The 56,741-nt window shown below is 66.6% G+C and carries 52 protein-coding genes and 6 pseudogenes (1 of these 58 running past the window's edge); 30 read left to right on the top strand and 28 right to left on the bottom strand.

Annotation, left to right across the window (positions count from 1 at the left end; genetic code table 11):
- The 8 genes in view from NG696_RS03120 to NG696_RS03085 are tightly spaced (at most 24 nt apart) and all read left to right on the top strand, a layout consistent with a single transcriptional unit that may run on beyond the window.
- Positions 1–376, top strand: partial view of a glycine betaine ABC transporter substrate-binding protein gene (locus NG696_RS03120; RefSeq protein WP_252568760.1) — the 3' portion only. Its footprint begins 560 nt before the window's first position; the window shows 376 of its 936 coding nt (coding positions 561–936); its start codon lies off the left edge, out of view; the stop codon is at positions 374–376.
- A 2-nt stretch (positions 377–378) separates the two neighbouring features.
- Positions 379–942: a formaldehyde-activating enzyme gene (gene fae, locus NG696_RS03115; protein WP_252568759.1), complete on the top strand. Its 564-nt coding sequence runs from the start codon at positions 379–381 to the stop codon at positions 940–942.
- 5 nt (positions 943–947) lie between these two features.
- Complete coding sequence (locus NG696_RS03110; RefSeq protein ID WP_252573972.1) at positions 948–2,051, top strand: mandelate racemase/muconate lactonizing enzyme family protein; 1,104 nt, start codon at positions 948–950, stop codon at positions 2,049–2,051.
- Positions 2,052–2,061: 10 nt separating this feature from the next.
- A complete protein-coding gene (locus NG696_RS03105) occupies positions 2,062–3,582 on the top strand; it encodes an aldehyde dehydrogenase (protein WP_252573970.1) in 1,521 nt (506 codons plus the stop codon).
- Between the two features lie 23 nt (positions 3,583–3,605).
- Positions 3,606–4,589, top strand: coding sequence for an NAD(P)-dependent oxidoreductase (locus NG696_RS03100; RefSeq protein ID WP_252568756.1), 984 nt, complete (start codon positions 3,606–3,608; stop codon positions 4,587–4,589).
- Between the two features lies 1 nt (position 4,590).
- On the top strand, positions 4,591–5,778 hold the full coding sequence (locus NG696_RS03095; RefSeq protein ID WP_252568755.1) for an iron-containing alcohol dehydrogenase family protein: 1,188 nt from the start codon (positions 4,591–4,593) through the stop codon (positions 5,776–5,778).
- 24 nt (positions 5,779–5,802) lie between these two features.
- Positions 5,803–7,284, top strand: coding sequence for an NAD-dependent succinate-semialdehyde dehydrogenase (locus NG696_RS03090; protein WP_252573985.1), 1,482 nt, complete (start codon positions 5,803–5,805; stop codon positions 7,282–7,284).
- Positions 7,284–7,964 carry an SDR family oxidoreductase gene (locus tag NG696_RS03085; protein ID WP_252568753.1) on the top strand — a complete coding sequence of 227 codons (681 nt, stop codon included), beginning with the start codon at positions 7,284–7,286 and terminating at the stop codon, positions 7,962–7,964. Before NG696_RS03090 ends, NG696_RS03085 begins: the two co-directional genes overlap by 1 nt.
- On the opposite strand, the gene NG696_RS03080 is transcribed toward NG696_RS03085, so the two are convergent.
- The 4 genes from NG696_RS03080 to NG696_RS03065 form a co-directional block, all read right to left on the bottom strand.
- On the bottom strand, positions 7,961–8,110 hold the full coding sequence (locus NG696_RS03080; protein ID WP_252568752.1) for a hypothetical protein: 150 nt from the start codon (positions 8,108–8,110) through the stop codon (positions 7,961–7,963). The genes NG696_RS03085 and NG696_RS03080 overlap by 4 nt on opposite strands.
- A 140-nt stretch (positions 8,111–8,250) precedes the next feature.
- The gene (locus tag NG696_RS03075) at positions 8,251–8,907 is read right to left on the bottom strand and encodes a DUF222 domain-containing protein (protein ID WP_252573968.1); all 657 of its coding nucleotides are present in this window, start codon (positions 8,905–8,907) and stop codon (positions 8,251–8,253) included.
- A 517-nt stretch (positions 8,908–9,424) separates the two neighbouring features.
- The gene (locus tag NG696_RS03070; RefSeq protein WP_252568750.1) at positions 9,425–10,270 is read right to left on the bottom strand and encodes a metallophosphoesterase family protein; all 846 of its coding nucleotides are present in this window, start codon (positions 10,268–10,270) and stop codon (positions 9,425–9,427) included.
- Positions 10,271–10,630: 360 nt separating this feature from the next.
- Entirely contained in the window at positions 10,631–11,107 is a 477-nt protein-coding gene (locus NG696_RS03065) for a hypothetical protein (protein ID WP_252573966.1), read from the bottom strand.
- Positions 11,108–11,271: 164 nt separating this feature from the next.
- Between NG696_RS03065 and NG696_RS03060 the strand changes: the two are divergent.
- Positions 11,272–11,817, top strand: a pseudogene (locus NG696_RS03060) (transposase); the annotation flags it as partial.
- Positions 11,818–12,249: 432 nt separating this feature from the next.
- Here the strand turns inward: NG696_RS03060 and NG696_RS21060 are convergent.
- The 4 genes and pseudogenes from NG696_RS21060 to NG696_RS03045 all read right to left on the bottom strand — a co-directional run.
- Positions 12,250–12,645 (bottom strand): carboxypeptidase-like regulatory domain-containing protein, encoded by a 396-nt coding sequence (locus NG696_RS21060; RefSeq protein ID WP_374208702.1) that lies wholly within the window; start codon positions 12,643–12,645, stop codon positions 12,250–12,252.
- Positions 12,646–14,051: 1,406 nt separating this feature from the next.
- Positions 14,052–14,270, bottom strand: a complete 219-nt coding sequence (locus NG696_RS03055) for a three-helix bundle dimerization domain-containing protein (RefSeq protein WP_252568748.1) — start codon at positions 14,268–14,270, stop codon at positions 14,052–14,054.
- Positions 14,271–14,444: 174 nt separating this feature from the next.
- Positions 14,445–15,689 (bottom strand): non-homologous end-joining DNA ligase, encoded by a 1,245-nt coding sequence (gene ligD / locus NG696_RS03050; RefSeq protein WP_252573963.1) that lies wholly within the window; start codon positions 15,687–15,689, stop codon positions 14,445–14,447.
- A 106-nt stretch (positions 15,690–15,795) separates the two neighbouring features.
- Positions 15,796–16,359: pseudogene (locus NG696_RS03045) on the bottom strand (DUF4386 domain-containing protein); the annotation flags it as partial.
- A gap of 50 nt (positions 16,360–16,409) precedes the next feature.
- On the opposite strand from NG696_RS03045, the gene NG696_RS03040 reads away from it, so the two are divergent.
- Positions 16,410–16,640 carry a hypothetical protein gene (locus tag NG696_RS03040; RefSeq protein WP_252568745.1) on the top strand — a complete coding sequence of 77 codons (231 nt, stop codon included), beginning with the start codon at positions 16,410–16,412 and terminating at the stop codon, positions 16,638–16,640.
- On the opposite strand, the gene NG696_RS03035 is transcribed toward NG696_RS03040, so the two are convergent.
- Positions 16,630–16,962: a RidA family protein gene (locus NG696_RS03035; protein ID WP_252573961.1), complete on the bottom strand. Its 333-nt coding sequence runs from the start codon at positions 16,960–16,962 to the stop codon at positions 16,630–16,632. The two genes, NG696_RS03040 and NG696_RS03035, sit on opposite strands and share 11 nt — an antisense overlap.
- Between NG696_RS03035 and NG696_RS21055 the strand changes: the two genes are divergently transcribed.
- The 6 genes from NG696_RS21055 to NG696_RS03005 all read left to right on the top strand — a co-directional run bounded on the left by NG696_RS21055 (position 16,940) and on the right by NG696_RS03005 (position 22,054).
- The gene (locus NG696_RS21055) at positions 16,940–17,476 is read left to right on the top strand and encodes a flavin reductase family protein (protein WP_374211167.1); all 537 of its coding nucleotides are present in this window, start codon (positions 16,940–16,942) and stop codon (positions 17,474–17,476) included. The genes NG696_RS03035 and NG696_RS21055 overlap by 23 nt on opposite strands.
- A 312-nt stretch (positions 17,477–17,788) precedes the next feature.
- On the top strand, positions 17,789–18,373 hold the full coding sequence (locus NG696_RS03025; RefSeq protein ID WP_252569434.1) for an adenylate kinase: 585 nt from the start codon (positions 17,789–17,791) through the stop codon (positions 18,371–18,373).
- Between the two features lie 198 nt (positions 18,374–18,571).
- Entirely contained in the window at positions 18,572–19,207 is a 636-nt protein-coding gene (locus tag NG696_RS03020) for a dihydrofolate reductase family protein (protein WP_252568743.1), read from the top strand.
- A 153-nt stretch (positions 19,208–19,360) separates the two neighbouring features.
- Positions 19,361–21,010, top strand: a complete 1,650-nt coding sequence (locus NG696_RS03015; RefSeq protein ID WP_252568742.1) for a response regulator transcription factor — start codon at positions 19,361–19,363, stop codon at positions 21,008–21,010.
- Between the two features lie 86 nt (positions 21,011–21,096).
- The gene (locus NG696_RS03010; protein WP_252568741.1) at positions 21,097–21,645 is read left to right on the top strand and encodes an SRPBCC family protein; all 549 of its coding nucleotides are present in this window, start codon (positions 21,097–21,099) and stop codon (positions 21,643–21,645) included.
- 31 nt (positions 21,646–21,676) lie between these two features.
- On the top strand, positions 21,677–22,054 hold the full coding sequence (locus NG696_RS03005; RefSeq protein ID WP_252568740.1) for a cupin domain-containing protein: 378 nt from the start codon (positions 21,677–21,679) through the stop codon (positions 22,052–22,054).
- Positions 22,055–22,121: 67 nt separating this feature from the next.
- On the opposite strand, the gene NG696_RS03000 is transcribed toward NG696_RS03005, so the two are convergent.
- The 6 genes from NG696_RS03000 to NG696_RS02975 all read right to left on the bottom strand — a co-directional run bounded on the left by NG696_RS03000 (position 22,122) and on the right by NG696_RS02975 (position 28,674).
- A complete protein-coding gene (locus NG696_RS03000) occupies positions 22,122–22,955 on the bottom strand; it encodes an HpcH/HpaI aldolase family protein (RefSeq protein WP_252568739.1) in 834 nt (277 codons plus the stop codon).
- Positions 22,940–23,725, bottom strand: a complete 786-nt coding sequence (hpaH, locus tag NG696_RS02995) for a 2-oxo-hept-4-ene-1,7-dioate hydratase (protein WP_252568738.1) — start codon at positions 23,723–23,725, stop codon at positions 22,940–22,942. Before hpaH ends, NG696_RS03000 begins: the two co-directional genes overlap by 16 nt.
- Before the next feature lie 2 nt (positions 23,726–23,727).
- Positions 23,728–24,813 carry a 3,4-dihydroxyphenylacetate 2,3-dioxygenase gene (hpaD, locus tag NG696_RS02990; protein ID WP_252573958.1) on the bottom strand — a complete coding sequence of 362 codons (1,086 nt, stop codon included), beginning with the start codon at positions 24,811–24,813 and terminating at the stop codon, positions 23,728–23,730.
- A 74-nt stretch (positions 24,814–24,887) separates the two neighbouring features.
- Complete coding sequence (gene hpaE, locus NG696_RS02985; RefSeq protein ID WP_252573956.1) at positions 24,888–26,402, bottom strand: 5-carboxymethyl-2-hydroxymuconate semialdehyde dehydrogenase; 1,515 nt, start codon at positions 26,400–26,402, stop codon at positions 24,888–24,890.
- Positions 26,403–26,438: 36 nt separating this feature from the next.
- A complete protein-coding gene (locus NG696_RS02980; protein ID WP_252568735.1) occupies positions 26,439–27,131 on the bottom strand; it encodes a GntR family transcriptional regulator in 693 nt (230 codons plus the stop codon).
- Positions 27,124–28,674, bottom strand: a complete 1,551-nt coding sequence (locus NG696_RS02975; protein WP_252573953.1) for a fumarylacetoacetate hydrolase family protein — start codon at positions 28,672–28,674, stop codon at positions 27,124–27,126. Before NG696_RS02975 ends, NG696_RS02980 begins: the two co-directional genes overlap by 8 nt.
- 72 nt (positions 28,675–28,746) lie before the next feature.
- On the opposite strand from NG696_RS02975, the pseudogene NG696_RS02970 reads away from it, so the two are divergent.
- Both NG696_RS02970 and NG696_RS02965 read left to right on the top strand, forming a co-directional pair.
- Positions 28,747–29,819 (top strand): annotated as a pseudogene (locus NG696_RS02970) (ribulokinase); the annotation flags it as partial.
- Positions 29,820–29,858: 39 nt separating this feature from the next.
- Entirely contained in the window at positions 29,859–30,038 is a 180-nt protein-coding gene (locus NG696_RS02965) for a hypothetical protein (protein ID WP_252573992.1), read from the top strand.
- Positions 30,039–30,124: 86 nt separating this feature from the next.
- Here NG696_RS02965 and rsgA read toward each other — a convergent pair.
- Together rsgA and NG696_RS02955 are read right to left on the bottom strand one after the other, a co-directional pair.
- Positions 30,125–31,329 (bottom strand): annotated as a pseudogene (gene rsgA, locus NG696_RS02960) (ribosome small subunit-dependent GTPase A).
- A 290-nt stretch (positions 31,330–31,619) separates the two neighbouring features.
- Positions 31,620–32,198 (bottom strand): dihydrofolate reductase family protein, encoded by a 579-nt coding sequence (locus tag NG696_RS02955; RefSeq protein ID WP_252573951.1) that lies wholly within the window; start codon positions 32,196–32,198, stop codon positions 31,620–31,622.
- A 123-nt stretch (positions 32,199–32,321) separates the two neighbouring features.
- Here NG696_RS02955 and NG696_RS02950 point away from each other — a divergent pair, with 123 nt between their 5' ends.
- Entirely contained in the window at positions 32,322–32,627 is a 306-nt protein-coding gene (locus NG696_RS02950) for a putative quinol monooxygenase (RefSeq protein ID WP_252568731.1), read from the top strand.
- A gap of 5 nt (positions 32,628–32,632) precedes the next feature.
- Here the strand turns inward: NG696_RS02950 and NG696_RS02945 are convergent, their stop codons facing one another.
- The 3 genes from NG696_RS02945 to NG696_RS02935 form a co-directional block, all read right to left on the bottom strand.
- The gene (locus NG696_RS02945; protein WP_104061379.1) at positions 32,633–33,217 is read right to left on the bottom strand and encodes a histidine phosphatase family protein; all 585 of its coding nucleotides are present in this window, start codon (positions 33,215–33,217) and stop codon (positions 32,633–32,635) included.
- A 62-nt stretch (positions 33,218–33,279) separates the two neighbouring features.
- Positions 33,280–34,095 (bottom strand): alpha/beta fold hydrolase, encoded by an 816-nt coding sequence (locus tag NG696_RS02940; RefSeq protein ID WP_252573948.1) that lies wholly within the window; start codon positions 34,093–34,095, stop codon positions 33,280–33,282.
- A 47-nt stretch (positions 34,096–34,142) separates the two neighbouring features.
- A complete protein-coding gene (locus NG696_RS02935) occupies positions 34,143–34,319 on the bottom strand; it encodes a hypothetical protein (RefSeq protein WP_252573945.1) in 177 nt (58 codons plus the stop codon).
- Between the two features lie 129 nt (positions 34,320–34,448).
- On the opposite strand from NG696_RS02935, the gene NG696_RS02930 reads away from it, so the two are divergent.
- On the top strand, positions 34,449–35,384 hold the full coding sequence (locus NG696_RS02930; protein ID WP_252573944.1) for a 5'-3' exonuclease: 936 nt from the start codon (positions 34,449–34,451) through the stop codon (positions 35,382–35,384).
- Between the two features lie 197 nt (positions 35,385–35,581).
- On the opposite strand, the pseudogene NG696_RS02925 reads toward NG696_RS02930, so the two are convergent.
- Together NG696_RS02925 and NG696_RS02920 are read right to left on the bottom strand one after the other, a co-directional pair.
- Positions 35,582–37,008: pseudogene (locus NG696_RS02925) on the bottom strand (HNH endonuclease signature motif containing protein).
- A gap of 150 nt (positions 37,009–37,158) precedes the next feature.
- The gene (locus tag NG696_RS02920; RefSeq protein WP_252568728.1) at positions 37,159–37,737 is read right to left on the bottom strand and encodes a hypothetical protein; all 579 of its coding nucleotides are present in this window, start codon (positions 37,735–37,737) and stop codon (positions 37,159–37,161) included.
- 162 nt (positions 37,738–37,899) lie between these two features.
- On the opposite strand from NG696_RS02920, the gene NG696_RS02915 reads away from it, so the two are divergent.
- From NG696_RS02915 to NG696_RS02905, 3 genes are all read left to right on the top strand, one after another.
- Positions 37,900–40,059, top strand: coding sequence for an elongation factor G-like protein EF-G2 (locus NG696_RS02915; RefSeq protein ID WP_252573941.1), 2,160 nt, complete (start codon positions 37,900–37,902; stop codon positions 40,057–40,059).
- A 10-nt stretch (positions 40,060–40,069) separates the two neighbouring features.
- Positions 40,070–41,326 carry an MFS transporter gene (locus tag NG696_RS02910; protein ID WP_252568726.1) on the top strand — a complete coding sequence of 419 codons (1,257 nt, stop codon included), beginning with the start codon at positions 40,070–40,072 and terminating at the stop codon, positions 41,324–41,326.
- Positions 41,327–41,429: 103 nt separating this feature from the next.
- Positions 41,430–43,283 (top strand): gamma-glutamyltransferase family protein, encoded by a 1,854-nt coding sequence (locus NG696_RS02905; protein ID WP_252568725.1) that lies wholly within the window; start codon positions 41,430–41,432, stop codon positions 43,281–43,283.
- Between the two features lie 43 nt (positions 43,284–43,326).
- On the opposite strand, the gene NG696_RS02900 is transcribed toward NG696_RS02905, so the two are convergent.
- Positions 43,327–43,587, bottom strand: coding sequence for a hypothetical protein (locus NG696_RS02900; RefSeq protein ID WP_252568724.1), 261 nt, complete (start codon positions 43,585–43,587; stop codon positions 43,327–43,329).
- A gap of 94 nt (positions 43,588–43,681) precedes the next feature.
- On the opposite strand from NG696_RS02900, the gene hrpB reads away from it, so the two are divergent.
- Together hrpB and NG696_RS02890 are read left to right on the top strand one after the other, a co-directional pair.
- On the top strand, positions 43,682–46,462 hold the full coding sequence (gene hrpB / locus NG696_RS02895; RefSeq protein ID WP_252568723.1) for an ATP-dependent helicase HrpB: 2,781 nt from the start codon (positions 43,682–43,684) through the stop codon (positions 46,460–46,462).
- Positions 46,463–46,624: 162 nt separating this feature from the next.
- Positions 46,625–46,768 carry a hypothetical protein gene (locus NG696_RS02890; RefSeq protein WP_252569485.1) on the top strand — a complete coding sequence of 48 codons (144 nt, stop codon included), beginning with the start codon at positions 46,625–46,627 and terminating at the stop codon, positions 46,766–46,768.
- Between the two features lie 27 nt (positions 46,769–46,795).
- Here NG696_RS02890 and NG696_RS02885 read toward each other — a convergent pair whose 3' ends face one another.
- The gene (locus NG696_RS02885) at positions 46,796–47,473 is read right to left on the bottom strand and encodes an alpha/beta hydrolase family protein (protein WP_252573938.1); all 678 of its coding nucleotides are present in this window, start codon (positions 47,471–47,473) and stop codon (positions 46,796–46,798) included.
- Positions 47,474–47,552: 79 nt separating this feature from the next.
- Here NG696_RS02885 and ligD (NG696_RS02880) point away from each other — a divergent pair, with 79 nt between their 5' ends.
- Complete coding sequence (ligD, locus tag NG696_RS02880; RefSeq protein WP_252568721.1) at positions 47,553–48,575, top strand: non-homologous end-joining DNA ligase; 1,023 nt, start codon at positions 47,553–47,555, stop codon at positions 48,573–48,575.
- A gap of 17 nt (positions 48,576–48,592) precedes the next feature.
- Here ligD (NG696_RS02880) and NG696_RS02875 read toward each other — a convergent pair whose 3' ends face one another.
- Entirely contained in the window at positions 48,593–49,213 is a 621-nt protein-coding gene (locus NG696_RS02875) for an L-threonylcarbamoyladenylate synthase (protein ID WP_252568720.1), read from the bottom strand.
- A 142-nt stretch (positions 49,214–49,355) separates the two neighbouring features.
- Between NG696_RS02875 and NG696_RS02870 the strand changes: the two genes are divergently transcribed.
- A complete protein-coding gene (locus NG696_RS02870) occupies positions 49,356–50,111 on the top strand; it encodes a ZIP family metal transporter (protein WP_252568719.1) in 756 nt (251 codons plus the stop codon).
- A 20-nt stretch (positions 50,112–50,131) separates the two neighbouring features.
- Here NG696_RS02870 and NG696_RS02865 read toward each other — a convergent pair.
- Positions 50,132–52,164 (bottom strand): annotated as a pseudogene (locus NG696_RS02865) (APC family permease).
- A gap of 178 nt (positions 52,165–52,342) precedes the next feature.
- Between NG696_RS02865 and NG696_RS02860 the strand changes: the two are divergent.
- The 3 genes from NG696_RS02860 (at position 52,343) to NG696_RS02850 (ending at position 55,554) form a co-directional block, all read left to right on the top strand.
- Positions 52,343–54,295 (top strand): DUF4118 domain-containing protein, encoded by a 1,953-nt coding sequence (locus NG696_RS02860; RefSeq protein ID WP_252568717.1) that lies wholly within the window; start codon positions 52,343–52,345, stop codon positions 54,293–54,295.
- A complete protein-coding gene (locus NG696_RS02855) occupies positions 54,292–55,011 on the top strand; it encodes a response regulator (protein ID WP_252568716.1) in 720 nt (239 codons plus the stop codon). The genes NG696_RS02860 and NG696_RS02855 overlap by 4 nt, the downstream gene beginning before the upstream one ends.
- A 111-nt stretch (positions 55,012–55,122) precedes the next feature.
- Entirely contained in the window at positions 55,123–55,554 is a 432-nt protein-coding gene (locus tag NG696_RS02850) for a VOC family protein (protein ID WP_252568715.1), read from the top strand.
- A gap of 113 nt (positions 55,555–55,667) precedes the next feature.
- On the opposite strand, the gene NG696_RS02845 is transcribed toward NG696_RS02850, so the two are convergent.
- The gene (locus NG696_RS02845) at positions 55,668–56,420 is read right to left on the bottom strand and encodes a maleylpyruvate isomerase family mycothiol-dependent enzyme (protein ID WP_252573932.1); all 753 of its coding nucleotides are present in this window, start codon (positions 56,418–56,420) and stop codon (positions 55,668–55,670) included.
- A partial coding sequence (locus tag NG696_RS02840; RefSeq protein WP_252573929.1) for a fumarylacetoacetate hydrolase family protein occupies positions 56,420–56,741 on the bottom strand: 322 nt, incomplete at its 5' end. The genes NG696_RS02845 and NG696_RS02840, both read right to left, overlap by 1 nt.

The raw sequence follows: 56,741 nt of genomic DNA, 5'->3' as shown, positions 1-56,741 counted from the left end.
GCCGGGCCTGCAGAAGGAATACGGCCTGAGCCCGGAAGCCAAGGTGGCCATGCTGGACACCGGCGTGATCTACACCGCAACCCAGAAGGGCCAGGACTGCAACTTCGGCGAGGTCTTTGAAACGGACGGCCGCATCTCAGCCCTGAAGCTCCAGGTCATGGAGGACGACAAGCACTTCTTCCCCATCTACCAGGGCGCGCTGACCATCAAGGCGGACATGCTCACCCAGTACCCGGCCATCGCTGATGTTATGGCCAAGGTCTCCCCGAAGCTCACCACCGAGGTCATGCAGCAGCTCAACGCCAAGGCCGACGTCGATGGTGACGATCCCGAGGACATCGCCAAGGAATGGCTCACCGCTGAGGGACTGATCTAGGGATGACCACTGAAACGCAGACTTCACAGCAGCAGACCTCAGTTCAGCCGCCCTCGGCCCAGCAGGCAGTCCAGATCGGCGAATCCTTCATCGGCGATGGCGTCAACGCCGCCCACGTGAACACCGTCCTCGGCAACCGGAACGGACCGGCGGGTACCGCCTGGGCCACGGCCCTGGCAACGCCCAGCGCGGGCCACGTACCGTTCGTCACCGTGCTGCGGCCCTCCCTTCCGGTCAAGCCGCTGACCCTGTTCGTCACCAAGGCAGCCCCCGCCAATGACCGGCACGGCCACCTGATCTGGGGCGCGGCACAGGCCGGCATCGCAGCGGGCGTCGCGGACGCCCTGGCCAGCGGAACCGTCACCGAGGCGCAGGCCGATTCCCACGTGGTGATCGCCGCCGTCTGGGTCAACCCCGCCGCGGACGACGAAGAGGCCGTCTACCGCAACAACCGCGAATCCGCCCGCACGGCCCTGGAAAACGGTGCCCGGCAGCTGCCCTCCACGGCAGCCGTGATCGAAGCACGCAACTCCCCGTCCAACCCTTTCTTTACTCCGCGAGGCTGACAACAATGAAGATCACCGCAATCCGGCTGACCCGCATGGTTCTGCCCCTGGACCCGCCCTTCAACGCGGCCTGGGACCCGGTACCCCGCACCTCCTTCCCGGCCACCCTGGTGGAGGTGGACACCGACGAAGGCATCACCGGTGTGGGCTCCGGCGACACCATGGACGGCTTCGAAGCCTACGAGCACCTGTTCATCGGCACCGATCCGCTGGCCATCCTCAACCAGGTCCGCCGGATCGAGACCATCAACTTCCACGGCGGCCGCTACTGGCCGCTCGAGGCAGCGCTCTGGGACATCATCGGCAAGGTGGCCGGGCTCCCCGTCGCCACTCTGTTCGGCGGCGCCCGCGACCGCCTGGTTGCCTACGCCTCCTCCGGCGAGCTGAAGGCCCCGGCCGCGCGGGCCGAATCCGCGCTTGCAGCCAAGGACCGCGGCTTCAAGGCCATGAAGATCCGCATCTCCCGCGACCGCCTGGAGGAAGGCGTTGAATCCGTCCGGGCCGCCCGCGAAGCGGTAGGCAGTGACTTTGACCTCATGGTGGACCTGAACCAGATGTGGCGCATGAGCGGTGACATTGAGCCCGCCCTGGAGCTCGCCAAGGTGCACCGGCTGGCCTCCCAGCTGGCCGAACTGGACGTCCGCTGGCTGGAAGAGCCGCTGCCGCAGGCGGACATCAAGGGCGCGCAGCGCGTCCGCGAACAGACCGGCATCCAGGTCTCCGGTGGCGAAATGGTCCGCAGCATGGCCGAAATGATGGCCCTGATCGAGGCCGACGCCTACGACATCTACCAGCCGGACGTGTCCCTCGCTGTGGGAATGTACCGGGCCCGGCAGGTGGCCGAGACCGCCAACCTCAAGCACCGCTTCTTCACGCCGCACACCTGGAGCAACGGCCTGGGCCTGCTGGCCAACCTGCACGTGGCCGCAGGTGTGGATGCCGGGCCGTACTTGGAATTCCCCTACGATCCGCCCGGATGGATGCCAGAGCGCCGCGACTTCTTTATGGAGCCGCTGGACATCGACGGCGACGGCGCGCTCCGGGTCCCGGACCTCCCGGGCCTGGGCGCCGTCATCGACTACGACGCCGTCAAGAAGTACTCGGTCTAAGGAACACGCCATGACAGCAACAAAGAACGACTGGGTCCAGCGGGCCGCCGCCCAGCGTCCGTCCACGGGCCTGTACATCAGCGGCGCCTTCCGGGACGCCCGCAACGGCGAAACGTTCCCCACCGTCAGCCCGCGGGACGGCTCGGTCACCGCCCACGTGGCGGCCGCCGGGGAACAGGACGTGGACGACGCCGTGGAGGCAGCCCACCGGGCCTTCGAATCCGGGGCATGGTCGCGGACCGACCGGCGCCACCGGCAGCAGGTCCTCACCCGGCTCTCCGACCTGATCCTCGAAAACCTCGAGGAACTCGCGCTGCTCGAATCCACCGACAGCGGCCACCCCATCAGCGACGCCCTCGGCGTCGACGTCCCCAGCTGCGCCCGTACCTTCCGCTGGTACGCCGAAGCCCTGGACAAGGTGTACGACGACGTCGCACCCACCCCGCGCAACGCCCTGGCGATCATCTCGCGCGAACCGCTCGGCGTGATCGGCGCCGTCGTGCCCTGGAACTATCCGCTGATCATCTCCGCCTGGAAGGTGGCCCCCGCCCTCGCGGCAGGCAACTCGGTGGTCCTCAAACCGTCGGAGCAGACCAGCCTCAGCGCCCTCCGCCTGGCCGAACTCGCCAGTGAGGCCGGGGTGCCGGACGGCGTCTTCAACGTCATCCCCGGACTGGGCGAGGTGGCCGGCGCCGCGCTGGGCCGCCATCCGCTGGTGGACAAGATCACCTTCACCGGATCCCCGGAGGTGGGCCGCTACTTCCAGCGCTACGCCTCCGAATCCAACGGCAAGCAGGTGGCCCTTGAGCTGGGCGGCAAGTCACCCCAAGTAGTGCTGCACGACGTCGGCGACATCGCCGCGTGCGCGTCCGCAGTCGCCTGGGGCATTTTCTACAACGCCGGCCAGACCTGCCACGGCGGCTCCCGCCTGCTGGTGGACGAACGGGTGCACGACGAGCTGCTGGAAGAGGTCATCAAGGTGGGCCGCTCCCTGCAGCTGGGCGACCCGCTGGACCCCGCCACGCAGATCGGTGCAATCATCGACGACAAGCAGCTGGAAACCATTCTGGGCTACTACAAAATCGCCGATTCCGAGGGCATCAGCGTTGCTAGCGGCGGCACCCGGGTCCGGCCGGTCGGCGTCGAAAGCGGCTACTACCTCGAGCCCACAGTCCTGGACAGGGTCAACAACGCCGGGCGCATCGGGCAGGAAGAAATCTTCGGCCCGGTCCTGGCCGTCAGCACTTTCCGTGGCGCCGCGGAGGGCATCCGGATGGCGAACGACACCAAATACGGCCTGGCCGCGAGCATCTGGACCCAAGACATCACCAAGGCTCACACGGCGGCGCGCGAACTGCGCGCCGGGACCGTCTGGGTGAACACCTTCGATGTTGCTGACATCATCACCCCCTTCGGCGGCTTCAAGGAATCCGGCTTCGGCAGGGACCGCTCGTTGCACGCCCTGGATGCCTACTCCGCCCTCAAAACCACCTGGATCAACCTCGGCGATACAGCCCTGGACGACGCCTGACTCCCCGGAAAACGAGACCTGATATGACTGCAACAACCCACCAACCCTCCGCCGGCGCCCGAACCCAGCCCCTGCTGCCCGGAACCGCCCGCATCGGTTTCATTGGCCTGGGCAACATGGGCTCCGGCATGACCCGGAACCTCCAGGCCGCCGGCTTCCAGCTGATCGTCAACGACGTCCGCAAGGAATCCGCCGCGGAACTCCTCGCCAACGGCGCCGAGTGGGCGGACAGCGCCGCGGCCGTCGCCGCCGGCTCTGACGTCGTCATCACCATGCTCCCCACACCCAAGCAAGTCGAAACGGTGGCCATGACGCCCGGCGGCATCCTGGATGGACTGCCCGACGGCGGCACCTGGGTGGACATGTCCACTTCCGTCCCCGACGTGGCTAACCGCTTCCGCGAGGCCGGCGCCGCCCGCGGCATCCGCGTCCTGGATGCCCCCGTCAGCGGCATGTCAGTGGGCGCCGCGAACGGCATGCTGCAGATCTTCGTCGGCGGCGATAGCACCGACGTCGAACGCCTCCGCCCCGTCTTCGAGGCAATGGGCGACCCCGAACGGATCCTGCATGTGGGCGGCCACGGCGCCGGCTACGCCGTGAAACTCATGATCAACCAGCTGTGGTTCTCCCACCTCGTGGCCACCGCCGAGGTCCTGAGCACCGGCGTCAAGGCAGGCGTGGACCTCGAAGTCCTGCGCCAGGCCCTCATCGCCAGCCCGGCCAACTCCAACTTCGTCGAGAACGACGTCCTGTCCATCCTCAACCACGGCGACTACGACGAAGGCTTCGCGATCGCCCTCGCCTGCAAGGACCTGGGACTCTCCGTGGACCTGGCCCGCTCAGTGGGCGTCCCCGTGGAACTGTCCTCCCTGGTGGAACAGCTCTACCGCCGGGCCAAGGCCCTTTACGGCGACAAGGCCGGCGAAATGACCCCCGTGAAACTTTACGAAGACGCCATCGGCGTGCAACTGCGGACCGCAGCCGCCACCCCGGCAGAAGGAGCCTGACATGCACACCCGGATGCAGATCCACGCGGAGCTCGCCTCCACCGAACTGACCTTGGACCCCAAACCCACCGCGTACTTCGGCCGCGGCCGGGTGGCCGAGGTGGGCGGGATCGTGGCCTCGCTCGGCGGCAAGTCGGCACTGATCGTCACGGATCCGTTCCTCGCGACCACCGGCGTTGTGACGGCGGTCCGCGCCTCCCTTGAGGCCGCTGGGCTGGCCGTCACCGTGTTCGACGGTGTCACCCCCAACCCCACGACCACGTGCGTGGACGCCGGTTCCGACCTTGCCGCGTCCTCCGGAGTGGACGTCCTGGTGCCGGTGGGCGGCGGCTCCTCCATGGACGCCGCCAAGGGAATCTCCCTAGGCGCTGTAAACCCCGCCCGGGGCGCCGGCCTGGACTACAGCAACCACTTCGCGAACCCGGCGCTGCCCATCGTGGCGGTCCCGACGACGGCCGGCACCGGAGCCGAAGTCAACGCCTTCGGCGTGGTCACCGACGTCGACGCCCACCGCAAGTTCTACGTCGGCCACGAATCCGCCCTCCCCAAGGCCGCCGTGCTCGACCCGGAACTGACCCTGGGCCTGCCGCCGAAAGCCACCGCGGCTACGGGCATGGACGCCCTCACGCACGCCATCGAGTCCTACTTGTCCATCCGGCAGAACCCGTATTCGGACGGCATCGCCCTGCAGGTGGTGTCCATGGTGGCCGAGTTCCTGCCCCGCGCCGTCGCCGACGGAACGGACATCGAGGCGCGGTCCCAGCTGCTCCTGGCCTCCCACATCGCCGGGGTCGGGTTCTCGCACACTGGGTTGGGCCTGGTGCACGCCATCGCCCACCCGCTGGGCGGCCGCTTCAACATCCCGCACGGCCTGGCCCTCTGCCAGGTGATCGAGGACGTGCTGCGGCTTAACCTGCGCAACCGCCTGGACCGTACCGCCCGCCTCGCCTTCGCACTGGGCGTGGGGGACACAGCAGCCACGGTGGAGACCAACGCGGAGGCGACCGTGACCGCCGTCGCCGGCTTGGCCCGCGAAGTGGGCATGACCGCGCGGCTGGCCGATTTCGGCGTGACCGAAGCCGACCTGGACTCGCTCGTGGAAGACACCCTGGCCGATTCCGTCATCAACAACACCCCGGTGCCGCCCACCGCCGTCGAAATCCGCACCATCCTCGAGAAAGCGCTCTAAGTGGAAAACACCCTTGCCCCCGCCCTGGCCGAAACGTCCGTCACCAACAAGGAGCGGGAGTTCCTCGCGACACTGCCGACGCAGCTTTTCATCGACGGCGAGTGGACGGACGCGTCTGACGGCGGCACCTCCGCCGTCGAGGATCCCTCCACTGGTGCCACCCTGGCTTGGATCGCCGACGCCTCCCCGGCCGATGGCGACCGTGCGCTTGCCGCCGCCGCGCGGGTCCAGGACAGCTGGGCATCGACGCCGCCGCGCGAACGCGGCGAGATCCTGCGCCGCGCCTTCGAACTGGTCACCGCCCGGGCCGAGGATTTCGCCCTCGCCATGACCTTGGAAATGGGCAAGCCGCTGGCCGAATCCCGCGGCGAAGTCGCCTACGGTGCCGAGTTCCTGCGCTGGTTCTCCGAGGAAGCCGTCCGCATCTCCGGCCGCTACTCCACGGCACCGGACGGCAAGTCCCGGTTGCTGGTCACCAAGCGCCCCGTCGGCCCGTGCCTGTTCATCACGCCGTGGAACTTCCCGCTGGCCATGGCCACCCGCAAGATCGCCCCGGCCATCGCGGCCGGCTGCACCATGGTGCTCAAGCCCGCCAACCTGACCCCGCTGACGGCGCTCCTGCTCACCGAAGTCTTCCGGGAATCCGGCCTGCCTGCCGGCGTCCTGAACGTGATCCCAACCACGCGTCCGGGCGAGGTGACGGGACCCCTGGTCCGGGACAGCCGCCTCCGCAAGCTCTCCTTCACCGGGTCCACCGGCGTGGGCCGTCAACTCATCGCCGACTCCGCCCACCAGGTGCTGCGGACCTCCATGGAACTTGGCGGGAACGCGCCCTTCCTGGTGTTCGAGGACGCCGACCTGGATGCCGCCCTGGACGGCGCCATGCTGGCCAAGCTGCGGAACATGGGCGAGGCCTGTACCGCTGCCAACCGCTTCATCGTGCACGAATCGCTGCTCGGCGAGTTCAGCCGGCGCCTCGCGGAACGGATGGCGTCCCTGAAGTTGGGCCGCGGCTCGGCGGAAGGCACCAACATCGGGCCGCTGATCGATGCCAAGAGCCGGGCGAAGGTGGACGAACTGGTCCGGGACGCGGTCGCCGGGGGAGCCACGGCACTCACCGGCGGAGCGCCGTCGGACGGTGACGGGTACTTCTACCCGCCCACGGTCCTGAGCAATGTGCCCGCCACTGCGCGCATCCTGCAAGAGGAGGTCTTCGGTCCCGTGGCGCCGGTGGTCAGCTTCCGGACCGAAGCCGAGGCGATCGCCCTTGCCAACGACACGGAGTTCGGCCTGGTGGCCTACGCCTACACCTGCGACCTCAACCGCGGGCTGCGGCTCTCCGAAAAGGTGGACGTGGGGATGTTCGGCCTGAACACCGGCATCGTGTCCAACCCGGCGGCCCCGTTCGGCGGCGTCAAGCAGTCCGGCCTGGGCCGCGAAGGCGGCACGGAGGGCATCGAGGAGTACCTCGAGACCCGCTACATCGGCATCGCGGACCCTTACTGATGCTTCGCATACTTGTCACGGGCGGCACCAGCGGGATCGGTGCCGCCCTGGTCCGCGAGTCCCTCCGCGCCGGACACTCCGTGTTTACCACCGGGCGCGACGCCCGGCGACTGGCGGAGTTTGTTGAGTCGTGTTCGGCGCTGGGGAACGTGAATGGCGTTGCAGCCGACGCAGGGGACTGGGAGCAGACCCGCGGCGCGGTCGCTGCCGCGGTCGACGCCATGGGAGGGCTGGACGTGGCGGTTGCCAATGCCGGGTTCTCGGTTCCCGGCGACTTGGCTGACGGGGACCCGGAGCGCTGGCGGGACATGGTGCTCACCAACGTCTACGGCCCGGCAGTCCTGGCGAAGGCTGCGCTGCCGGAGCTCACCATCAACCGCGGCCACTTCGTGCTGATAGGCAGCACGGCCGGCCGCAAGGTGTATCCGGGCAATCTGTACACCGCCACCAAGTGGGCTGTCACCGGCTACGCTGAATCGCTCCGCCAACAGCTCGTGGGCACCGGAGTCCGGGTACTGCACATCGCTCCGGGCCACGTGGACACGCCGTTGTGGAAGGAAGCGACCGACGCCGCTATCGCACCTGAATCCGTGGCCGGGGCGTTTCTTTGGGCTTTGTCCCAGCCCGCCGGCGTCGACGTCTCAGAAGTGGCGATCCGGGCCACGGGTCAGGCCTTTTAGTCGATCATCAGTGGGATCTGCGTTTCGTCGCCCCAGCAGACCACGGACTCACGAGACCCGGCGGTGGCGGAGCGGGTGACGGCGCAGCTCTCGTTGTTGGACAGGACAACGATGAGCCGGCCTTCCAAACGCTGCCTAAAACTCAAGACAAACATCAAAGTTCTGCCCCCCAGGAACGCCAGGGGATACCAAGCCGTCTCGTCGTCTGGGTGGAGCAGGTAAGACCTGAAGGAGTTGTTGCCGGCGTCGCGGCGGAATTTTTCAAGCTGAACGGTACCAACGGGAGTTAGGCGGCTGACTGTTCGGTGTTTTCCTTGGGTTGGTTGATCCATGCAGGCCCGGGCAGGGCCAGTATTTTGGGGTCGGGGTCGGGGTCGGGGTCGGGGTCGGGGTCGTGGTCGTGGTCGTGGTCGTTCTCGATCGCGGTGCGGATGAGCTTGGCTTCCATTTTGTGCAGGATGGCGGGTTCGGCGATGGGCCGGGCTTTTTGCAGGGCGGTAGTGATGATGGTTCCGGCGCGGGAGGCGATGGTTCCGGCGGCCAGGTCGGTGGCGGTGTGTTCCCAGGCCGGGGGTGTGGGCTGGCCGGTGATGTCGGTGCCGAGGAGTACGGCGGCGGCCAGGGCCAGGCGGCTGCGGGCTTCCCCGGCGCTGATCCACAGCCTGACGCGCAGGAACTCGGCGATGTTCCGGCACCCGTCTTCCACCGGCCCAGAACCGGCACCGCCCCCTGAACCGTCGCCGGCGCCGTGGTGTTGGCGGCATCCAGGGCTGCTGAAGCCGCAGGTGGTGCCCCCGGAACGGAACCCGCCCCGGAGTCGGTCCCGGTTGCCGAGGCATTGTCGCCGGGCAGGAGAGTGGCTTCGGTGCCCCAGGCCGGTCCAGCCGGCGGCCTTGCTGGCTGGTCCGGCCGCGTTGATTGCCGCGGTGCGGGTCCTGTCCACAGCATCCGCAGCTGCAGGTAGTCGACCCGGCGGGGGAGCCCCTCCACGATGTCCGAGAAATCCGCAGCATCACCGAACCCGGCCAACGCCAGCTCATCAGGCATGCCCTCAACCGCGGCTTCACCCAGAGCCAGGCACTGCAGCAGGTCCTCGCCACCCCGCCCTTGAAGGCGGTATGCCCCGTCGCTGACAGGCCTGCGGATGGCAGAAAAGCCGGCGGCAGCACCGCCGTCGGACGCAGGGTGATCTGCAGGGGTGGAAATGGGAACGCTACGAAGCCCGCGGCTCCCGCAGCAGGGCAGCGGCAAACGGGCCATAAAAATTCCATTCACCGCCTCAGACGGTTGGTAGTCGTTCAGTTGCAACATGTCCGCGAGGATGTTGCCTGCCCACACTGTGGTAACTACGCCTATCAGGATGGGGCCGCACGGTCGCTTAGCACGGCTCCTCGATGCGCATGCGGTCTCCCAACTTTCATGGTGCCCCTGGGTCTGGGAGGGCTTGGCGGTGGCTTTTACTACGGTGCGGAACGCGTACCCGCGTCCGTGCTCGTCCCCGCTGTTGGAACGAAGTTCCAGTCGAAAGACCCGTCGTCTCGTAGTGTCATCCGAAGGAACCCGTGGGTGTCGCTGAACCGCTTCACGATGTACGGCGGACTGCTAGTGAAGGGGCGGAGACCGATGCCTCCCGTGGAAACCTGGAATGCTGTCATCCCGTCACTGACGCACTGGTCAGCGTTGTTCACCGGACATGACCTTTCGTAGTTGTGTTGTGATGCTGACAGGGTCAGACGGACCCGGTGCTTCCACATCACGTCGATCCACGGCTTGTGGTCAAAGGCCCGCTCATGTTCGTTCGTGTTCGACGTGAAGTACGGTTCGTGGTACACGACTGCCAGGTGCTTACCCGCCGCCTTAGCAGTAGCGAGGTCCTTGTCCAGCCACCTCGTCAACGCCCGAGCCCGCGTGGGGTTGTACCGCCAGTGCGCGGACGACAGGAACGCGAAGTGCCAGTTCCCGAAGTCCTTTGAGTACGGTTCCCCGTTCCCGATTAACCCACGCTGCTGGTTGATCGCAGCCTTTTCCGGAGACCCCGGGCATTGGCCATTCATGAAGTTGTCGAGGTCTTCGTTGCGGCCGGGTTGCCAGTCGTGGTTGGGGGCGGACACCCAGTACAACTTGGGCATCGTGCCTCCCCACAGTGGCGTCCAGTAGTTCACGTAGTCATCGCAGTACGCGGTGTCGTACTGGAAGTCCCCGAGCCCTAGGAACGCGTCAATCTCGTTGTTCTGCACGAGCCGGGTGATCGCCGCAGCGTTCCGACCGGACGGGCTATCAGGCTCAGAGGTCTTGACGCCGTTCATGTCACCGACAGCAGCGATCCGAACATCACCCGCAGGGGACCTGGACTCGCGCGGCTCCGGAGCGCTGGTGCAACCCGCGACAGAGACCGCCAGAAGGGCTGCGGCGGTTGTGGCGACCCTCCGGAAGGATCTGAGACGAGGGAGTGCTGACTGCATCCGATATCCCTTCGAGAAGCCGGACCGCAGGTCGGCTCCCGAGAGACAGCCAGGCGCACCGGCACCTTTGATATTCCTTAGGCCTGGACTGGCTGTCAAGAACCCGCGTTGACTCATAGAAGATGCGCGTGTAGCTGCTATCGAACCACATGTTCTGAGGTCGGGAGGTCGTGATGGGCGCGCCAGCACATTAGGTGTGTGGCGTTAGCCGCTATTGAGGCCTGGTTGAGCCAGGACGGTAGAGTAGCGGTTCGCTCCGGAGATGAGCAGGCCGAACATGTCGCAGATACGGCGGAGGTCGCCGCCACCGGCATGCAGTTCGTGCAGGATCCGGTCCTCGCGGGCTTGTTGAACGGTCATCCCCATCGAGGTGGTGATCCGCTGGACACCGACAGGGGCTCTGTCCAGGGCCGCGCGCCTGCTAGTGAAGACGTGGGGGTTCCTCGTCGACGGCCAGCATTGTTTACGGTAGGCCAGCCAGACGGCGAGCCGGTCCGGACCGGTTTGGCCAGTGGGATGGTGCGCTGGTCCAGATGGAGGCGCCCGGTGGATGTCGGTCAGTTGCACCTTACGCAGTTGCCCGGATTTCAGTCCGTGAAAGGCCACGATCGCTGTGAGTGCTGCCCGTGCCGGGTTTGCTGAGTTGATCGCGTCGCGGAGCTGGGCGGAGGCCAGAGGCATCGGGTGGTGGGTTTCATGGGTGCCGGTTCGTATCGTGCTGATCGGGTTGAAATATATGACGCGGTGGCCCTTGAGGATGCGGAACAGGCAGCGTAGTCCTTGCCCCATAGAAACGCGGGGATTACCGGAAGGGGGAAGGACGTCCCTGACGTCTTCCCGCATCACGTAGACGATTTACCCAGGAGTTCAAGGACGAGCTGTGCCGTGAGGTGATCAACACGTCCAGGGCGATCAAGGATGTGGCCACCGCGTACGGTGTCGGCCCCGAGACGCTCCGCAACTGGCTGATCAAGTACCGTGAGGCCAACGGTGGCACGGAGGCGGATCTGACGGTGACGGAACGGGCCCGGCTGAAGGAGCTCGAGCGCGGAGTTCAAGACCTGCGGGCGGAGACTGCCTTCTTGAAAAAGCCAGCGCTTACTTCGCGCGGGAGCAGCGGTAGTGAGCAAGTATGAATTTATCGATTCCCAAAAAGCCGAGCCCGCCGATCTGAATTCGGTGGTGAAAATGTGCCGCTGCTTGGCCGTCCCGACGCCCGGTTTCTATCACTGGGCCACCCGTCCGCAATCGGCCACGTTTGCCCGCCGCGAGGCCCTCACAGCGCGGATCCAGCACTACTTCGAGGAGTCCGAGGGCACTTACGGGTACCGGCGCATCCACGCTGATCTGGCCGCGGAAAAACCGAGTGCTCTCCCGAATTGGCGCGGCAGCATCCACCACCACGATTTTCCCAATCACATGGCGGCCAGGACCGCGGTGATGGAATACATCGAATCCTGGTACAACCGGCGCAGGCCCCCATGCCAACAAATGGGGCCTGCCCCCGGCACGCGCCCTCGCCGAATACCAAAACAAGATCAACCAGTTAGCAGCGTAAGAAGAAAATCAATCAAGCCGTCTCACAAACTTGACGGGCGCAATCGTCGTGGATGATGCCTTGACGCGGCCGCCACCCTCACGCCCGAAGACTGATCCGCCCCTTTACCGAGCAGTAGGCGTCACAGACTAGACAACCCACTCGTGGGCTCTGTTAGCAGGCTCCGCAGGCCTACGCTCACCACGCCGCCACAGCAACGAGCGTGCATGTGATCGCTTCTGGCATCGAGTGACGGCGACATCTGCCAGCCCTGCGCGGATCAGGCTTAGCGAATCCCGCTGTCAACAACCAGCGTGATGTGAACGGGCCTGTCCGAGATGACCACAAGCTCGGCAGCCGTCGAAGCGTAACCGCCGACGTTGGTCGCTCTGATCACATAACGACCGTCAGGTAGCGTCAGATGGAAGGCACCGGTGCTATCGGTTTGTGTTGAGCCCCGGACGGCATCCCCGTCCAAGGCCACAACCGCGGCCCCTGATACGGGGCGCGGTGGGCACTCCTGACCAACACGTTCGACGGGACAGACCGGGGCGGTCAGGACGAACCCGGTAACAACCCCGGAATGCCCCGTGACCGGACCGCTTGGACTGTTGCACCCGCACAACCACAGGAGTGCGGCCAATAAGGCGCAGACGGAACACTTCACTTCACTCACCAACATTCCAGCACAACATCACGATCCTTGCCCGCCGCTGGCTTACGGCGGCGGTCCGTTTGCCTGGACCGGACAACGTGGCCGACAGGCGGCTCAACAATTGATGCACAACACCGAGTATCCACCCACCGTAGCTGGGCCGGTGTCGCTTCCCGCAGGCTCGTACAACCCGCTCGCCTCAGTTGACGACATCCGCTAGGTCGGCCGTGTCCTTCCCATGGGACCGTCACCACGGTCATCCCCGGTGCCGTTCCGCGGCGCAGGCTAGGGCAAACGCTGCGGCGGGAGCGATGTACGACGTCGGCACCGGGGCTTGACACCGGCGCCCGGGACATCTACGACCGTTAGTTCCGCGAAGCGATTCATCCGCGCTAGTAAGGAAGGGAGCGACGCCGTCACCAACCGCCGCGCGTAGGGCCAGGAGTTCGCATCCATGGGTGTTTCAATGATGTTCTTACGCCCCACCTGATGGGACTGTCCTGCGGTCCGGAAGCATCGCAGTCAGGGTGTTAAATCGACTCACGCAGCTTAGGGAACTACGCATTCTTGAATACGAAACCGGCCAGTGGCCATACAGGGTTCGGTTCCTCAGCAGGGCCGGGTGCACCGCCGGAAGACGGCTGAATCTGCCAGATCGGACCAGTGCGCTGCTTGGCCACTGCTTACCGCATGATCATGTCGCCCCCGAACTCAGACCCAGCCCGGCACGTCCGGTGGGGGCAAAGGTGTCAGGAAATTGCGTCACGCTGTAAAAGCGATTTCTCTCGGCCCTGCTGTACTTACTCACGCGGACGGTGTGCAATGACCGAGAAGATTCCAGGACTTGGAGGCTGCCGCTTTCGGGGCGTACTCCAAAAAGCTCAATGTGAGCCAGCCTCGGCAATGTCGCCAATGGGGCAAGTGAGCGAACGATCGTCTTATGCCCGATGAGTGAGCTTCTAGATCGCGATGACCGGGCTGTATCCAATTTCTACACCTACGCCCACGCTGCAGTTCTTCACGAAATAACTTGGACGTAGCGGCGCCGCGTCGATGCTCTGCGCCATAGGCTGTCACCCAATGAGACGGTGCAAGCCCTTGCTCTGACTGAAGCCTGCGAATTCGAAATTCTGGAAGAGATGATCCAACCGCTGGAGTGCTGAACCGCATCGCGAAGCCACGGTATCTGCGGCTACCTCAGCGGTGATTGGCGGCGTCTCCAATCGCGGAACCCTCTACAGGACACGCCGAGAGTTGATCTCAGATGGCCGCACGGTGTTTGTCGTCTCGGCTGGGGGACGCTTTCCCAAGTCGGAAAATAACGATCGCCCCGATAACCGAGAGAACCGCAATTTGAAGCGGCGAAATTGTCGTGTGGACACCGAATGAGATGGCGCGTCCCTGACCAGCTGAGGAGGCGGTTCGGCGGGACGTCAGGTTTCCTTGTTCCGGTGGGAGAACTCGCGGTGGAGTTTGTTCCTGGCGCCGTGTTCGACAAGGGTTGGGATGTAGGTCCGGATCCGGCCGGCATCCAGTGTTTCGTATTCCTCTGTGACGACCCGGACCACCAGCGGCCGGGGCGCGTCGGGATAGCGTGCGGCGAGCAGGTCGGTGACTTTGGCGATGGTGTCGTGCTTCTCCGTATCTTCCATCCAACTAGTTTGATGCCGAAGACTTGTGGCGTCTATCACATTTGGTGGGATGCTGGGAAGCGCTGGCGCCCCGGTCTGCGCGGGCTGGATGTTCTTCAGCGCAATTGTGAGGGCCTTGGCAAGATCCAACTAGAGACCAGCACGACGTGCGCTCTTCCGGTTTCCGTTGGGGTGTCAGGATCCCGGGCGCCCGGGCCATTCCTTGCCTGCCCATGGGTCGTAGTCGGCGATGAGCTCCTCCTGTGGCGGACGCTCCGGTTCAGGGACGTGCTGCAGGTTCACCCGCACCCGGTACCAGAGCGAGCTTGATCCGCGCATTCCGTCGACGAGCACATCGGCGGGGTGCAGGGCCGGGACGAGACCCGCGTGCCGGGCCTTCCACACATCGAGCGCCGCGAGCGCCTCCGGCTTGGTCTTGGTGCGGGCCACCTCAATGAGAGGCATCAGCGACTGCCGGCGGCCGGAGCCGTCGCCGCCGCGCGGCGGCTTCTCGGCGGGGCCGAGCTCGGCCGCCAGTGCCAGGAGTCCGTCGAGGGTGCCCACCGCGTCATCGATGCCTGCGTGGGGGTCACCCACGTCGGCGAAGCGCTCGGGCACCGAGCGCACCGTGAATTGTTCCGGCCGGGTGGAGCGGACCTCGTCCCATGTGAGCGGAGTTGAGACCCGGGCGTCGGGCACGGGTCTGATCGAGTACGCCGATGCCACGGTCCGGTCCTTGGCGTTCTGGTTGAAGTCGACGAACACACTCTCACCGCGCTCCTCCTTCCACCACCGCGCGGTGGCGAGGCCCGGAGCGCGGTTTTCGACCTCGCGGGCGAGGCTCTCCGCTGCGAGCCGCACGTCGCGGTACGACCGCTGCGGCGCGATTCGCACCAGGATGTGAAGTCCGCGCGACCCGCTCGTCTTCGGCCACCCCACCAGCCCCACGTCGTCGAGCACCTCCTGCGCGACGTAGGCGACCTCGACGATCTGGGACCAGCCAACGCCCGGCATCGGATCGAGGTCGACCCGGAGCTCGTCCGGGTGCTCGAGGTCCTCGGCCCGCACGGGATGCGGGTTGAGGTCCAGGCAACCAAGATTCACCACCCACGCCAAGCCCGCAGCATCCCGGATGACGGCCTCCTCGGCTGATGTCCCCGACGCGTAGCGCAGCGTTGTTGTGTCGATGAAGTCGGGGTGGTTTTCGGGCACGCGCTTCTGAAAGAACGGTTCAGCGTCGATGCCCTTCGGGAAGCGCTTGAGCACCATTGGCCGGCCGCCGGCGCCGCGCAGCGCTCCATCCGCGACGGCGAGGTAGTAGCGAACCAGATCGAGCTTCGTCAGCCCGGGCTCGGGGAACACCACCTTGTCCGGACTCGAAATCCGCACCTCAGTGCCGGCAACGTTGAGGATCTCGGCCGGGGTCTTCGACGGGCTCATGCCGCCACGCTAGCAACGATCGGATGTCCCAGCCAGACCTGCTGAGGGGAACGGCTGCATCACGAGGAATGGCCGGAGGAGGAGCCTCGTCCTTGGTGAGCGAAGTTCAGAGCAGCAGGACCACGCCGACCGCCACCAGCCAGAGCGACCACACAACGTAGGTCACTGGCGTCAGCGTCGCGGCCAGCTTCCAGCCATGCGGTTCGAACGATCCCACGAATTCCAGCGAGCACAGTGCCAGCACTGCGCCGGCGACGATCCCCACAATCCCGAGCCAGGCCGGAACGGCGGTGCTCTGGATCATGGCCACGCCGGCCAGCACGCTCCACGCGCCGCTGAACAGGTAGCCCAGATGTTCGCCCACAGCCACGCCCAGATAGCGGTTGAAGGACTGGAAGACGACGTCCACCGCTTCCTTGCGGGCTGCGGAGGCATCAGGAGCGGTGGCCGATCGGGCAAGATAGGGCACCAGGAACGGCCAGCGGATGAGTCCGAGGAACTGTACGACGGCGGCCAGCACGCCCGCCGCCGGCCCCAGCGCCAGCAGGGTTGAATCCGCTCCGGACAGCGCGCCAGTCAGCAGGACTGCCGCCGGCGCCAGCAGCACCGCCGTCATCGCCAACGACCACCACAGCAGCACAAGGCCTGACCCGCCGTCGCGGAAACGCTGAGTGGGCGCTGCGGATCCTGGAGCGCGGCGGGATCAGCGGCGACGCGGCAGTGGCAACGTTCAGCGGCATCATCGGCCTTAACTACGGCTGGGCGTCGTTTGTGGTGGCCCGGACCGGCGGCGCGGGGGAGGCGCTGGCCGAGGACCTCGTGGACCCGGGCGTGGCGCAGGCCTTCCCGCTCACCGACTCACTGGCGGGGCCGATGAGCCGCTACGGCAGCGTGGAGCACTATGAACTGATGCTTGGCCAGCTGCTCGCCGGGATCTCCTTCACCGCATAACGGCGGCGACCGCGCTGATCTCGACCAGTGCGCCGGGCACGCCCAACGCCGCGACACGCGCTCCGGTCACGAGGGCCGGTTCATCGGAGGCGAGTTCCGATGCTATCGCCCCGTAGGCCGCCGCGAGGTCCACTCCATCGACGAAGAGCACTGTCCACTGCACAACGTCGCCGAGGGTAGCGCCGGCTGCGGCGAGCGCGGTCCTCGCGTTCTCGAGGGCGCGGGCAGACTGCACGGCCACGTCGCCCTCGCCGACGAGCGAGCCGTTGACGTCGACGGCGTTCTGGCCGCCGACGTAGATGGTGGTCGCGCCGGGCGGCACGATGGCGACGTGGCTGAAGGCCGGGCTCGAGATGAGCCCCTGGGGGGCGGATGCGCTGGATGGGTGCCATGCCTGTATGGTCTCACCGACCGTCGGCAGGGGGGAGGTCTGTCCGATTCATGGAGGCCCTGATCATCAGGCGCTACTGCGGGCGACAGTCGAAACATGGCGAAGCAGGACGTGGCCCCTACTGCGGCAGGCCGGTCGCTTCACCGTGAACATCCTGCCTGCCGGGCACCAGCACCTTGCCGCGCAGTTTGCCCGTTCCGGTGCCGAGAAGTTTGCTGGCGTGGAGTATTCCGCGTCGCCGCTGGGGAACCCGGTGCTGGACCAGGCCCTCGCCTGGGTGGACTGCGAGCTGCATGAGGAATACGACGGCGGCGACCACACCATTGTGGTGGGGGCGGTGCGCGCCCTCGGTGCCCGGGACGGCGCAGAGCCCCTTCTGTTCTTTAAGGGCGCGTACTTCGAAGGTGTTCCGTTCCGGTCCGGAGCGCGGGAGAGCGTCGCATGACGGCGGGCAGATAGAGCTCCCGAAGGCGGGGCCGGCGCCCGCTTCAGCGCGGGGCTGACACCTGGCCGGGTGCGGATATTCACCACGAAGCCGACCATGGCCACCTCGCACAAGAAGCCGGCCGCGCGCCGCCGCTCACTGCACCAGCACTACCGGTAACAGCACATAGACCGAGAGTACGACGGCGGAGATCCCCCGCCGTCGTACTCTGCTGTCAGGCGCCGATGCAGCCCGGCCGCAACCTCCGGAACAGTAGCATCGGGCCAGGACGAAGACGTCCACATAGGCAGCAAGGAGTATTGAATGACGAGAATGCTGATTATGGGTCCGCCCGGCTCGGGCAAGGGGACACAGGCGGAACGGATTTCGGAGCGCCTTGGCATTGTGGCGATCTCCACCGGCGATATCTTCCGCGCCAACGTAAAAGGCGGGACGCCGCTGGGTGTAGAGGCCCGGAAGTATATGGATAACGGAGACTTCGTGCCGGACAGCGTCACGAATGAGATGGTGCGGAACCGGATCCGCCAGGACGATGCCAAAGAGGGATTTCTGCTGGACGGCTACCCTCGCACGGTGGCGCAGGTGGGCTACCTCGACGGAATCCTCGCTGCGGGCGAACAGAAACTCGACGTGGTCCTGCAGTTGACCGCGGACGACGAGGAACTCGTCTCGCGCCTCCTGGGCCGGGCCAGGGAAACGGGCCGGAGCGACGACAACGAGAGCGTCATCCGTCACCGGCTGGACCTGTACCACCAGCAAACGGAGGCCGTGGTGGCCAAGTATGCCGGCCGCGGGATCCTCACCGAGTTGGACGGGATGGGCGGGATTGAGTACGTCACGGAAAGTGTCCTGGGCAGCATAGGCGACCTGCTGAGCGCGCCCGTCCGCGGACGGTAAGGGCGCAACGGCGGGCGAACGACGGTGGTCCCTCCCGCCGTCGTTCTCCCGTGCGCAACTCCAGATCGTACTTTCCGGACCGTTTGGACCTGAGTCCCCTTGAACGTCTGATCGCTGCAGGGCTAGCATTGCCCGCACTGGCGCCGATGCCACACCTGTACAACTCGGTGCCGACGTCGATCCATTGAGGAGTCGGCCATGGGCGAGGCAACTGCAGAGGCGACATCAGCGGACCTGATGGTCGACCTGATCATTTCCCTGGACGGGTATGCATCGGCCGAGGGATGGTCAGGCTGGTGGGGCCTGGAGGGGCCGGAATACCTGGCGTGGCTCGGGCAGGAGGGGGAGAAGGACTACACCTTCCTACTCGGGGCGAATACATACCGGCTGATGTCCGGCATGTCAGAAGAGGCCGCGGCCGACGGCTCGGGATTCTCCGAGAATGAGGGGGCCAGCCTGACCGGCCTCGCCGCCGTGCCTAAGGTCGTTTTCTCCTCCACCCTGCAAGCGCCCCTGACCTGGCCGAACTCGGAGCTGGTCACCGGGGACGCGGTCTTGGCCGTGAGGGAGATGAAACAGACCAGGACCGGGACCTTGAGCACCTTGGGTAGCCTCAGCCTCGCCCGGTCGCTGCTGACCGCCGGCGTTGTGGACAGGTTCCGGCTGGTTGTCTTCCCGGTGATCACGGGCAGCACCGGTAGAGAGTGGATCTACGAAGGCTATCCGGACATCTCGCTCGAGATGGCGAACAGCAGGACCTTCGACGGTCGGCTCCAGTTGCTCGAATACATCCCCACGGTGCTCAGCGGTCCGCCCGGAACTGGCCCGGCCTGAGGACGACGGCGGCACACGAGTGCAGGGGTCGTCCCTGCCCTTTGCGAACCGCGCGTCAGCGTAGGTGGCCGGCGTGTGGGGTGGTTTACACCGGCCCCTCGGAATCTGCCACGCGGGCTGTGAGGGTGGCAACGAGGAGAGCAGAATGGATACATGGCCGATGCCGCGGTGTCCGAATGCCTTGCCGAAGGTGACCGACTCTTAGCTTCTACCGACTGGGCAGCGGCGGCGGACGCGTTTGACTTCGTGCTGGCGATCCAGGACCACCCAGCGGCCCACGATGGCCTTGCCACCGCCAGGTGGTGGCTTCGGGACGTGGACCAGGCGATTGCGGAGCGTACAGCGGCCTACGCAGGCTTTCGCCGGCTCGGGCAGGATGCAAGGGCGTTCCGCTCTGCACTATGGTTGGCGCGTGAATATGCGGAGGCGTTGGGGAACGATCCGGTCAGCCGTGGTTGGCTTGCCCGGGCAGAGGGCCTCGCATCCGGCCTCCCCGACGGGGTTGATGGCGGCTGGCTGGCCGTGACGCGCGGGCTGCTGCGCGCTGATCCGGTAACGGCTCGAGACGACGCCCGGACCGCGCTGACAGTTGCGCGCAGCGGCGGTGATCCGGATCTTGAGGCGACGGCCCTGGCGCTCCTGGGCCTGGGGACCATCGCCGCTGGCGACGTACCGGAGGGAATGACGCTGGTCGATGAGGCAATGGTGGTGGTAACTGCCGGCGAACTTCGCGACAAGGTAGTTTTCGGGGACATCTGCTGCATGGTTACACGAGCAAGCGAAGAGGCCTGCGACACCTCGCGCCTGGGCCAGTGGAACAAGATCCTGCTTCGCTTTATGGAAAGTACCGGGCACCCGGCACTACTGGAATTTTGTGGCACATGCTGCGCGGAGATCTTCCTCGCCTCGGGCGACATCGCTGGTGCCGAGGGCTGGCTGAGCAAGACACTCCGCGAGCTGGAACAGGGGGGTCACCGTGCCCGATGCGTGCACCCGGCAGCAAAGCTGGCGGAACTGCGGCTGCTGCAGGGCCGCGTGGAGGAAGCCAGCCGGCTGCTCTCGGGCTTCGAAGACCGCCCCGATGCGCTGCGGGCGTCGGCTGCGGTCCGCCTGGCGGCTGGTGACACAGCTGTGGCCGCGGCGCTGCTGCACCGGCGGATCCATCAGGTCGGAGAGGGGCTGCTCATCGTTCCGCTGCTCGCACTGCTTGCCGAGGTCGAGCTGGAACAAGGCGTCCCGGGCCAGGCCCTGGCAACGGCAGGGCGCCTGGACGACGTCGCCGCCGCCACACGCTGGCCTCGGGCAATTGCATCGTCGCATCTTACGGGTGGTCGCGTCGCGGCCGCCGTCGGCAATGCCGCATCCGCGCAGGCGCGGCTCGACGCAGCGATCACGATTTTCGGCGAGCTGAACATGCCGCTGGAGGCCGCCAAGGCGCGACTCGCACTGGCTGAAGCCTTGCGTGATTCGGATCGTGAGGTGGCCGTGCACGAGGCCGGTGTGGCCTTGGCGGCGTTCGACGAAGCGGGCGCCAGCGGCCTGGCCGACAAAGCCGCTGCGCTCCTCCGCGCCCTGGGCGGCCCCGCCCGCACGGGGCCAAAGGCACTCGGCCTGCTGTCGCGGCGGGAACGCGAAGTACTGGCGCTGCTTGCCGAGGCCATGACGAACGCCGAAATCGCGGACCGCCTTTTCATCAGCGCCAAGACGGCCGAGCACCATGTGAGCAGCATCCTGGCCAAGCTGCAGCTGCGCAGCCGTGGCGAAGCCGCGGCATTGGCCCTGCGCAGCTCCCTCATGGGATAGGACCACAATGGGGGATTCCCCCCATCCTTTCCTATCGACCGCAACGCATGCTTGGAGTGTCCGCAAGACATGCCAGGAGGTGCGGAATGAGGCAGCAACGAACAGCAGCCAACGTCCTGAGGCGCGAGGTTAACGTGACGGTCCGCGAACACAGCACCGCCCCGGCGCGTGCGGTTTTCGACGTCCTCGCTGACTTGCCCGGCCATCCCGGCTGGGGTGGCGCTGAGGCGACAACTCTGTTGTCCATGGAAGCCCCGCCAGGGCAGGCCGCGGCTGGGACTGAGTTCACCTCCACGGCCGAGGACGCCATATGCCGGATGCGGGACTCCTCAGTGATCACAGAAGCCGTTCGACCCTCAAGGTTCGAGCGGGTCACGGAGTCCGCACTGGAGTCCAAGAAGAACGGGACACCGGCGGACTGGCTCCTGGTGCACCGCTACGAAATTCGGCCGGACGGAAACCAGAGCGACGTCACCTACACCTGCCGGCTGGTCCGCGCGACCGCGCTGCCCGGACTGTTGGCAATGTTTGGCATTCCCGTCCTGCGGTCACTTGCCGCGCGTGAGTGGGCGCGGGCAAGCAGGGCAGGTCTGCGGCGGCTCATCGCTGCGGCGGAAACCACGGCGCGGGCGTGACCCGCGCGACGGACAAGGAAGGAACAGGACGATGGCAAAGCTATCGAAAGATGACGAGACCGCTCGCGTGGAGCGCATGACCGGCTATGAGGGCCGATACCGGGAGGCCGACGGCTATACAATCGCTTTCGAAAAGTTCGAAGACGGAGGCGACTTCACCCCGTTCTATCAGGGCTTGCCGGATGACCTGTGCCAAAGCCACCATTGGGGATACGTCGTACGGGGCCGGCTTATCATGCACACGCCCGCAGGAGACGAGATCGTGGAGGCCGGCGAGGCTTACTACACGGCCCCCGGCCACACCGATGAGCTTGATCCCGGGACGGAGCTGGTGGAATTCAGCCCGACCGACGAACTCGCCCGCACCCTCGCGGTAGTTGCGCAGAACCTGCAGTCCGACGCAAGCTGAGTCCCGCAACGGGCGGCACTCCTGATGGCGGCGAACGCAGGCCGCGCCGCAGGAGTGCCGGTTATGTTCAGTAGCTGGCGGGGGTTTGGGCGGGCTCAACCCCCGGAGATGGGACATATGCGGCGGCGAGTGCCTCGGAGCCGCGGGCCAGTACGGCGACGTCGGCGCCGACGAGCACGAATGATGCTCCGGCGTCCATGTAGGCGCGGGCTGTGGTTTCGTCGAAGGCGTTCACGCCGGCGGGTTTCCCGGCTGCTTTTGCGGCGGCGAGGCAGTGTTCGACGGCGGCGCGTACCTTGGGGTGTTCCTGCTGTCCCAGCACGCCCATGGAGGCGGCAAGGTCTGAGGGGCCCAGGAAGATGGCGTCCACGCCGTCCACCTTCAGGATGTCGTCCACGGCCTCAACGGCCGCCGTCGATTCGATCTGCACAGTCACGCTGACGGTGTCCGACGCCCGGGCCAGATAGTCCGGGACACGGTTCCAGCGGGAGGCGCGGGCCAGGGCGGACCCCACGCCGCGGACGCCGTGCGGCGGGTAGCGGGTGGCCGCCACCGCAGCTTCCGCTTCCAGCACCGAGTTCACCATGGGAACCAGTAGGTTCTGCACTCCCAGGTCCAGGTACTGCTTAGTCAGCACGGTGTCGTTGACCGGCGGCCGGACCAGGACCTGGACCGGGTAGCCGTTGACCGCCTGGAGTTGGGCCAGGATGGATTCGAGACCGTTGGGGCTGTGTTCGGCGTCGATGAGGATCCAGTCCAGGCCGGATCCGGCGCAGAGTTCGGCGATCAGCGGGCTGCCGGAGCAGACCCACATTCCGGCCAGGGGGCGGTCAGCCGCGGCGAGGGCGTCGCGGAACGTGTTCGCGTAGTCAGGATTTCCGGGTTCTACTCGAAGCGGCATGTGATGGCCCCCAATGGTCCGTAGTCGGCGTGGACGGTGTCCCCTTTGTACACCCACAGCGGGCGGGTGAAGGAGCCAGCGAGGATGATGTCCCCGGCCTTCATCCCGTCGCCGTGGGCGGCGATCTTGTTGGCGAGCCAATGCACGCCGTTGGCTGGGTGGTCCAGGACGCCGGCGGCCACACCGGTTTCCTCCACGGTCTGGTTCCTGTAGAGGATTGCCGAGACCCAGCGGAGGTCCACGGCGTCGGGCTTCACCGGGTTGCCGCCGATCACCATGGCGCCCATCGCGGCATTGTCTGCGATGGTGTCCACGATGGTCCGGCCCTCCATCTCGATCCGGGAGTCCAGGATTTCCAGGGCCGGCACCACGTAGTCCGTGGCGTCCAGGACGTCGAAGATGGTGCAGCCGGGTCCGGCCAGGTCCTTCTTCAGCACAAACGCCAGCTCAACCTCCACCCGCGGATGGGTGTACTGGTCCCACTCCACCGAGCAGCCGGTTCCGAGCACCATGTCATCGAAGATGGCGCCGTAGTCCGGCTCGGTGATGCCGGTGGCGGCCTGCATGGCCTTGGAGGTGAGGCCGATCTTGCGGCCCACCAGCGTGCGGCCGGCGTCCTCGTTGCGGCGCCGCCACAGCTGCTGCACGGCATAGGAGTCCTCCACCGTCATCTCCGGGTAGCGGGCCGTGAGACGGGGGACCGGGGTGCGGGTCCGGGCGGCCGCCAGGAGTTCGTCGGCGATGGCCTCAATCGTCTTCGCGTCCAGCATGGCTACAGCTGCGCCCCGAGCTTGAAGCCCGTCCGGTCCCCATCGGGAGCCCCGTCTTTGCGGGTGTAGGAGAAGCCGTCGGCGCCCACGGTGACCGCCATTTCGCTCTTTTCCTCACGCACGACGACGGGCTGCGGCTTACCGTCGAGGTCCAGGACCAGGGAGGCCTCGGTGTACCAGGACGGGACCACGGGGTTGCCCCACCAGTCGCGGCGCTGGTTGTCGTGGACGTCCCAGGTGACGACGGGGTTGTCGGGGTCGCCGGTGTAGTAGTCCTGGGTGTAGATCTCGATCCGGTGGCCGTCGGGGTCGAGGATGTAGAGGTAGAACGCGTTGGAGACGCCGTGCCGGCCGGGGCCGCGTTCGATCCGGTCGCTGATGCGTAGGGCGCCCATCTTGTCGCAGATCTGGATGATGTTGTGCTTTTCGTGTGTGGCGAATGCGATGTGGTGCATGCGCGGGCCGTTGCCTCCGGTCAGGGCGGTGTCGTGCACGGTCTGCTTGCGGTGCATCCAGACGGCGTAGGTGACGCCGTCGGAGTCCTGGATGTCCTCCGAGACGCGGAAGCCGAGGTCCTCCAGGTACTTGCGGCCGCGGGGCACGTCGGGGGTGACCTGGTTGAAATGGTCCAGGCGGACCAGTTCGCCGGCGGAGTAGAGGTCGTAGCGCTGGGTAAGGCGCTCCACGTGCTCCACATCGTAGAAGAACTCGTAAGGGAAGCCCAGCGGGTCCTCCACGCGGACGGAATCACCTACGCCCTTGGTGAAGCCCTCCTTGCGGCGTTCGGTGCGGCAGCCCAGTTCCCTGTAATAGGCCTCTGCGGCGTCCACTTCAGCGGGGGACTTCACCCGATAGGCAAAGGCGGCGACGGCGGCGACGGGTCCCTTGCGGAGCACCAGGTTGTGGTGGATGAACTCCTCCAGGGACCGCAGGTAGATGGTGTTTTCATCTTCCTCGGTCACGTGCAGTCCCAGGACGTCCACGTAGAACGCGCGGGACCTGGGGATGTCGGTGACCACGATCTCCATGTAGGCGCAGCGGACGATGTCCGGAGCCGGGACGGAGGGGGTAGGGACGAAGTCTGTCATCGGGTTCTCTCTTCTTTGAAAGGGGTCTGTTGTTGATGGACGACGGCGGCCGGCCGCTTGAGCAGCAGTGTCGCCTAGGCGCCGAATTTCGGAGTATGAACCGTGCCGAGGGTGATGTGCACGGCCTGCTGGTCGGTGTAGAAGTCGATGGAGCGGTAGCCGCCTTCGTGGCCCAGGCCGGAGGCTTTCACTCCGCCGAACGGGGTGCGGAGGTCGCGGACGTTGTGGCTGTTTAGCCAGACCATGCCGGCCTCGACGTTCTGGGAGAAGTTGTGGGCGCGGGCCAGGTTCTGCGTCCAGATGTAGGCAGCGAGCCCGTAGCGGGTGTTGTTCGCCAAGGCGAGGGCTTCGTCGTCGTTTTCGAACGGGGTGATGGCGACGACGGGACCGAAGATCTCCTCCTGGAAGATCCGGGCGTCAGGGGCGACGTCGGCGAACACGGTGGGTGCGATGTAGTTGCCCTCCGGGAGGTGCTCCGGGCGGCCGCCGCCGGCCAGCAGCCGACCCTCGGACTTGCCGATCTCCACGTAGGCGGCCACCTTCGCGTAGTGCTCCGGGTGGACCAGGGCACCCACTTCGGTCTTGGGATCGTGCGGGTCCCCGACCACGATCTTTTTCGCCCGGGCGGCGTACTTTTCGCAGAACTCGTCGTAGATGGCGCGTTCAACGAGGATCCGGGAGCCGGCGGTGCAGCGTTCGCCGTTGAGGGAGAAGACCCCGAACAGGGCGGAATCGATCGCGGCGTCGAGGTCGGCGTCGGCGAACACCACGCACGGCGACTTCCCGCCGAGTTCCATGGACAGGCCCTTGAGGTTGGTGGCGGCGTTGCGGAAGATGGTCTGGCCCGTGGTGGTCTCGCCCGTGAACGAGATCAGCGGGACATCCGGGTGCTTGACCAGGGCGTCGCCGGCTTCCTCACCGAGGCCGTTGACCAGGTTGAAGACACCGTCCGGCAGGCCAGCATCCTTGAAGATCTGCGCCCACAGTGACGCGGACAGGGGCGTGAACTCGGCTGGCTTCAGGACCACAGTATTGCCGGTGGCCAGGGCCGGGGCGAGCTTCCATGACTCCAGCATGAAGGGGGTATTCCACGGGGTGATGAGGCCGGCGACGCCGATCGGCTTGCGGTTCACGTAGTTGATCTGCGAACCGGGGACCTTCATGGCGTCGTCGAACTGGGCCACGATCAGGTCCGCGAAGAACCGGAAGTTCTCGGCCGCGCGAAGTGCCTGGCCCTTGGCCTGGGTGATGGGCAGGCCGGTATCGAAGGTTTCCAGTTCGGCGAGCCGGTCTTCCTGGGCCTCGACGGCTTCGGCAATCCTGTTGAGGATGCGGGCACGTTCGCGTGGCTTCATCCTTGGCCACGGGCCGCTGATGAAGGCCTCGCGGGCGGCGGCGACGGCGAGATCAATGTCTTCCGTCTGGCCAGCCGCAGCGGTGGCGTAATTCTGGTTGGAGACAGGATCCAGGACATCAAAGGTCTTGCCGCCCACGGAGTCAACGAACTGACCGTTGATGTAGTGCTGGATGTGGGTGGGGAGGTCCTGCGGCACGTAATGCTTCGTGGTCTGTTCGGCGGTGAACGTCATTGCTGGTTCCTTACTGCGGGTGGGGCCGGTATCGGGTCAGATGTTCTTGGCCTGGGCGAGGTAGGCATCCAGGGTGGCGGAGCGGTGCTGGCGGGCGGACTTCTCAATCTCTTCCGCGCCGGCGCTGGCCTCGATGAGGCGCAGCAGCGCTTCGTGCTCGTCCACCGATTCGTGGGCACGGCCGGGAACGAACCGGAACGTCGAAGACCGCAGCGAGGCGAGCCGGTTCCAGCCCCGGTGGACCAGGTCCAGGATGTGTGGGTTGGGGCAGTGTTCAAAGAGGATGCTGTGGAAGTCCTGGTTCAGCTGGGTGAAGCGGACGGGGTCGAAGTGCTGGAGGCATTCCCGCATGTCCTCGTTCACGGCCCGGGCGCGGGCGATCGCCACGGAGTCGATCAGCGGCGCGGACAATGCCGTGGCCGCGCCTTCGACGATGCTCAGGGTCTGCATCGTGTAGAGGTACTCGGTGGGGTCAATCCCGGAGACTGTTGCGCCGACGTTCCGCTCGAACGTCACCAGCCCTTCGGCCTCGAGGCGGCGGATCGCTTCCCGGACCGGTACCACGCTGACGCCCAGATCCTTGGCGATGGCGGCCAGGACCAGCCGGTAGCCGGGGGAGTAGGTCCCGTCCACGATCCTGGCCTTGACTGCCGCGTAGGCCTGTTCGGACTTGCTGGCCGCTGGCCCGATTCCGGCCTGGCGACTTGCGGCGGTGGCCGTGTCAGTCATGTGCTGTGCCGGCTTCCCATTCCTCGTACTTGGCGCGCCACTGGGCGTTCAGCGGGTAGAGGCCGTCCACGCTGTGGCCTTGCGCCACCATTTCCGCGATGAACGTTTCCTCACGCTCCTGGACGATGGAGTCTTCCGCGAGGTCTTCCGCGAGTGCCGGCGGGATCACCAGGATGCCGTCCGAGTCCGCCACGATGATGTCCCCTGGCTGCACGGTGGTGCCGCCGCACGCGATGGTGATGTCCGTGTCCCACGGGATGTGCCGGCGCCCCAGCACGGCGGGGTGCGGATTGGAGTAGTAAGTAGGCATATCCATCGCGGCCACCGCGGAGAAGTCCCGGACGCCGCCGTCGGTGATGATCGCCGCAGCACCCCGGACCTGGGCGCGCAGGGCCAGGATGTCGCCGATGGTGCCGGTGCCCTTCTCCCCGCGGGCTTCCATGACCAGGATTTCACCCTCGTTGACGGAGTCGATGGCCTTCTTCTGCGCGTTGAACCCGCCGCCATGGGACTTGAACAGGTCCTCACGGTTGGGCACATACCGCAGCGTCCGGGCCAGGCCGACGATCCGCTTTTCCGGGCGGGTGGAGGTCAGGCCGTCGATGCTGACGTTGTTCAGTCCGCGCTTGCGCAGCTGGGAGGAGAGCGTGGCGGTGCAGACGCTTTCCAGCTTCGCTTTCAGCTCCGCAGTCAGGACCTGCCCGACGGCGGCGCCCGCGACCGGGCCACCCTCCAGGGGCGCCAAACCCGCCGCTGCCCGCGAACCGTACGCCTCCTCCCGCTGCACGTCATCAGCCTTGGGCTGCGCACCAAAGTCAGCGAACGCCGTCGCACCTTCCACCACCCGGGTGACCAGACGCCCCGTGGACAGACTGGCGGATCCGCTCGCTTCAACGGTGCTGACTTCAACTGTGCTGACTTCAACGGTGCTGACTTCCACCTCGACGACGTCGCCGGGCTTGGCCACGGAGGCGCCGGCCGGGGTGCCGGTCAGGATGATGTCGCCCGCCTCGAGGGTGAGCAGCTGGGACAGGTCTGCAATCAGGCGGGCGAACGGGAAAAGCAGATCCGCGGTGGTGTCGTCCTGGACGAGGTCGCTGTTGTGCCAGGTGCGGATGCGCAGTTTGGCGGGGTCCACGGCGTCTGCGCGGATCAAACCGGGGCCGATCGGGGTGAAGCCGTCGCCGCCCTTGGACCGGAGGTTGGAGCCCTTGTCCGCGTAGCGGAGATCGTAGACGCCGAGGTCGTTGCCGGCGGTCACCCATTCGACGTGGCTCCAAGCATCCTCGATCCCGACGCGGCGGGCGGGCTTGCCGATGATCAGGGCGATTTCGCCCTCAAAGCCGAGGAGTTCGCAGCCGGCCGGCCGCTCCACGACGGAAGGGGCTTCGGCCGAGCCGAACGCCAGGGAGGACGACGGCTTCAGGAAGTAGGATGGCTGCTCCGGCGTGCGGCCACGCTGGGCTGCGCGGCTGGGGTAGTTGATGTGCACCGCGATGACCTTGCGGGCCGCGGCCAGGGTGTGGTCGGTGACCTGATCCAAGTGCTGCTCCTCATCGAGTACGAAATCGTATACGAAGAAATATTGCAGATATCCCTCGCGGCGTCAATGGGCATGTTCGTTGCACAGGCTGTGCCGGAGCGCACTCCCGGCAGTGCTGACGGCGCCGCTTTCGGCATCGGCAAGGAACTGGGCAGCGGTGTCTTCGACTATCTGCACGCGGTGGTCACGGATGTCCTGCCGGCGGATGTAGCGGGCGCTGCGGGCGACGGCGCCGCCCGGCTTCCCGGGGAATGGGCGCTTCAGGTGCCCGATGACTACCGCGACGTCCCCCGCTACGCCGTCCCCGCGGCGATCACAGATGCCGGGATCAACCCGGCAGCCGTCGTCGGAATTGCCACGGACTTCACGGCCTGCACCATGGTGCCGGTCAAGGCTGACGGCACGCCGGTCAACGAACTTTTCGGCTTTGCCAACCGCCCGCACGCCTATGTGAAGCTGTGGCGCCACCACGCTGCTCAGCCGCAGGCGGACCGGATCAACGAGCTGGCCGCGGACCGTGGCGAAGCCTGGCTGCCCCGGTACGGCGGACTCATTTCCTCCGAGTGGGAGTTCGCCAAGGGCCTGCAGCTGCTGGAGGAGGACCCGGAAGTGTACGCGGCGATGGACCACTGGGTGGAGGCCGCCGACTGGATCGTCTGGCAGCTCTGCGGCCGGTACGGGCGGAACGCCTGCACTGCCGGCTACAAAGGCATCTACCAGGACGGCCGCTATCCCTCCGAGGACTTCCTCGCCGTCCTGAACCCGCGGTTCAAGGACTTCGTCAGCACCAAACTCGAGCACACCATTGGCCGGCTCGGCGACGCCGCAGGCTACCTGACCGCAGAAGCCGCCGAATGGACCGGCCTGCCGGAGGGCATCGCCGTCGCCGTGGGCAACGTGGACGCGCACGTCACCGCCCCGGCCGCAAAAGCGGTGGAGCCGGGGCAGCTGGTGGCCATCATGGGTACGTCCACCTGCCACGTCATGTACGGTTCAGAGCTTCGTGAAGTGCCGGGCATGTGCGGCGTAGTGGACGGCGGGATCGTGGACGGCCTGTGGGGTACGAAACCCGCCAGTCCGGCGTCGGAGACATCTTCGGCTGGTTCACCAAGAACGGTGTCCCGCCGGAATACCACCAGGCAGCCCTTAGGTTCTCCTCCGCCCAGCCCGACGGGGGGACCGGCGTGGACCTGGGCATCGTGATGGAAATCCTCAAGCAGGAAATGGCCGACGACGCCGTCCTGACCTTCGGCGCCGGCAACCACGCCCTGTGGCCGGCCCGCTACCTGCAGCACAACAGCGCCCCCGGCCCCGCCGGATGGCCCCCTTCCGCCGGCCAGCCCGCCGCCGCCGTCGGATCCTGAAGTGCGTGATCAGGGTCAACAACCCTGAGCGTCAAGTGGGGGCCACCACCGCGACGGGGGAGCAGTCGCGAGTGCGAACGTGCTGATCAGCGCCGCTTACGTTTGGACCGTTGCTCCTCCCGCCGCTCGGAGCTGTCACGTTCAGCCGAACGTTGCGATTTCCCTGCCACCACCACCTTCTGGTGCCACTCGCGCTGGTAGGCCCGGCGGGCGGCGGCATCGGTGCGGCGGGCCAGGGCGGCGAGTTCGCGCTGAAGTTTGCCGTAGCTCAGCCAGCGGCGCTCATCGAGTGTCCCGTCCGCCAAAGCCGCCTGCACGGCGCAGCCGGGCTCCTGCTGGTGGGCGCAGTCAGCGAACCGGCAGCGGCTTGCCAGTTCCTCCACGTCCCCGAACATCTCCACCATGCCGTCATCGGCGTCGAACAGGCCGAATCCCCGGACGCCCGGACGCCCGGAGTGTCCATGAGGACGGCTCCGTTCGGCAACGGCACGAGTTCGCGCGACGTGGTGGTGTGCTTGCCTTTGAAGTCGCCGGAGCGGACCTCGCCGGTGTGCTGGACCTCGCGGCCCGCCAAGGCGTTGATGAGCGTGGACTTGCCGGCGCCCGAGGGGCCGAGGAGGACCAGCGTGCCGTGCGGCGGCAAGTGCGCCAGCAGCGCATCGATCCCGTCGCCGTTCTCTGCTGACGTGGTGACCACGTCCACGCCCGCCGCCTGCAGGATGACCTTCCCGACGACGTCGTCCGCTATGTCCGCAAGATCGGATTTGGTGATGATCACCAACGGAACCGCGCCGGAATCCCAGGCTGCCACGAGCGTGCGTTCCAGGCGGTTGTGCGTGAGCGGCCGGTCCACTGGGACCACCACACCCACCACATCCATGTTCGCGGCCAGGACCTGCGCCTCCGAGGAATCTTCAAAGGCGCGCTTCCGGCTGAGCTCAGACCGGCGCGGGAGGATCCCCGTGATCTGGCGGCCACCCGCGCGGTTGGGCCCGATCCAGACCCAGTCGCCGGTGACCGGAACGCCGACGTCGAGCGGGTACGGCAGGTGGAGAAGTTCGCGGCCGACGGCTGTGAGGACGAGGTTGCGGTCCACGCGCACCACCCGTCCGCGCTCGCTGTGTTGGTTCGCTGGGTGGCGGGTATGGTGTCGGTGTACGGGTTGGTGCGCGTCAAAATACGCCGCCATGGCGGGGGAGTAGCCGTACCTTGTGGGCACTTCGGGGCCGGGGGCTGAATCGAAGGTTGATGGGGAGTAGCTGTCCAGGCGTGTGCCTGAGGAATTGTTCAATGTGAGTCCTTGGGAGAGGTCTCCAGACTCCGGAATCAGCGCAGCCCTGCGGCCATTAGGCCTGCCCGTTGGTGTGTTGCGCGCTTACGCCGTGCGGATGCTGGAGACGGTGGTGATTGGTTTGATGTGTGCGGGGCGCTCTGGGCGCGCGGCTATAGCAGTCATCAAAACCACCTCCGTTTCTCTCCAGATGTCCGGATGCTCTCACGGACGCTCGGCTCTAAGTTTAGCCGCCCGGGGTTACATTGAAATGGGGATGTTTCCGCTTGGTTCGGCCGTGCCGGTTCCCGTTAGCCGGTGGGGCCGGTCAGTTGATAGTCCAGCAGCACGATGCCGGACGGAAAGGAGCGGCACTCCCGGAGCGCAAGCTTTTTCCATTCGCTGATCCTGCCGAAGAAGGGAACTCCGCCGCCGAGGATGACCGGCACGACGGCGACGCCCAGTTCGTCCAGTTCGTCCAGCAGACCCAACTCGATGAATTCAGTGATGAGCTGACCGCCGCCGAACACGCAAATGTCCTTCTCCTCAGGGATGGCGGACTTTATCCGGGCGACAAGATCGCGCAAATCGCCGGTGTACAGGTGCGTCTTCCTTCCCGTGGCCAGAGTTTCATCGTGGGAGAGAACATACGTGGGAACCGCGGAGCCCCGGCCGCCCATTGCCGCCATTTCCCGGTAGGTATTGGCACCCATGACATAGGCTCCGGTTCTGCGCTCAGTTGCCTCGAATCCGTAATCCTCATTCTTGGCCATGGCATCGTTCAGCCATGACAGGTCCCCGCCCTCTGAACGGATGTAGCCATCGAGGCTGACCGCCATGCCGCCAAAGATAGTGCCCATGGTCGCGACGCTATCCAGCGCCGATGTCACGGTCAAGACCAACGCAGTGCCGGCCGGCAACTCTGGCTTACGCCCTTGTGGTGGCGGCTCATCGGTCCGTGCGGCAAGCAATAGAGTGGAGCAGCCCATACTTCCAGAGCGAGGAATGCCGATATGTCAGAGACGTACTTCCAGGTGGTAGTCCGCTACCAGGTGAAACCGGAAGAAACGGAAACGGTCCTGGGCCTGCTGGGCGAGATGGCCGCAGCCACGCGTACGGAGGAGGCCAACATTTCCTACGAGTTCTTCCAAGGCGTGGAGGACCCCGCGCAGATCGTGATCCTGGAGCGCTACACGGATGCCGCGGGTTTTGCCGCCCACCGCGAATATGAACACATCGAGCGGATCGGGGCTGCACAGATCATTCCGCGGCTGGAGCGCAGGACCATCCAAACGTTCGAGGTGACGGCGGACGCCTAGGCTTATCAGCCCTGGGCTGCAGCCACTACGCGCTCACCGTTGAAGTATTCGAGGTGCCAGCCCTCGGTGGCATGATAGTGGGCCAGGTTCAGCACCGCGTTGTCGATCCTGTGCAGTGTGCGGCCGATGGCGCGGTTAAGGCTCACCCGAAGGAGTGTGCCGTGGGCGACCACAAGGACGCGGCGGGCGGGGAATTCTTCGGCCAGTGCTTCCAGTGCACCCAACCCGCGCGCGGCCGCGTCTTCCTCGCTTTCGGCGCCGCGGTAACCACCGGGTATGCGCAGGGCCTCCAGCTCGGGGCCGGCCTGCAACCCCTCTGCCGGTCCGAAGCTGCGTTCGGCGAGCGCCGGAATGTGCCGCGTAACGCTCAGCCCCAGCCCGTCCGCAATCACGCTGGCGGTTTCCGCGGCACGGCTAAGGGGCGAGGACACGATCGCATCCCACTCGTAGTCTGACAGGACATCGACGGCGTCGCGCGCCTGGCCGCGGCCGACGTCGTTCAGCGGAATGTCGGTGGCTCCCTGGAGCCGACGCTGCGCATTCCAGTCTGTCTGGCCATGGCGGATCAGTGCGAAGGTCGTAAGGGTCATGCTGTCTATTCTGCCCTGACGGCGGCATGGCCCGGGCAGCCGCGAGGATCAAGGCAACCTTTCTAGGCCCAAGGGTCCGGTCCGGCGTTACGGTCGATGAAGTCCAGGACAGCCGGATGGGCGGGATCAATGAGATGCCCGCCCGGGACCAGAACCGTATGGGTATAGGGCAACGCACCCGACAACCTTGCGTTCACGGACCGGCAGGCCTCGGGGGAGTCCTCGGCGGAGACGATCAGGGCGGGCCGGCGGATCCCGGCGAGTTGCTCCTCGTTCAGCTCCAATGCATCGTCGCTGAGATCCAGGCCGTGGCCTTTGATTTCGGCCAGGACAGCGTGGCTCGTGCCGGCAAACATCTGTTTGAGCCCGGGAGGAAACGACTCCCATGTCGCGTCCCCAAGGGCTTCCCGGATTACAATCTCGGCGGCAAGCCCGGGCTGACCGTTCGTGCGCTCGAGCACATGGCGGCGCAGGCCGCGGGCCCAGGCGTCCGCATCCGGAGCGATAGTGAACAACGCCGGTTCCAGGAGGACCAGGGCTTTGACTTTGTCCGGGAAACGGCGGGCAAGTTCGACGGCGATCAGGCCGCCTGTGCTGCGGCCGATCACGACTGCCGGCCCGGCACTGAGCGCCGCCAGGACTGCCGCTGCGTCGTCGACGTGATCCACCAGGTCCAAGGTCGCGAACGGCCGCGGCGGGGCACTGCGGTGGAAACCCCTGCGGTCGTAGATGATGCAGCGGCCATGCCGGGCGAGTTCGGTTGCGGCGTCCGCCCACATCACTGCCGAACTCGGTGTTCCGTGCACGCCCAGTATTGGTGTCCCTTGGCCGCTCTCTTCGTAGTAGAGATCAACACCGTTGACGCTGAGGTGGGGCATGTCGTCAGCCTGGAGTTCGCGCGCTCATCGCAGGACACCACCCGGGCTCACGGGCCGGGCCACTGCTCCGGGTCGAAGCCATAGGCGTTGGGAGCAGCTTTCGGGTCAGCCGCTGCGGCGGCGCCGTTCCGGTCGTCGTCGTGATGACGTAGCGGGGCGTGCCGGCCAGAAGCCTGTTTCAAGGGCACGCGGGGTGCGGTCTTTACGGGTGCATCTTCGGCCAAGGTGAAACCTCACAAACACAGAAGTTTGGTCCGCTGCTTGAACCGATAGAGGCATCCTAACCCCATGGGAGCGTTCTGTCGCTGGTAAATGCTCGTAGCCCGGCAGCTGCTTCCGTGTCAGGATCAGGTATGCCACACCGCCTGATGCTGCTTGATACTGCGACCCTGTACTTTCGTGCTTTTTATGGCTTGCCGGACACGATCCGCCGCGCTGACAGAACGCCAGTGAACGCGGTTCGCGGCCTCCTGGACATGATCGCCCGCCTCACCACGGATTACGGGGCCACGCATCTGATTGCCTGCTGGGACGACGACTGGCGTCCGCAGTGGCGCGTGGACCTCATCCCGACCTACAAGTCGCACCGGGTTGCCGAACTTGTGCTAGATGCCCCCGACGTCGAGGTCGTCCCGGACGCGCTCGAGGCGCAGCTTCCGATGATCCGCCGCGTGCTCGAACTCGCCGGCATCGCCATCGTGGGGGCCGCGGAACACGAGGCCGATGACGTCGTCGGGACCTATGCCAGCCACGCAGACCTCCCCGTGGATGTGGTCACCGGCGACCGTGATCTTTTCCAGACCGTCAACGATGACCGTCAGGTCCGGGTGATCTACACCGCGCGGGGCATGAGGAACCTCGAAGTCGTGACGGACGCCGTCGTCGTCGGGAAGTACCGCGTGCTGCCCGAACAGTATGCCGATTACGCGACCCTTCGCGGCGACGCCTCCGACGGGCTGCCAGGCGTTGCCGGCATCGGCGAGAAGACCGCCGCGTCGCTCCTGGGCGAGTACGGCACACTGGAGAACCTGCTCGCTGCAGCCGCCGACGCGGGAGGCGGGGTATCCGCGTCCGTGCGGTCAAAGCTCGCCGCGGCCGCGGACTACCTGGCAGTCGCGCCAACCGTAGTGAAAATTGTGCGCGACCTCAAGCTTCCCACCCTCGAGGAAGCGGGAGCACAGCTGCACCCCGTAAACGGCGAATCGCGCGCCGAACTGGAGCGTCTCGCCGTCGAATGGAACCTTGGAGGTTCGGTCAAACGGCTGCTCGTCGCGCTTGACCAGCAATAACGGTCAATGCAGCATACGCCGACTGGGTCGTCCGGTCTGCACGGGCAGCCGAGTCCCGGAGGAACTAGACCAGCTGAGGGACGCCCCACTCCGGTCATGGCTCGTCGACTGGTGTCTGTTGCCGGATCCAAGCCGGAAGGGGATCTTCAGGCATGGACACGCCGAGACATGGTTCCAGCTCGTCAGGTGGGAACAGGTCAGGTGAGAGCTCGTCCGGGGTCAGGATCGTCGAGCGGCCACTGCAGCCAGACGCACTCCGGCATGGGATCTACCGGGCGCAGACCTTCAAGCGGTTCGCCAGGCAGGGAGTCTTCAGGCAGGGCAGGACCAACTTCCCGGTGGCATAGTTGGTTCAGGATTTCGGGTGGCCAATCGTGTGGTTCCCAGTCCTGTTGTTCGCTGGCGTACTGACGGCCTGTCGGTGAAATCCAGCCGGGTGGCTTGTCGGTGGTCGCCCCAGTGGGTGTCCAGCCGCTGGCGTGTTTCAGCCTGTGGTGCTTGGGGCATGGCTGCCCGAGGTTAATGATGCCGGTGGTGCCGCCGTCGGCCCGGGCGAGGAGGTGGTCGGCCTCATTGTCCAGAGACTGGTTGCTGCAGCCGGGGAACGGGCATTTCCCGTCCCGCAGACGGAGCCATTGCCGCATGCTGACGGGGATGCGGTAGCTGGTCCGTCCGATCTCCAGCGGCGCCCCGTCGCGGGGATCAGTCAAGACACGGTGGAACGACGAGGAACTTTCGGCCATCAGATGGCTGGCCATCGACGCCGGGATGGGGCCGTACCCATCGAGCATTGCGGGTTCGTCGGTGAGGCCCATGAGGGCGAACACCGGCACGGTCACGAGCACCTGCGCCGACGGTGACGGCACGTGCTCCGCAGTGCCGCCAAGGAGCCACTTGGCGGCCACGTCGGCGCGGATTTGGCTCAGGTTCCGGTCCTCATGGGGTCCTTGGAGGGCGCGGGCCGCGGTGGTGGTGCGGTCCCAGATCCCGGCCGCCTGGTCCGCGGGAGGTACGCGCTCAGCCAGGCCATGCCGTCCCGGTCCGGGGCGAACTCCAGCCGGCGGTCCAGGGCGCTTTTGGTGTGGCGTTTTTCGATGCTGTCTGGGTGGTGGCGTTCGCGCCAGGTCCGGGCTTTGTGCCGGAACCGGGACGGCACGAGTTCCCTGGCGGGGTCCAAGTTCGCGGTTTCGTCGACCATGGCCCGGGCGTGCTGCCACGAAATGCTCCCGTCCTGCAGGGCGGCCAGCGTCAGCGGGAGGGTGGTTGTCAGTTCGTGGGCCTCGGACAGAAGCGCACCGGCCGTCCGTTCGCTGACCGTCAGGACGCACGCGACCTCGGAGACCACGGCCATGTCCTGCGCGATGAGGCCCTGTGGCTGCGCATTCGGGGAGGCCACCGCCCGCGTAGTGTCAGCGAACCCGGCGGCGGCGTGGACTACCAGGGCAGCCGTGGCAGCTTGCAGCCGGGTAGCCTCCGCGAGCGTGTCCAGCCAGCCGTCAGACTGATGCCGCAGCGGATCCGGTTCCCCTTGACCCGTAGGATCTGCGCCAGGGATCACCAGAGCAAGCGCAGCGACAGAAGCCTTGATGGCCTTGAACGCCTCCACTGCGGTTGTCCCCTTCATACTCACATCATCTTGCGAGCCACTGACATTTAAGGTCCCCTCTAGCCAGTGACGAGAAATACTTTGGGAAAGTTTTTCGCGCGGGGCCGCAAGTGTCAGTTCGCACAGCGTGCGGCCCGGAACGGTGCCGCGCTCTGACGCGTTGGCTGCTCAGTCAGCCGTGAGGAACCGTCCGTTCCTTATCCGCGACGGGCCAAAGACGAGGGTCACCGGGGCAATCGTCCGCGGCCGGTGATCCCGCGACTGGGGACGGCCGACGGCGACATGGGGCACCCAGTGCGGGTACCGGTAGCCCAGCGCCGGTGAGCTGAGGATGAAATCGTCCACATTGTCCACGAGGAGCCGGTCCAGGAGATCATGCAGGCCCTGCACCAGGGACACCTGGTAGTCGCGCACGCGATCGGGCACGTCCACTTCGAGTCCGGAGATGCCGCCGCCACCCAGCACGATCACTTGTTCCGAGGTGCCCGCAAACCCGTCCAGAACGGGCAGGCCCCGCAACCAGCCCGTCGTGCGCCGGACGGCTTCACCGGCCGAGGTGATCCCCTTGGTCCAGTCCGCGACGTCCTGCGCAAAATCCGCCAGGATGCCGATATGCAGCAGCGTCAGGTGCAGCCCCTGCGGCCTGCGCAGGGCATTGACATAGCTGGCCAGCGCCTCGTAGTCGGACGGGCCCGCACCAACCGTGAGGACGGGAACCTCCACTGTGATGCGCGGAACCGGCTGCATGGGACCCCCTCACAGTGGCACGGACTCGTGGGCTCTGGCTGCCATTATCCTCCGCTGCGGCCACCTCGTCCCGGCGCGTGCTCTTGCCCTTGCGCCCGCCAGGGTGTCGAATCAGAGAACACGATTCGGCCCGGTGCATGGCAAAGACGCCAGGAGGTTCCCATGTCAGTGAAAGCCGCAAAGGACGCAGCACGGACACCGGGGCGGGGAGGGCCGGAGGTGCGCCGGGCTGATGCTCCGCACGGCATCGCGGCAACAGATCCGGAACAAGTGCGCAACGTGGCGCTCGTGGGGCATTCGGGCGCCGGGAAGACCCTGCTGATCGAAGCAATGCTGGCCGCCCACGGCATGATTTCACGCAAAGGCTCCATCGCGGAGGGCACCACCGTCAGCGATTCCGACCCTTCGGCAGTGCGGCAGCAACGGTCGGTCACGCTGTCCCTGGTTCCGCTGCTCGTCGACGGGATCAAGGTGAACCTGCTGGATACTCCGGGATATCCGGACTTTATCGGCGAACTTCGGGCGGGGCTCCGGGCTGCGGACGCCGCCCTCTTTGTTGTCTCCGCCGTTGACGGCATCGACGCCACCACTACGGCGCTCTGGGGCGAATGCGAAGGCCTCGGGATGCCGCGGGCTGTGGTCATCACCCGCGTGGACCACCCCCGGGCAGATTACGACGGCGTCCTGGCCGCCTGCCAGCAGGCGTTCGGCGACGCGGTGCTGCCGTTGTACGTCCCGGTCCGGTCCGGCGGCGAAACCAGCGGGCTGCTGGGACTACTGACGGGCACAGTCTCTGACTACTCCGCCGGGGAGGCGGCCGCAGGTTCCCGGGACGTTGACGCCGGTGAGCGCGCGGCGTCGGAAGCCGCCCGGGGCCGGCTCATCGAAGGGATCATCGCCGAGAGCGAGGACGAGAACCTGATGGACCGCTATCTGGGTGGTGAGGACATCGATACCGATGTCCTCATCGCGGACCTGGAAACCGCCGTCGCCCGCGGTTCCTTTTTCCCGGTGGTGCCAGCCTCGGCTGTCACCGGACTCGGCACGGCGGAACTGTTGGAAGTCCTGACCCGGGGCTTCCCGTCGCCGGCGGAGGGCGGCCTCCCGGAGGTGACTGATCTGGCGGGCGCTCCAGCGGCGGCCCTGGCCTGTGACCCGGACGGGCCGCTGGCGGCTGAGGTGGTCCGCACCACCATTGATCCGTTCCTGGGGAGGGTCTGCCTGACGCGTGTATTTTCAGGTACTTTGCGTGCTGATACTCCCGTGCACGTCGGCGGGCACGGGCTCGCGGACCGCGGCCATCAGGACCATGACACCGACGAGCGCGTCACCCACCTGTATTCTCCGCTGGGCCCCAACCTGCGTCCTGTCGCGCACTGCGTGGCCGGTGACATCTGCGCGGTGGCGAAACTCGGAAGCGCCGAAACGGGGGACACCATTTCGGCGAAGGACCAGCCGCTCCTGCTGGCTACCTGGGAGATGCCGGAGCCGCTGATGCCGGTGGCCGTCGAGGCGGACTCGCGCAGTGACGAGGACGCGCTGGCCCGGAGTCTGGCGAAGGTGGCAGCCGGCGATCCCACGCTGCGTGTTGAGCGGAACGCGGAAACACACCAGCTGATCCTCTGGTGCATGGGGGAGGCCCATGCCGAGGTGGTGCTGGACAGGCTGCGCGACCAGGGCGTGAAGCTGCACACCATTGACGTAGCGACGCCACTGCGGGAAACGTTCGCCGCCCCGGCAACGGGACACGGCCGGCACGTCAAACAGTCCGGCGGCCACGGGCAGTATGCCGTCTGCGACATCGACGTGGAGCCGCTGGACCGTGGCGGCGGGTTCGAATTCGTCGACAAAACGGTGGGCGGGGTGATCCCCGGAACGTTCATCTCCTCCGTGGAGAAAGGGGTGCGCGCGCAGATGCAGAAAGGCCTGGCTGCCGGGTTCCCCGTAGTGGACCTCCGCGTCACGCTGGTGGGCGGCAAGGCCCACAGCGTTGACTCTTCCGACGCCGCCTTCCAGGCGGCGGGGGCCCTGGCGCTCCGGGAGGCTGCCGCAGCCGGTCGCATCCAGCTGCTCGAGCCGGTTTCCGCGGTCAGCATCACAGTGTCCGAGGCGCACGTGGGGGCCGTGATGAGTGACCTCTCGGCACGCCGCGGCAGGCTAACCGGCACGGCCACGTCCGGTAGTGAACTGACCGAAATCAGCGCTGAAGTCCCTGACCAAGAACTACTGAAGTACGCCGTGGAGCTGCGGGCGCTGACTGCCGGGACCGGGCGGTTCCGGCGCCGGTACCTCCGGCATGACCCGGTGCCCAGCAGCTCATGAAAGCCAGCCTATGAACGCTGCCGCGCGGAGGATCCAACGCATATACCTCACCCTGACGCTGGGCAATACCCTTGCGGCCTCCTTCATCTGGGGAATCAATACGCTCTTCCTGTTGGACGCCGGGCTGAGCAACCTTGAAGCATTCGCGGCCAACGCCTTCTTCACAGCCGGCATGGTCCTATTCGAAGTACCCACCGGGGTCATCGCGGACAGTTGGGGGCGCCGCGTTTCATTCCTGCTCGGCACCGTCACCCTGGCTGTCTCCACCTACCTGTACTATCTGCTCTGGCAGATATCCGCGCCGTTCTGGGCCTGGGCGGTGGTGTCGGTCCTGTTGGGCCTGGGCTTCACGTTCTTCTCCGGGGCAGTGGAGGCGTGGCTCGTCGATGCGCTGCATTTTTCGGGTTATTACGGGGACCTGGAGACCGTCTTCGGACGGGGACAGATGGTGTCGGGCTTCGCGATGCTGGTGGGTTCGGCGGCCGGCGGCGTGATCGCCCAGGTTACTGACCTGGGCGTGCCGTTCCTGGTGCGCGTCGGAGTGCTCGTGGCGATGTTCAGTGTGGCCTTCTTGCTGATGCGTGATGTTGGATTCACTCCGGAACGCTCCCCGCATCCGCTCAAAGCGACCCGGGCAGTGCTGACGGCCTCCATTGAGAGTGGCCTCAAGAACCCGCCCGTACGGTACGTAATGCTTTCCGCCCCGTTCAGTGCCGGCATCGGGTTCTATGTGTTCTACGCGCTGCAACCGTACCTGCTGGAGCTCTTCGGGGACCCGCGGGCCTACTCCGTCGCCGGACTCGCGGCGGCCGTTATGGCGGGAGCGCAGATCCTGGGCGGCTGGTTGGCACCAACTGTCCGGCGCCGGGTCCGCAGACGCACCACTGTGCTGGTGGTGAGCAGCAGCATGGGCGCGCTGATCCTGGTGGCGCTCGGCATCACACGCGTGTTTTGGGTGGCCCTGCTGCTGCTGGTGCTCTGGGCTCTGGTCTCCGCGGCGGGCACCCCGGTGCGGCAGGCCTATCTGAACGACATGATCGCCTCAAAGCAGCGGGCAACGGTGCTCAGTTTCGATTCCCTCATGGGATCCAGCGGCGGAATTGTGGTGCAGCCGCTGATGGGCCGGGCCGCGGACCTATACGGCTATCCGTTGTCGCTGGCCATCAGCGGTGTGATCGAGCTGTTCGCCGTGCCGTTCCTGCTGGCGAGCCGGCGGCGGCGCTCGCCGGCCGACACAGCAACCACCGAAGCCGGCACGCCGGCCTGAAGCCATGGCCTCGGCACAAAAAGGTTGAGCCTTGAGAGTCCCAACAGGGCGGAGTATCGTGGCGCAAACCCACCCTGCGCAACACCCCGACTTGGGAGAGATCATGCCTAGTGTGCGACGTCAATTAGCTGCTGTAACGGCTGTTCTGGCCTTGAGCGTGACGGGTGGGGCGGTGACCGGTCCCGCGTTTGCTGATCCCCGGGAAATCAAGAAGGAGGCGATGGCGACCGGCTACGGCGGAGCGGTGAGCACCGTTGACCCGGAGGCGTCCGCTGCGGCTATCGAGGTCCTGCGCGACGGCGGCAATGCGGCGGATGCCGCCGTGGCCGCGGCCGCGACCCTGGGTGTGACCGAGCCGTACAGCGCCGGCGTCGGCGGAGGCGGATACTTCGTGTTCTACGACGCGGAGACTGGCAAAGTGGGAACCATCGATGGCCGGGAAACGGCTCCGGCAACGATGCCGACCACTGCGTTCGTTAATCCGGCCACCGGTGTCGTATACCCGTTCGCAGAGCTCGTCTCGAGCGGCGTCTCCGTGGGCGTCCCCGGAACACCGGCGACGTGGGAACGGGCGCTGGAGCGCTGGGGCACGCTGGACCTTGACGAGGCCCTCGAGCCTGCCATCAAGGTGGCCAACCGCGGCTTCGTGGTTGACGAAACTTTCCGCCAGCAGACACTCGACAACAAAGTCCGGTTCTCGGCCTTCCCCGCCACAGCGAGTCTCTTCCTGCCCGGCGGCGACGCTCCCGCCGTCGGCAGTATTTTCCACAGCAAGGACCTCGCCAAGACGTACCGGCTCCTCGCGAAGGAGGGAACGGATGCCTTCTACGGCGGACAGCTCGCGACGGAGATCGCGGCAACTGTCAAGGACCCGCCGAAAGACCCCGCCTGGGTGCCTCCTGTGACTGTCCCGCCCACCAGCATTCCAGCCCTTCCGGGCTACCTGACGACGGCGGATCTCGCCGCATACCGGACACTGGACCAGGAACCCACACATGTGGAGTACCGCGGTTATGACGTCTACGGCATGGCGCCCTCCAGCAGTGGCGGGACCACCGTGGGCGAAGCGCTGAACATCCTGGAACCGTTTGACTTGTCGCCCACGGCAAAACCAGCTGCGTTGCACCACTACCTCGAGGCCAGCGCGCTCGCCTTCGCAGACCGCGGTAAGTACCTCGGGGACCCGGCATTTATCGACGTCCCCACCGAAGCCCTCACTGACCCGGTGTTTGGCAAGGAGCGGGCGTGCGAAATCGATCCCGCGACGGCGGCAATCAAGCCGGTACAGGCCGGGGACGTGTCAGACTACAACGGCGTGTGCCCGGTTGCACCTGCGGCAGCCGCAGACGAGAAGGACACCGAAAACATCTCAACCACCAACCTCACGGTCGCTGACAAGTGGGGGAACGTCGTGGAGTACACCCTCACCATCGAGCAGACCGGCGGTTCCGGCATCGTGGTTCCCGGCCGCGGGTTCCTGCTCAACAACGAGCTCACCGACTTCTCTTATACGTCGACCAATCCGGAGGACCCGAACCGGATCGAGCCGGGCAAGCGCCCACGGTCCTCGATGTCGCCCACCATCATCCTTAAGGACGAGAAGCCGTTCCTGGCGCTCGGTTCGCCCGGCGGATCGACCATTATCACTACGGTGCTGCAGACCATCCTCAACAGGGTGGACCTGGGTATGAGCATTTTGGACTCGCTCGCGGCCCCGCGTGCGTCCCAGCGCAACACCGCCAATGTCACGGCCGAGCCGGACTTCATCAAGGCCTATGGAGACGCTCTGGCGCCATACAAACACAAACTGGTACCCGCAGGTGACGCCTTCACGTCGGCTGCAGAGATCGGCGCCGCGACAGCCATCGAGTTTGGACCCGGCAAAAGCATGACCGCAGTTGCCGAGCCCCTGCGGCGCGGTGGCGGTTCCGCGATGGTGGTCAAACCGTCGCGGTGAGACGGGGTGCCGCGGGTGAGCCGGATGGCCGGGGTGGGCCGGGTTACTGCCCCATCCGGGGCCGTACGGGCACAAACTCGATGCTGGTCTGCACCTTTTTCTGCGGGCCACGGGAAAAACCCTTGGCATCAAGCTGGTTCTGGGCGCGGAACACCGCCAGGGCGTCGTCGTAGAGCTCGTTGAGCCGACGGCCGGAGAATTCCTCCTGGGAGCCGTCGCTGAACGTGACAGTCACTGTGGCAGTGGCGGGAAAGTGCCTCTTCATGCGGATGAAACCTTCGGAGTCCTGCTGGAGGTTGATCAAGGGAGTCCTGCTTTCATGGTCGACGACCTCCAGTCTGACCTATCCCACTGCACCTGCGCTGACTGCGGTGGGGGATTGCGGCGACAATGGAGGGGTGACATCGCCAACCAACTCCGCCGCCGTCCCTGCCGGCACCCCTGGCGCCGCTACCTTTGATCTGGCGGCCATCGGCACGGGTCTGGCCTTTGCCGCATCGCTCGGGGAGTTGGCCTCTGTGCTGCTCGCTGGCGGTGCGGCGGGTACGGCAGTGGTGCAGGCACCGCCCGGCACCGGTAAAACGACGCTTGTCCCGCCGCTGCTCGCCAACCTGACGGGACGCACCACGGAGGCCCGGCGCGTGGTGGTCACCCAGCCCAGGCGGGTTGCCGCCCGCGCAGCCGCCCGGCGACTGGCCGCCCTGGACAGCAGCCGGATCGGAGACCGCGTCGGGTACACCGTCCGCGGTGAACGCCAGGCCGGGCCCGCCACCCTGGTGGAGTTTGTCACGCCAGGCATCCTGCTGCGGCGCCTGCTTGATGACCCCGGTCTCGAGAGCACCGGCGCGGTCATCCTGGACGAGGTCCACGAGCGCGGCCTCGAGACCGATCTGCTACTGGGGATGCTCACCGAAGTGCGGCAGCTGCGCGGCGACCTCACCGTGGTGGCCATGTCCGCCACGCTGGACGCGCCCCGCTTCGCCGCCCTGATCGGGGGCGCAGCCGGGAACGCAGGGACAGCGGACGACGGCGGCGGGCCGGCTCCCGTCGTCGACTGCCCCTCAGCGCTGTACCCCTTGGCAGTGGAGTGGGTACCCGCCGCCGTGCCACGGCTGGACGACCGTGGGGTCACGCGCGGATTCCTGGACCACGTGGCCGATACAGCCGCGCAAGCCCACACCGCCGCTGTGGCACAGGACGCGGGCACCGACGCGCTGGTGTTTGTCCCGGGAGCCTGGGAGGTCTCCTATGTGGCTGCCCGCCTCCGCGGCCGGACGGCCCCGGGAACCGACGTGCTGGAGCTCCACGGCCAGGTCAGCCCAGCCGAGCAGGACCAGGCAGTTTCCGGGCGTCGGCCTGGCGGCCCGGCACGGATCATCGTGTCCACGGACCTGGCCGAATCTTCCCTGACCGTCCCCGGCGTGCGGCTGGTGATCGATTCCGGGCTGACCCGCGAACCCCGCCGCGATGCCAGCCGCGGCATGTCCGGGCTGGTCACTGTTTCCTGCTCCCGGGCCTCAGCCGAACAGCGGGCAGGCCGCGCCGCGCGGCAGGGCCCGGGCCGTGTGGTGCGCTGCTACGACCAGAGAACTTATGGTGCCGCGCCGGCGCATGTGACGCCCGAGATCGTTGTCGCGGACCTGACCGGTGCGGCCCTGGTCCTGGCCTGCTGGGGATCACCGGGCGGCGCCGGGCTTGCGCTTTCGGATGCGCCTCCCGCGGCAGCCATGGGCGAGGCTGTTGAAGTCCTGCGCGAACTAGGAGCCGTGGGGCGGGACGGACACGCCACTGCGCTGGGGCGGACGCTGGCAAGGGTCCCGGCCGATCCGCGGCTGGCCCGCGCACTGCTCGACGGCGCAGCGGCCGTAGGTCACCGCGCCGCAGCGGAAGCGGTGGCACTCGTAGCCGGGGACCAGCGGGCCCCGGGGGCCGACCTCACGCGGCTCCTGACCGTCCTGCGCACCGGAAAGGATCCCGCCGCCAGGCGCTGGGCGGAGGACGTCCGCAGGCTGGAGACCATCGCGCGGAAGGAGGGCGCCGCTGTCGGCCCGTCCGCCATCGCCTCCCTCGTCAGCACCGAGCCGGTGACTGCTGCGGAGGCGGTGGGCGTCGTCGTCGCGCTGGCGTTCCCGGACCGCGTGGGCCGGCGCGTCCCGGGCGATGGTCCGGCACGGTACTTGCTGTCGTCCGGCACTCGTGCGGGATTGCCGGCGGGCAGTCCGCTTACCGGGCATGAGTGGCTGGCCGTGGCGGAAGTTTCACGCGCCGCCGGCCGGGACGCTGCCGGCACCGGCGCGGTGATCCGCTCCGCCGCGCCGCTGAGCGCAGACACCGCCGAGGCGGCCGCCGGTCACCTCCTGACCGACACGGTGGAAGCGCAGTTCGGCCAGGGCCGGGTGAAGGCCAGGCGGGAACGCCGGCTGGGTGCCATCAGCCTGTCCTCCACCCCCGTCCGCCCCTCTGCCGAGGACGGCCGCGCCGCTGTGGCCCGCGCCCTCGCCAAGGAGGGGCTGGGAACCATCGGATGGTCGACGGCGGCTGACGCGTTGCGCTGCCGCCTCGCCCTGCTGCGCCGCGAACTGGGCGAGCCGTGGCCCGACGTTTCCGAACCGGCTCTGCTGGCCCGGCTGGACTCCTGGCTGGGACCCGAGCTCGAAGCGCTGGCCGGCGGCGCCGCCACCAACAGCATCGACCTCACCGACCCTTTGCGGCGGCTGCTGCCCTGGCCGGAGGCGGTCCGCCTGGCGGAGCTGGCACCGGAGGCACTGAAAGTACCGAGCGGATCAATGGTGCGGATCGACTACCCCGAGGTTTCGGACAAAGCGGCGTCAGGCGGTGCCGGGTCAGATGGTGCCGCGACGGACCAGGCAGGAGCCGGGCAGGAAGCGCCTCGGCAGCCACGCGCGGACGACGGCGGCCGGCCGGTTGTTGCTGTCAAGCTGCAGGAGTGCTTTGGCTGGGCTGAGACCCCACGGCTGGTGGACGGCAGGGTTCCTGTCCTCTTCCACCTGCTGTCACCCGCGAGGCGGCCCCTCGCCGTGACGGATGACCTGGCGTCGTTCTGGTCCGGGCCCTATGCACAAGTGCGGTCCGAGATGCGTGGCCGCTACCCCAGGCATCCCTGGCCGGAGGATCCCTGGACAGCACAGCCGACTGCACGGACCAAAGCCCGCATGTAGTACCGGCCCGGCGGGGGCTTCTTTTGCTGGTTGCACAGGTGAGATGTCCGATACGTCGCCGAAACGTTGCGTCGACGCGCTGAAACATCGTGCAGTTAGGCTCGTTCCTACTTGGACAACGTGGTCCAGACCACCACACGAAGGGACACAATAATGTTGCTTTTGAGTAGCCTGAACTTCCTCTTTGACGCCGGCCGCGGAGAGGGTAGCCGCCCGCACAACGGCGGGATCGGGAAGACCGATTTCCCCACCGGCCGGCTGACCTCCACCGCCTGGGAAGGCTGGTGGCACGAGGACGCTGCATAACCGGGCCGTTACGGCTGGCCGGATGGGTCAGCCGCGGCTCCGCATGAACTCGGCCACCTTCAGCGCCAGCGACGCTCCGATCTCTGCAGCGTCGCGCTTCTTTCCTGCGACGGCGAAGGAATGGTCACCGCCGTCGATCCAGTCAAGGACAGCTGACGGGCCGATCCGGGAGACCACACTCTCCAGCAGATCCGGCGTCGCGAAGGTGTCGCGGGTGCCCTGCAGGAACAGCATGGGGAGCGTGAGCCCGTAGAGGTGCTCGTCGCGGAGCTTTTCCGGCTTGCCGGGCGGGTGGAGGGGGTAGCCGAGGTAGACGAGTCCGGCAGTGTCCATTCCGTCGGCAACGGCCATGGAAGCCATCCGGCCGCCGAACGATTTGCCGGCAGCCCACACCGGTCCGGTATCACCGTGGGCTTGCGCCTGGCGCGCGGCTTCGTCCATGACGGCGCGCCAGGCGGCGATGGCTGCCGGCGGCCGGTCCGGGAATTTCCTGCCGGCCTCGCGGTAGGGGAAGTTAAAGCGCAAGGTGGCAACGCCGTCGTCGTTCAGTCCACGGGTGAAACCGCTCATGAACGGGTGCTCCATACCCGCCCCGGCCCCATGCGCCAGCACCAGCGTGGCGAAGGGGCTGTCCGGGCGGGCATAAACGCCGGAGACCTCAACGTCGCCGACGGGAAAGGTGACAGGGGATTCAGCTACGGCCATAGGTCCATGATGCCGGATCACCGGCAGCCCTGGGCGCCGACGTGCTGACGCCACGCGCGGCGCAGGGTAGGTTGTCCCCATGGCGAGCGAACAGACCACCCTCACTGTCCCGGGGCCGCACGGCGAGCGCGAGATGCGCGTTTCCAGCCCCAGCAGGGTGCTCTGGCCGGAACTCGGCCTGACCAAGCTGGACCTCGCACGCTACATGGTGGATGTGGGGGAGGCGTTCATCGCCGCGAACGGTGACCGGCCGGTGGCACTGCAGAGGTTCTCCGAAAACGTCGAGGGGGACCAGTTCTTCTCCAAAAACCCGCCCAAGGGAACACCTGACTTCATCCGCTCAGTGAATGTGACGTTTCCGAGCGCACGCTCGCACCCCATGCTGGTCCTGGACGAACCCGCCGCGGCCGTATGGGCGGTGCAGATGAATACGGTGGTGTTCCACCCGTGGCCGTCACACACAGCAAACACCGATAACCCGGACCAGCTGCGCATCGACCTTGACCCGCAGCCGGGCACAGACTTCGACGACGCCGTCCCGGCCGCCCTGGCGCTGAAGGAGGTGCTGGCGGAGGCCGGGCTGGACACGTTCATCAAGACATCGGGGAACCGCGGCCTGCACGTCTACGCTCCCATCGAGCCCAGCCACGAATTCCTGGACGTGCGCCACGCGGTGATCGCCGCGGCCCGCGAGCTGGAGCGGCGGATGCCGGACAAGGTCACCACGGCCTGGTGGAAGGAGGAACGCGGCGTGAAGGTGTTCCTGGACTTCAACCAGGCGAACCGGGACCGAACCATCGCCGGCGCGTACAGCCCCCGCGCGCTGGCCCATGCGCCGGTCTCCTGCCCCATCAGCTGGGACGAACTGGGCAGCGCGGATCCCAAGGACTTCACCATCCTGACGGTCCCCGACCGGCTCAGGACCGCGGGTGATCCATGGGCAGACATGAAGGCGCATCCGGGCACCATTGACGTGCTGTTGGAGTGGTGGGAGCGGGACCTCAAGGCCGGGCTCGGCGAACTGCCGTTCCCGCCGGACTACCCGAAAATGCCTGGTGAGCCCCCGCGGGTGCAGCCGAGCCGGGCCCGCAAACAGGACTGAGTCCGTTCGCGCCCGGGCTACTCGAACCGGGACGGGTCACCGGTGCCGCGACGCACCACTTCCGCCACTCCGCTGGAATAGTCGATCACCGTGGTGGGCTCTGCCCCGCAGTCGCCGGAATCGATGACCGCGTCCACCTCGTGCTCGAGCCGTTCCTTGATTTCCCAGCCCTGCGTCAGCGGGTCTTCTTCGTCCGGGAGCAGCAGGGTGCTGGAGAGCAGCGGTTCGCCAAGCTCGGCCAGCAGCGCCTGGACCACCCGGTTGTCCGGGATCCGCACGCCCACGGTCTTTTTCTTCGGGTGCAGCAGCCGGCGCGGCACTTCCTTGGTGGCAGGCAGGATAAACGTGTAGCTGCCGGGCGTGACGGCTTTGATGGCGCGGAAGACGTCGTTGCCGATGTTCACGAACTGGCCCAGCTGGGCGAAGTCCTTGCACACCAGCGTGAAGTGGTGCTTGTCGTCGAGCTTGCGGATATTCCGGATCCGGTCCAGCGCATCCTTGTTGCCCAGCTGGGCCCCGAGGGCGTAGCAGGAGTCCGTGGGGTAGGCGATCAGCCCACCGTCGAGCACGATCTTCACGGCCTGCATGATCGCGCGGGGCTGGGGATCCTGGGGATGAACATCAAAGTATCTGGCCATGCTCCTGAGCCTACGACAATTGGCGCCCTGGCCAGTAGACAGGCACGGCGCCGTGCGTGCAACGCCGAGAGAGGATAGGTTCAGGGCCTATGGGTTAAGTAAGCAGCGTGAGTCCGGTGCGGGGCGAACGAAAGGTGGCAGCATGCCGGTGTGGCTTCAGGCGTTGATGTGGGGAACCTTGGCCGGTGCCGCCCTGGTGCTGGGGGCCGCCGCGTCGTGGAAATGGGCCATTCCGTCCAAACTAGTCTCCTCGATCATGTCCTTTGGGGCGGGCGTGCTGATTTCGGCGCTGGCGTTCGAGCTCGTCAGTGAGGCGGTTGAGGGAGGCGGCCTGTGGCCCACCGTGACCGGATTCCTGGCCGGCTCCGTGGTCTACGTCGGAGCGAACATGCTCCTGTCACGTGCCGGCGCTAAGCACCGCAAACGCTCGGGCGGCCAGCAACCGTCGGAGCAGGACAGCCCGGGCAGCGGCACGGCCATCGCCTTCGGCGCCCTTCTCGACGGGATCCCGGAGTCGATAGTGCTCGGCGTCGGACTCGTCACCGCGGGATCGGTCAGTCCGGCCATGCTTGTGGCTGTCTTCATTTCCAATGTTCCCGAGGGTCTTTCCGGAACTGCCGGGATGAAAAAGGCAGGCCGCAGTACCGGCTACATCTTTGGGGTGTGGGGAGGCATAGCCGTCATGTGCGGGTTCGCCTCACTGCTCGGGTACGTGGCGCTGGAGAACGCTCCGGACGCCGTCATCGCCTTCATTACCGCGATCGCGGCGGGCGGGATCCTGGCGATGCTCGCCGACACCATGATCCCCGAGGCGTTCGAAGAGCACCACAACCTCACCGGACTGACCGCATCCGTCGGGTTCCTGACGGCCTTCACAGTCCACCAGCTCGGAGGGTGATCTCCCGCCGTCGTCAACGGTCAGCCCACGTGCACCCACGGCCGCTTGGTGACATCCGGTTCGGCTTCGCGGAGGATCTCGCGAGTCACGGGGGCGATCTCGCCTTCGCCCAGCACCAGGAACTTCAGGAGATTCAAGGCAGGATTTCCTTCGGTCCAGCGGAAGTAGACGTGCGGCATCAGCCCGGTCACATCGCGGATGTGCAGGAGCACCGAGGCGATGGTGTTGGGGACGCCCGGTCCGTGCACTTCCAGGACGGCGAACCCGTGCCGCACCACGCCGCGTACTTCCAGGGCCGACTCAAAGTCGGAGGAGTCATCCACTGTCACTTCCAGGAACAGGGGCCGGTAATCAGAGGGGAAGTGGCTTGCTTCGGTGGCGGACGCCAGCTTCTGCCGGTAAGCGTCCGCCGACTGGCGAAGCGGTTCATGGGCGATGATCCCGATGGGCCCGGTCAGATTCTCCGCCATGAACTCCAGGGCCTGGGTGTCCAGCCGGACGTGCGTGGCGTGCAGTTCGAAGGATCGCAGCACCCTCGAGAGCAGCGAGATGCTGATGATCCCCAGGATGAAGAAGCCGGCAATCCGGATACCTTCGGGACGTTCAAAGATATTGGTGACCGTCGTGCAGACAAACAGCACCGTGATGATGCCAAAGCCGATGGTGCGCTTACGCTGCTGAAGCCGGCGGGCCGAGAGCGTCACGGCTACTGCCGCCGAGGTCATCAGCACCAGGACGCCGGTGGCGTACGCCCCGCCCTGGGCATCGACGTCGGCCTCAAACAGCCAGGTGATCAGGAACCCGATCAGCGTGAAGACAAGCACGAGCGGCCGGACTGCTTTAGCCCACGCAGGGGCCATGCCGTACCGCGGCAGGTACCGGGGGACAAAGTTCAGCAGGCCGGCCATAGCGGACGCACCGGCGAACCACAGGATGGCGATGGTGCTCACGTCATACACCGTGCCGAAGCCCGGCCCGAGGTATTCGTGCGCCAGGAAAGCCAGCGCCCTGCCGTTGGCTTCCCCGCCCGGCAGGAACTCAGCCTCGGGGATCAGGACAACCGTGGTGAAGCTGCTGGTCACGAGGAAGGAACTCATGATCAGGGCGGCGGTGGTCAGCATCCGCCGGGTCCCCTGGATCCGCCCGGCCGGGTTCTCCTGGGTATCGCCCGCGCCGCCGCGGACCTGCGGCATCACCGCCACACCGGTTTCAAAGCCGGACAGCCCCAGCGCCAGCTTGGGGAAGACCAGCAGGGCGATGGCCACCGCCATCAGCGGATTCCCGTGGGATGTGTTAAGAGTCTGCCACCAGTCACCGACAGCCACCGGATGGGCTGCTGCCTCCGCCAGCGACCTCGCGATGACCACCACGTTGAGCCCCAGGTACAGGACCACCAGCACATCGGCGACGCCGATGGCCTCCTTGAACCCGCGCAGGAAGCCGATGGCCTCCTTGAACCCGCGCAGGAAGCCGATGGCCTCCTTGAACCCGCGCAGGAAGACGGCAGCGAGCATGGCAAGCAGGACCAGCGTTACGGCCACCTCCTGGCCGTGCAGTGCCTCCGGTGCAAATGGATTCTCGATCAGGTGTGCCGTGGCGTCGGCGGCGGACAGCGTCACGGTGATCATGAAGTCGGTGGCCGCGAAACCCAGCAGCACCAGCACCAGGAGCTTGCCCCGCCACTTGGGAAGCAGCCGTTCCAGCATGGCAATGGACCCTTCGCCGCGGTGGCTCTCGCCGGCAACCCGGCGGTAGACGGGGAGAGCGCCGAACAGAGTCACGGCCACCAGGACAAGCGTTGCCAAGGTGGAGATGGCACCGGCCGCGAGCGCCGCGATGGCCGGCTGGTAGCCCAGCGTGGAGAAGTAGTCCACGCCGGTGAGGCACATCACCTGCCACCAGTGGTGCTTCTTTTGTTCGTCCGCGAGCCCGCCCGGCCCTGATGGGTGCCCTTGGCATCCTCCAATCCATGCAGCAGCCAACTGCCGAGGGCCGCCTTCCGCGTCGCACGGAGTGCCGAGGGATCGGCAGGGGGTCTGCTCATGGTGGTCACGCAAGCCTTTCAGTCTGCGGCACAGCACCGCGGGCACAGCCGAATCTAGTACTGCCCACTCGCCTTGGAGCCGGATTCGGGCGGATCTTGACGCATCCTTAACGTCCTTATGACCAAAGCCACCAACCCCGGGAAAGGCCCGCACAGGACGTGGGGATCCGGGTGGGAGAATGGCGGCATGGCACGGGAACGGATAGTCATTGGCCTCAACGGCAGCGATGACGCAGAACTGCTCATCCGGCGCGCCGCCAGGATTCTCGAAAGGACCGACGGCGGCGAGCTGGTGGCCGTCCACGTCCGCGCTACGGGGGGTACCGCGGGCGAGTCTCCCCAGGTTTTGGAGGCACAGCGGCGGCTGGTCAATGACCTGGGCGGGACCTACCACACCGTCTCCGCGACGGATCCGGCCCGGGCCCTGCTGGATTACGCCCGCAAGTCCAGTGCCACCCATATTGTTGTGGGGCAGTCCCGCCGCGGACCCCTTGCTGGTGTGCTGGCAGGGTTGTTCACCGGCGGCACCGTGGAAGCCCGGGTGGTCCGCGGTGCGGGCGACGTTGATGTCCAGGTAGTTCCCCGCTTCCCGCCCCAGCGGAACGCACCACGCCGGCGGCCTGACCTGGGCCGCACCAGGGTTGCCATTGGCTTTGCGCTCGCAGCAGCCCTGCCCGCCCTGCTGCAGCTGCTGCTGGCAGCCTTCGACCACAGCGTTGCCACCGCCGTCCTGATCCAGCTTGCCGGCGCCGTTGCCGTGGCACTGGTGGGCGGGTTGTGGCCTGCCGTGGTCGGCGCGCTGTGGAGCAGCGTGCTGGTGAACTACTTTTCCACGCCGCCCCTGGGGGACCTGGCGATCAGTGATCCCCAGGACCTCCTGTCCCTGGCCGTTTTTGTGGGGGTGTCAGTGGCAGTCGCCGGGGTGGTGGACGGGTCTGCCCGCCGGTCCAAGGAGGCTGCCCGCGCGCAGGCGGAGGCGGCGACGCTGGGCGACCTCGCCCTGGGCGCCTCCCGTTCGGAGGACACCCTGGACGGGATCCTGGCGGAGGCCCTGGACGTTTTTGGTGCCACCGGTGCCGGTGTATACAGCAGCCGGGAGGGCACAACGCAAGGTTCCGGTCCGACGTCGGGACCCTCCGGAGTGCGCGGCGCGGACGGCAGGATCTGGTCGCTCGTGGCCGGCGCGGGGGATACCGCCGGGTGGGAGCATGGCGTCACCGGACTGCCGGGCAGCACCGCGGAACCGGTCGACGCCGACACCCGGCTGGTGCTGTTCGGCCGGGAGGTGCCGGCAGTGGAAAGCCGGTTGCTGGGTGCGTTTGCGGTCCACGTGAAAGCCCACCTGGAACGCCGCCAGCTGGCCGTCAGCCGGCGCGAGGTGCTGCGGCTGGCCGAAGGGAACTCCATGCGCACGGCGATCCTGCGGGCGGTGTCCCACGACCTGCGGACGCCCCTGGCGGGGATCAAGCTCGCCGCCGGTGGCTTGCTGCAGCGGTCCGTCACCTATACGCCCGCGGAAGAACGGGAGCTGCTCGAAACCATTGACGAATGCACGGACCGGCTGGACCAGTTGGTGGGAAACCTCTTGGACATGTCAAGGATCACCGCCGATTCCGTCCGGCCGCTGCTGGGACCCGTGCGGTGGAGCGAGGTCGTTGCCCCGGCCCTGCGCGGGCTCCCGGGCGGTACAGTCCGGGTGGAGCTGCCCGCCAACATGCCCACAGTGGAAGCCGATCCGGTGCTGCTGGACCGCGTGATCGCGAACATTGTGGAAAACGCCGTCAAATACGCGCCGGGTTCGGGGATCACCATCACCGGCACTTCCGACGGCATGGGGGCAGCCACGCTGGATGGCTATCCGTCCGGCGAACTGCGGATCATCGATCACGGCGCCGGTGTACCCGCCGGGAAGGTGCTTGAGATGTTCCAGCCGTTCCAGCGGCTCCACGACCGGCCCCAGGCCACCGGAGTGGGACTGGGCCTGGCCGTCGCCGACGGGTTCGTCAGGGCCATGGGCGGCACGCTGACTGGACAGGAAACTCCCGGCGGCGGCCTGACAATGGTGATCAGGCTGGCCCTTTCCACCGGCTCGCCGGGCGCGCGCCACGCGGCCGGCCAGCCGCGTCAGGAGGCCACGTGAATTCGGACCAGGCTGGTTCTTCCGGCATTCAAGGAAGCCGCCGGACCAGTGTGCTGGTTGTCGACGACGATCCCCACCTGCTGAAGGCACTCCGGATCACGCTCCAGGCCCACGGTTACGCCGTGGAGTCAGCGGCCGACGGCGGCACCGCCTTGCTTGCCGCTTCCCACCGTCCGCCGGACGTGATGATCCTGGACCTCGGACTGCCGGACCTGGACGGAGCGGAAGTCCTGCGGGAACTCCGCCGGTGGAGCACCCTGCCGGTGCTGGTGCTGTCCGCACGCCACGGCTCGTCGGACAAAGTCGACGCCCTGGACGCCGGTGCGGACGATTACATCACCAAGCCGTTCGGACTGGACGAGCTGTTGGCCCGCCTGCGTGCGCTCCTGCGCCGCGTTCCGGATCCGGCGTCGGCACCCACGGTGGCCGCATCCTCCTTCACCGTGGACTTGGCCAAGCGGCAGGTCACGAGGGACGGGGACGTTGTCCGGCTGACGCCGACCGAATGGAACATCCTGGAACTGCTGGTCCGGAACCCTTCGCGGTTGGTGACCCAGCAGCAGCTGCTGCTGGACGTCTGGGGACCGGCCTACGAGACGGAAGCCAACTACCTGCGCGTGTACATGGCCCAGCTGCGGCGGAAGCTGGAGGCCGATCCCGCAAAGCCCCGCCACCTGCTCACCGAACCTGGTGTGGGGTACCGTTTTATACCCTGAATCCTGCGGGGAAATCAGGGTGCCGTGAACCCTATGAACCCGGCTGGAAGTGCGGCAGGATGTTGACTGTTCCGAATCCGTTTCAGTTCCGCACCACAAGGAGAACTGGCCATGCCAACGACGCTCAACCCCTACCTTGGCTTCCGCAAGAACGCCCGGGAGGCCATGACCTTCTACCAGTCCGTCTTCGGCGGCGACCTGGCCCTCAGCACTTTCGGGGAGTTCCACGCCAGCGAAGATCCGGCGGAAGCCGACAAGATCATGCACGGCATGCTGACGGCCAGCAACGGCCTGGTCCTTATGGGGGCTGACACGCCGAACGGCATGGACCTCGCGACCGGCAGCTCCATTTCGGTTTCGCTCAGCGGCGACGACGAGGCTGAACTGCGCGGCTACTGGGACAAGCTGTCCGCCGACGGCGGCACTGTCACCGTTCCGCTCGAACCGGCGCCCTGGGGCGACATCTTCGGCATGTGCACCGACCGGTTCGGTACTGCCTGGCTCGTCAACGTCAACAACCCCCAGGCCGCTCCCGCGACATAGGCTCCACTCATTAAAACTGGACATAGAACGACGGAACAGCGGCGGGTTATCCCGCCGCTGTTCCGTTATCCTGACTATTTGCAGTGCTTTTCGGCTGCCCGAAGGTCACAGGCTCAGATCCATTTGGGGGCTGTGGGCGTTTCGTCCAGTGGTGCCCCGTTTCGTGTTGCGGTGACGGCGTGGGTGCCGCGTCCGGTGGCCCATTCGACGACGGCGGGCAGGGGCCCGGAGATGACCGTCGGGTTGGCGGCGCTGGTGTCGCCGAACGTTAGCTCCGTGCCCGTGACTTTGACGAGCAGCCCGGCATCAGTGCCCCGGGTTTTCCAGGCACCGGTGATGTCCTCGAGCAGTCTTTCCAGAACGGGTGCCGGGATGTCACTAAAGGTGGCACCGTTGTCCAGGTCCACGGCGTGGGTCCAGACTTCGCGGGTGCGCATCCACACCGTTTCCTCAGCCGGAACGATCCGCCCTTGGGCGGTCTTAACTTTGTGGTGCCAGGCATCGGCTGGCAGGTCGCGCCATTCGACGTTCAGGTGCACTGCGGAGTGGTCAAAGAGGTGCCGCAGCGCGATCGGGGAGAGCGTGGCCCCGAAGCTGATTTCGTGGTTGCGGGCCTCCGGGGAGGGATACATGGGTGTTTCCACGCCGGTTCCGGCCCATTCGATGAGCCGTGCGATGGCCCGGGCGTTGTAGCCGATGTGCGCGGTCACGTGGCGGCGGGTCCAGCCCGGCAGCAGCGAAGGCCCGTCGAGGTCCGCGTCCGAGAGCTCGTTGAGCTTTCGCGCGAAGAACGCGGTCCCGCGACGGGCCTGCAGCAGCGATTCGAGCAGCTGCGGGTCGGTGGTTTGGTCGTGGCGTGCGGTCATCAGGATTCCTTAATGACGCGGTTCTTCAGCTGGCCCAGGCCCTCGATGGTGGTGACCAGGAGTTGGCCTTCCTGCAGGTACCGCTTGGGTTCCTGGGCGTGGCCCACACCGCCCGGGGTACCGGTGGCGATCACGTCGCCCGGGTTCAGGGTGATGATCGCGGAGATGTAGGAGACCAGGAATTCGGGCGTGAACACCAGGTCGCTGGTGGGGGTCTGCTGCTGGATTTCCCCGTCCACGGCGCTGGTCATCAGCGGGCCGGCGGTGAATTCGTCCTGCGTGACCAGGGCGGGTCCGAACGGGGTGGACTTCTCCCACGTT

Source organism: Pseudarthrobacter cellobiosi (genome assembly GCF_023913755.1).
Classification (GTDB): domain Bacteria; phylum Actinomycetota; class Actinomycetes; order Actinomycetales; family Micrococcaceae; genus Arthrobacter; species Arthrobacter cellobiosi.
The sequence above is the reverse complement of the archived record's forward strand: the minus strand, read 5'-3'. Positions and strand labels throughout refer to the sequence as shown.

Coding starts and splice junctions, on each gene's coding strand:
- NG696_RS02950 (WP_252568731.1), top strand. CDS start 32,322: ATGTCAGAGACGTACTTCCAGGTGGTAGTCCGCTACCAGGTGAAACCG.
- NG696_RS02905 (WP_252568725.1), top strand. CDS start 41,430: ATGCCTAGTGTGCGACGTCAATTAGCTGCTGTAACGGCTGTTCTGGCC.
- NG696_RS03055 (WP_252568748.1), bottom strand. CDS start 14,270: ATGGAAGATACGGAGAAGCACGACACCATCGCCAAAGTCACCGACCTG.
- NG696_RS03095 (WP_252568755.1), top strand. CDS start 4,591: ATGCACACCCGGATGCAGATCCACGCGGAGCTCGCCTCCACCGAACTG.
- NG696_RS03015 (WP_252568742.1), top strand. CDS start 19,361: ATGGCCGATGCCGCGGTGTCCGAATGCCTTGCCGAAGGTGACCGACTC.
- NG696_RS03085 (WP_252568753.1), top strand. CDS start 7,284: ATGCTTCGCATACTTGTCACGGGCGGCACCAGCGGGATCGGTGCCGCC.
- hpaE (WP_252573956.1), bottom strand. CDS start 26,402: ATGACGTTCACCGCCGAACAGACCACGAAGCATTACGTGCCGCAGGAC.
- NG696_RS02945 (WP_104061379.1), bottom strand. CDS start 33,217: ATGACCCTTACGACCTTCGCACTGATCCGCCATGGCCAGACAGACTGG.
- NG696_RS03105 (WP_252573970.1), top strand. CDS start 2,062: ATGACAGCAACAAAGAACGACTGGGTCCAGCGGGCCGCCGCCCAGCGT.
- NG696_RS02940 (WP_252573948.1), bottom strand. CDS start 34,095: ATGCCCCACCTCAGCGTCAACGGTGTTGATCTCTACTACGAAGAGAGC.
- NG696_RS02910 (WP_252568726.1), top strand. CDS start 40,070: ATGAACGCTGCCGCGCGGAGGATCCAACGCATATACCTCACCCTGACG.
- NG696_RS02915 (WP_252573941.1), top strand. CDS start 37,900: ATGTCAGTGAAAGCCGCAAAGGACGCAGCACGGACACCGGGGCGGGGA.
- hpaH (WP_252568738.1), bottom strand. CDS start 23,725: ATGCTGGACGCGAAGACGATTGAGGCCATCGCCGACGAACTCCTGGCG.
- ligD (WP_252573963.1), bottom strand. CDS start 15,689: ATGAGCCCGTCGAAGACCCCGGCCGAGATCCTCAACGTTGCCGGCACT.
- NG696_RS03100 (WP_252568756.1), top strand. CDS start 3,606: ATGACTGCAACAACCCACCAACCCTCCGCCGGCGCCCGAACCCAGCCC.
- NG696_RS21055 (WP_374211167.1), top strand. CDS start 16,940: ATGGTGGTCGCGCCGGGCGGCACGATGGCGACGTGGCTGAAGGCCGGG.
- hpaD (WP_252573958.1), bottom strand. CDS start 24,813: ATGACAGACTTCGTCCCTACCCCCTCCGTCCCGGCTCCGGACATCGTC.
- NG696_RS02920 (WP_252568728.1), bottom strand. CDS start 37,737: ATGCAGCCGGTTCCGCGCATCACAGTGGAGGTTCCCGTCCTCACGGTT.
- fae (WP_252568759.1), top strand. CDS start 379: ATGACCACTGAAACGCAGACTTCACAGCAGCAGACCTCAGTTCAGCCG.
- NG696_RS03020 (WP_252568743.1), top strand. CDS start 18,572: ATGGGCGAGGCAACTGCAGAGGCGACATCAGCGGACCTGATGGTCGAC.
- NG696_RS03000 (WP_252568739.1), bottom strand. CDS start 22,955: ATGCCGCTTCGAGTAGAACCCGGAAATCCTGACTACGCGAACACGTTC.
- NG696_RS03070 (WP_252568750.1), bottom strand. CDS start 10,270: ATGAACGGCGTCAAGACCTCTGAGCCTGATAGCCCGTCCGGTCGGAAC.
- NG696_RS03065 (WP_252573966.1), bottom strand. CDS start 11,107: ATGCCTCTGGCCTCCGCCCAGCTCCGCGACGCGATCAACTCAGCAAAC.
- NG696_RS03110 (WP_252573972.1), top strand. CDS start 948: ATGAAGATCACCGCAATCCGGCTGACCCGCATGGTTCTGCCCCTGGAC.
- NG696_RS21060 (WP_374208702.1), bottom strand. CDS start 12,645: ATGTTGGTGAGTGAAGTGAAGTGTTCCGTCTGCGCCTTATTGGCCGCA.
- NG696_RS02885 (WP_252573938.1), bottom strand. CDS start 47,473: ATGGCCGTAGCTGAATCCCCTGTCACCTTTCCCGTCGGCGACGTTGAG.
- NG696_RS02875 (WP_252568720.1), bottom strand. CDS start 49,213: ATGGCCAGATACTTTGATGTTCATCCCCAGGATCCCCAGCCCCGCGCG.
- NG696_RS03010 (WP_252568741.1), top strand. CDS start 21,097: ATGAGGCAGCAACGAACAGCAGCCAACGTCCTGAGGCGCGAGGTTAAC.
- NG696_RS02930 (WP_252573944.1), top strand. CDS start 34,449: ATGCCACACCGCCTGATGCTGCTTGATACTGCGACCCTGTACTTTCGT.
- NG696_RS02870 (WP_252568719.1), top strand. CDS start 49,356: ATGCCGGTGTGGCTTCAGGCGTTGATGTGGGGAACCTTGGCCGGTGCC.
- ligD (WP_252568721.1), top strand. CDS start 47,553: ATGGCGAGCGAACAGACCACCCTCACTGTCCCGGGGCCGCACGGCGAG.
- NG696_RS02860 (WP_252568717.1), top strand. CDS start 52,343: ATGGCACGGGAACGGATAGTCATTGGCCTCAACGGCAGCGATGACGCA.
- NG696_RS02850 (WP_252568715.1), top strand. CDS start 55,123: ATGCCAACGACGCTCAACCCCTACCTTGGCTTCCGCAAGAACGCCCGG.
- NG696_RS03005 (WP_252568740.1), top strand. CDS start 21,677: ATGGCAAAGCTATCGAAAGATGACGAGACCGCTCGCGTGGAGCGCATG.
- NG696_RS02980 (WP_252568735.1), bottom strand. CDS start 27,131: ATGACTGACACGGCCACCGCCGCAAGTCGCCAGGCCGGAATCGGGCCA.
- NG696_RS02845 (WP_252573932.1), bottom strand. CDS start 56,420: ATGACCGCACGCCACGACCAAACCACCGACCCGCAGCTGCTCGAATCG.
- NG696_RS03025 (WP_252569434.1), top strand. CDS start 17,789: ATGCTGATTATGGGTCCGCCCGGCTCGGGCAAGGGGACACAGGCGGAA.